We start from the raw sequence: 57,671 nt of genomic DNA, 5'->3' as shown, positions 1-57,671 counted from the left end.
GCACACGCCTGTGTAAACGATGGGGTGTGACGCCGACCACACCGGCGGTGCTCCCACCATCACAGACCAGGACGTGCGCCATGACCGCAACTCCCGTGACCAGGCAGGGCTTCGGATCGATCCGGGCGGGCGGACTGAACTGGGATGCCTTTCCGCTGCGGTTGTTCAGCAAGGGGAACGCGCATTTCTGGGACCCCCGGTCCATCGACTTCGGCAAGGACGCCGAGGACTGGGTGGGGCTGACCAGTGAGCAGCAGCGCAGCGCCACCTTCCTGTGCACGCAGTTCATCGCCGGCGAGGAGGCTGTCACCGAGGACATCCAGCCGTTCATGAAGGCGATGGCGTCGGAGGGCAGGCTCGGCGACGAGATGTACCTGACCCAGTTCTGTTTCGAGGAGGCCAAGCACACCCAGGTCTTCCGGCTCTGGATGGATGCCGTCGGGCTGACCGGTGACCTGCACCCGTACGTCGCGGACAACCCGTACTACCGCGAGCTGTTCTACGAGGAGCTGCCGGGCTCGCTGCGGATCCTCGAGACCGACCCCAGCCCGGCCAACCAGGTCCGCGCGAGCGTCACCTACAACCACGTGATCGAGGGCAGCCTCGCGCTCACCGGCTACTACGCCTGGAAGAAGGTGTGCACCGAGTGGAACATCCTGCCGGGCATGGTCGAACTGATCCGGCTGATCGGCAACGACGAGCGCAGGCACATGGCGTGGGGCACGTTCACCTGCCGCCGGCACGTCGCCGCCGACGAGAGCAACTGGGACGTCGTGCAGCAGCGGATGGCCGAACTCATGCCGCTCGCACTGGGCATGATCAACTGGGTCAACGACCAGTTCGAGGTGCAGCCGTTCGGCCTCGACAACGACGAGTTCCTCGCCTACGCCGCCGACCGCGCCCAGCGCAGGCTCGGTGCGATCGAGTCGGCGCGCGGACGTCCGATCGAGGAGATCGACCTCGACTACACCCCCGAGGTGCTCGAGGAGAAGTTCGGCGAGGAGGATGCCGCATCCTTCGCCGAGATCGCGCAGAAGTGACGCGACACCACCCCGACCGACTACCGGTAGCAGTACGAATCGGAGGAGGCGTCGCCACCCTGGAGACGCACCTGGTGGGCGCGCAGGCCCCGGAAGTCGTCGCCGTGCGGGAAGAAGGCCTGGTCGACGGTCATGCCGCCGTGGGGTTCGGCGTGCAGGACGGCCATCCAGGCGCCGACGCCGTCCGGGTAGAACTGGTCGTCCCACGCTCCGTAGAGGGAGTTGGTGAGGTAGACCCGCCGCCCGTCACGGCTGATCTCGACCATCTGCGGGCCGCCGGACAGCGGCTGGTCCGGCGCCGCCGGATGGGCGTTGCGGCCGACGATCCCGCCGAGCCGGACAGACCCGGCTTCTCTCGGGTTGGCGGGGTCGTGCACGTCGAACTGCTTGAGCTCCCCGGTGCCCCAGCACGAGACGTAGAGGAACTGGTCGTCGACCGAGAGGTCGATGTCGGTGACCAACGGCGGCACCGCACCGAACGGCTTCAGCGCCGGCGGCAGTAGGTCGGGATCGGCCGGCTCGGCCGGGATGGTGATCACCTGGTCCACCGCCCAGGCGCCGCCGTCGCGGTGCCATCGCCACACCGACGCCGACAGGTCCTCGGTCGAGACCACCACGCCGACGAATCCCCATGCGGCGTCCGGGTCGTGCGACGGCCGCAGCTCGAGCGGCATCTGGTACTGCTCGCCGAGGTCCACGCGCTGCTTGTGCTCGCCGGCGGCGAGGTCCCAGAAGTGGATCGCGTGGCCGTACTTGTTCGCCAGCAACAGCTCCGGTACCAGCCCGTCCTCGATCATCGACGGTGTGCCCCATTCGCTGGTGATCAGCGTGTTCTGGTTGAGATGCCACCAGGCGTCGTAGGCGAGATACTGCGGCCCCCGGTCGGTTTCCCATTTCCGGAGTACGTCGAAACTGGCGTGATCGAGCAAGGCGATGCCGCCCGGCCCGTCCGATCCGTCTGCGCCGCCGAGGCAGGTCATGAACACCCCGTCCGGGCCGCAGTGCGAGGTGTGCGGTCGGGAGTAGCCGGCCTTGTCTGCGAGCTCGGTGCCGTCCGTGATCTTGGACAGGCTGGGTTGCCGTGGGTCGGGCTGGGTGTCGAACACGTAGAGGCGCGACGAGCGCAGACCCGGCACGATCAGGTACCGCCGCGCCAATCCCTGCAGGTCGTGGCCCTCGTGTTTGAGAGCGCTGCTGCAGGCGTTCCAGCCGAAGTGGTGCAACTCGTCGCCCGTGTGGGGCACGTCGGTCCAGCCCACCACCTTGCCGTATGTACCCGAAGCAGGATCCACATCGATCACGGTCAGCGCGTCGGGCTTCGCCGCCGCGCGGTCGAACGCGACCACGTAGGCCAGTTGCTCCGGCGGGGCCGCAGCCGCCTCGGCCGCGCTGCGGTAGAACGTCGGGTCCGTCGTTGGCTGACTCATCCTCAGCCTCCTCCGCGGTAGACCTGCGGGCTGTCAGGCGATGAAGTTGCCGAAGGTCGGGTTCGCCTGGCACAGCGGCATGCTGCCGAGGTTGATCGACCCGAACAATGACGCCATCACGTTGCCGTGACCGGTGTACACCGTCTTCGACAGGTACGGGTAGGTGCCCTCGAGATTCGCGATCCCCGTCTGCCCGGTGTCGAAGTTGACCCACGCGACGGTGACCTGCCCGGCGGCCGGGATCGGCGGCGCGGCGGGGAAGGTCTGGAACCTGATCTCCCCGGGATTGATCCCGGGCTCGGGCCCGGACTGGCCGGTCGCGCCGGTCAGCGACATCAGGCTGCCCTGGTTGGGGCACCCGATGGTCAGCGCCGGCGGCCCGAACGGGTGCGGCGGCAGTGCCTGCCCCGGCGCCGCCACCACGAGGGCGGCAGCCGCAGGCACGGCGAGCGTCAGAATCCGAAGGGTGGTGCGTCGAGCGCCCATGGCTGCTCCTCGGTTGAATTCCCCGCGACCCACCTCACGGTATCGCCGAGGCCGGGGCTTAGTCGAGGGGCACGGACCGAATTCGCCCGGGTGTCAGCGGCCGAGCAGGGTCGCCAGCCCGAGCGCCCGATGCACGCTGACCTCGATGACCACGCGGGTCGGATTCTCCCGCGGCTGCCGGTACCGGCGGGCGTAGCGGGCCACCGCCTCCGCCACCTCGTCCGGGTCGTCGCTGACCCGGGCCGGCCCCTCGAGCGTCAGCCACCGCGCCCCGTCGATCTGGGTGAGCGCCGCGTACCCGCCGCGCGCCGCGTTGAGCGCCTTCTGCGAACCGCCGTTGGTGATCACCCGCGCCAACTGGCGGTCCGAGTCCCAGGTGAACCCGACCGCCACCACGTGCGGGGTGCCGTCGCGGCGCAGTGTGGTCAGCGACGCCAGGTGACGGTCGGCGAGGAAGTCGAGCGCGTCCGTCGGCAACTCGGCGGGATTGAAGGGGGTGCGGGCCATGACCCGACGCTAGTCGAGGACACTTGATGTCATGAGTGTCGGATCGGTAGTCGTGCTCGGTGGCCGCAGCGAGATAGGACTCGAGGTCGCCACCAGACTCGCGCCCGGAAAGCCGGTGATCCTCGCCGCCCGGCGCAGCGACGAACTCGCCGACGAGCGGGCCGCGGTGCTCGCCGCCGGCGCCACCTCGGTGCAGACCGTCGAGTTCGACGCGGACCACCTCGCCGACCACGGCCGGGTCCTGTCCACGATCGTCGAACTCGGACCGATCGACGTGGTCGTGCTCGCGTTCGGAATCCTGGGCGACCAGGCCCGCGCGGAGACGGACGCCCAGCACGCGGTCAACGTCGTCCACACCGACTACGTCGCGCAGGTCAGCGTGCTCACCCACCTCGCGCAGCTGCTGCGCGCCCAGGGCACCGGCCGCATCGTGGTGTTCTCCTCCATCGCCGGGGTCCGGGTGCGGCGCGCGAACTACGTGTACGGCTCGGCGAAGGCAGGCCTCGACGGATTCGCGAGCGGCCTCGGCGACGCCCTGCACGGCAGCGGGGTCTCGCTGCTGCTGGTGCGGCCCGGCTTCGTGACCGGCCGGATGACCGAGGGCATGAGCCCGGCACCGATGTCCTCGACACCCGGACAGGTCGCCGCCGCGGTGGTCGCGGCGCTCGGCAAGAGGCGCGAGCGGGTCTGGGTGCCCGGCCTGCTGTGGTCGGCATCCGTCGTGATGCGCATGCTCCCGCAACGGATCTGGCGGCGGATGCCCCGATGAGCGGACCGATCGTCGTGGTCGGCATCGGTGCGGACGGCTGGGACGGGTTGTCGCCGAACGCGCGCCGCGCCGTCATCGGGGCGGACGTGCTGATGGGATCGCCCCGCCAACTCGACCTGGTACCCACCGGCGACGCCCGCCGGGTGTCGTGGCCGTCGCCGCTCGCGCCGGCGCTGCCCGGACTGCTCGCCGAGCACGCCGGGCACCGCATCTGCGTGCTGGCCAGCGGCGACCCGATGTTCCACGGCATCGGGGTGACCCTGATCCGGCTGCTCGGAGCCGCGCGGGTGCGCGTGCTCGCGCAGCCGTCGTCGGCGTCGTTGGCGTGTGCGCGGCTGGGCTGGGCGCTGCACGAGACGCCCGTGGTGTCGCTGGTGACGGCGCCGCCGACGACCCTGATCCCCGAGTTGTCGCACGGTCGCCGGATGCTGGTGCTCAGCCGCGACGAACACACGCCCGCCCTGGTCGCGGAACTGCTGCGCGACTCCGGATTCGGCGACACCGAGATCACCGTGCTCGAGCAGCTCGGCGGCCCCGCCGAGGCGGGCTTCCGCGGTCGGGCGACCGGGTGGACGCGCGCCCCGGGCGACCGGCTGAACCTGCTCGCCCTGTACTGCAGGCGCAGTCCGGGCGCGGTGCGCCACACCAGGATTCCCGGACTGCCCGACGACGCGTTCGCCTCCGACGGGCAGCTGACCAAGCGGGAGGTGCGGGCCTTGACGGTCGCCGCACTGGCACCGGAGCCGGGCGAACTGCTGTGGGACGTCGGCGGCGGCTCGGGCAGCATCGCGATCGAGTGGATGCGCACCGACCCGACCTGTCGCGCCGTGAGTTTCGAACGCGACCCGCAACGTCGCGACCGGATTGCCGAGAACGCGCTGCGGCTCGGGGTCCCGGCGCTCGACGTGCGCGGCGCCGCACCCGGCTCGCTCGCCGACGCTCCGAGGCCCGCCGCGATCTTCCTCGGCGGCGGCGTCACCGCCCCCGGCGTGTTCGACGCCTGCTGGGCCGCGCTCGAGGCCGGCGGGCGGATGGTCGTCAACGCCGTCACCGCCGAGTCGGAGTCGCTGCTGCTGCAATGGCACGGCCGGCACGGCGGCGAGCTGCGCAAGTTCCAGATCTACCGCGGCGCCGCCCTCGGCGGCTTCACCGCATGGCGACCGCACCTGCCGGTCGCGCAGTGGATCGTGACGAAGGAGAACGACAGGTGACCGTCCGTTTCATCGGCGCCGGCCCCGGCGCCGCCGACCTCATCACCGTGCGCGGCGCGCGGATCCTCGGGGAGAGCCCGGTCTGCCTGTACGCGGGCAGCCTGGTGCCCGCCGAGTTGCTGGACCTGTGCCCGGACGGCGCGCAGATCGTCGACACCGCGCGACTGAGCCTCGACGAGATCACCGACCTGCTGGTGTCCGCGGACCGTGCGGGCAGGGACGTCGCGCGGCTGCACTCGGGCGACCCGTCGATCTACAGCGCCGTCGCCGAGCAGGTGCGCCGGCTCGACGAGGCGGGCGTCGGGTACGAGATCGTGCCGGGCGTGCCGGCGTTCGCGGCCGCGGCGGCCACCCTCGGCCGCGAACTCACCGTCCCCGGGGTGTCGCAGTCCATCGTCCTGACCCGGGTGTCGACGCTGTCGACGGCGATGCCCGAGGGCGAGGACCTCGCGACGCTCGGCGCGAGCGGGGCGACGCTGGTGATCCACCTGGCGGCGCACCGCATCGACCAGGTCGCCCTGGAGCTGCGCGGACCGTACGGGGGCGACTGCCCGGCCGCGGTGGTCGCGTTCGCCAGCCGGCCGGACGAGATCGTGCTGCGCGGCACCGTGGATTCGATTGCGGCGCAGGTACACGAGGCCGGGGTGACCAAGACGGCGGTCATCGTCGTCGGCCGCGTGCTCAGCGCCGCGGGATTCCCGGACAGCTACCTGTACTCCTCGACCCGGCGTCGTACCACCCACTGATGACCCGGTTGCTGGTTCTCGGCGGTACTGCTGAGGGTCGCGCGCTGGCCGCCGGACTGTCCACCGAGCCCGACGTCGAGGTCGTGTCGTCGCTCGCGGGTCGCGTGCGCGAGCCCCGGCTGCCCGGGGGCGAGGTCCGGATCGGCGGGTTCGGCGGCGCGGACGGGTTGCGGGACTGGCTGCGGGACAACCGGATCGACGTCGTCGTCGATGCCACGCATCCGTTCGCCGCGCGCATCACCGGCAACGCCGTCGCGGCGACTCGGGCGCTGGGAGTGCCGCTGGCGGTGCTGCGCCGGGCCGCGTGGACGCCGATCCCGGGGGACCGGTGGACCGAGGTCGACTCCCTCGACGACGCTGCCGCCGCGCTGCCTGAACTGGGCTCACGGGTGTTCCTCACCATCGGGCGCCAGGGGGTCGACCGGTTCGCCGGGGTGGATGCGTGGTTCCTCGTCCGGGCCATCGACCCGCCGGACGGTGCGATGCCGGCCAGGGCGACGCTGCTGCTCGACCGCGGTCCGTTCGACGTCGGCGCCGAAATGTCGCTGATGCGAGAGCATTCCGTCGAGGTACTGGTGACGAAGAACAGCGGTGGCCCGCTGACCGAGGCGAAGCTGACCGCCGCCCGCGAACTCGGCCTGCCGGTGCTGATGGTGCAGCGGCCGCCGGTACCGGTCGGGGTCACCGTCACCGCCGACGTCGCGGCCGCGGCCGACTGGGTGCGGGGCCAAACGCGGCAATGACCCGCGGCCGGCGCCGAGGCGGCGAAGCTGTTGCCGCACCCGGTCATTCTCGCTGCGCCCGCCGGAGCAGCAGCTCGCGTTCGCGGGCATTGCGCGTCAGCGCCGCTGCCCGCTCGAACTCGGCGCGGGCGTCGCCGTCGCGTCCGAGTCGCGACAGCAGGTCGCCGCGGACACTGGGCAGCAGGTGGTAGTCGCGCAGTGCCGGTTCGTCGGCGAGGTCGTCGACGATCTCGAGGGCGACCGCCGGACCCCGCGCCATCGACACGGCCACCGCGCGATTCAACGCCACCACGGGTGACGGGGTCGACTCGAGCAGCCGGTCGTAGAGGGCGGTGATGGTCGCCCAGTCGGTGTCCTCGTAGCGGGCCGCGCGGGCATGACAGGCCGCGATCGCCGCCTGCACCGAATAGGGTCCGACCCGCCCGTGGCCGCGAAGTCCCGCGCGCTGCAGCGATTCCATGCCGAGCCGGACGAGCATCCGGTTCCACCGGCCGCGGTCCTGGTCGGCGAGCAGCACCGGCGTGCCGTCGGCATCGACGCGGGCGCCGGTTCGCGACGCCTGCAGGTAGAGCAACGCGAGCAGGCCGTGCACCTCGGGTTCGTCGGGCATGAGCGCCGAAAGCACCCGCGCGAGGCGCAGCGCGTCCTCGCACAGGCCGGGGCGAAGCAGGTCGTCGCCTGCGGTCGCCGAGTAACCCTCGTTGAAGATCAGGTAGACCACCTCGAGCACCGACGACAGCCGAGCGGCCCGGTCGGGGCCGACGGGCACCTCGAACGGCACCTGCCGGGCCGCCAGGGTCCGTTTGGCCCGCACGATCCGCTGCGCGACCGTCGATTCGGGCGCGAGCACGGCACGGGCGATCTCCGCGGTGGTGAGGCCGCCGAGCAGGCGCAGGGTCAGCGCGATCCGGGCCGGGGTCGACAGGACCGGGTGGCAGGCGACGAAGATCAACCTGAGCAGGTCGTCGTCGATGTCGTCGGTGTCGGCCGGCAGTTCGGGTGCTGGCGTGGGCTCGAGGCCGCGGCCGATCTCGACGAGTTTGCGGGCGTACGTCTGATCCCGCCGGACCACGTCGACGGCGCGGTTCCGGACGGTGGCGATCAGCCACGCGCCCGGCCGGTCGGGAATCCCGGTGTGCGGCCACTGCTCGAGCGCGGCGACGAGGGCGTCCTGCGCCAGTTCCTCGGCGCGGCCGACGTCGCGGACGATCCGGGCGGCGGCGGCAATGACCCGTGGCGATTCGATCCGGAACACCGTCTCGATCGTCTCGTCCACCGTGTACGACTCCACAGGTCCGATGACAGCAGTCCGCGGATGCCCGGTCAAGGTCGCGCGGTCGTCGGCCGCGCGATCTGTCGTCGCAATCCGTTGAGCGCGGCGTGCTGCGCACGGACCACGGACAGCGGGCTGGTCAGCAGGATTCGCGCGGTCTCGTCGGCCGACAGCCCGCGGACGAGGCGCAGCAGCAGCACGTGCTGCTGCTGCGTGGGCAGCGCGTCGATCATTGCGTGGCCCGTCCTCGTCTGCTCGATGGTCACCGACACACGGTGTCGAACGCTGTGTGCCGATCGGAAGGGACTGCTGTCCCTACCTTCCGGGACTTCACTCGTCGGCGATCTGGCGCAGTTCGAGTGTGACGGTCCAGTAGTCCTCGTGGACCTGCAGGAATCGGCGCGACCACTCGAGGGCCTCGGCCTTGTCCTTGCACTGCATGATGGCGTAGCCGCCGATGACCTCCTTGGTCTCGGTGAACGGCCCGTCGGTGTAGCTGAGCTCGCCGCCGGACCAGGTGATCTTCGTGCCCTCCGAGCTGGGCGTCAGGCCCTGGGTCTCGAGCATCACGCCGGCCTTGGTCACCTCCTCGAGCAGGGTGCCCATGCGTTCCATCAGTTCCGGGCTCGGTCCGTCGGCGGGGGCGGTGCGCTCGTCGACGTGGATGAGGGACAGGTAGCGGGGCATGACGACTCCTCGTTGTCGGGTTGGTGTCGGGCGGGTTCGTTCCCGCCTCTACCCGTACGTCGATCGGTCCCGACCGGATTCGACATCGGCGGCAGATCTTTTCCGAATCTTCCGGTCGGGTTCCGGTTGTGACGGCCGTCACCGCTGGGCTAGCTTCGGAGAAGAGGGGCGGACCGAGCTGGTGAGGAGACTCAGGTGACGGAATCCGAGCACCACCCGCACACCGATCACGACCATGTCCACGGACCCGGGTGCGGCCACGTCGCCGTGCCGCACGGTGACCATGTCGACTACGTGCACGAGGGTCACCTGCATCGGGTGCACGGCGACCACGTCGACGAGTGCGAAAATCCGGGGCACTCCGTGCACGGCGCTCACGAACACCACCACGGTGAAGCGTGTGGGCACGTGGCAGTACCGCACGGTGACCACGTCGACTACATCCACGAGGGGCACCGGCACGCCGAGCACGGCGACCACTACGACGAGCACTGACGACGATCCGGGCGGGGCCCGGATCGTCTGGTGTCTCAGGCCGGGTACCGCCGCGGCGTGAACACCTTGCGCTCGCCGCCGCTCTCGACCACCGTGGTCAGCGAGGATCCGACGATCAGCAGGGTGCGCATGTCGATCTCGGACGGTTCGAGTTCACCGAGCGGCACGATCCGCACGCTCTCCTCGGGTCCCGCGACGTCCCGGCCCACGATCACCGGGGTCTGCGGGGTGCGGTGCTCGAGCAGCAGTTCCTTCATGGCGCCGACCTGCCAGGTCCGGCTCTTCGACGCCGGGTTGTACACGGCGATCGCCATGTCGGCCGCCGCGACCGCGGAGATCCGCTTGGCCACGACGTCCCAGGGCTTGAGCCGATCGGAGAGCGAGATCATCGCGTAGTCGTGCCCGAGCGGTGCGCCGACCCGGCTGGCGACCGCGTTGGCCGCGGTCATGCCCGGCAGCACCCGCACCGGCACCTCCGACCACTGGGGCTCGGCGGCCATCTCGATCACCGCGGCGGCCATCGCGAACACGCCCGGATCCCCGGAGGACACCACGACCACCCGGGCCCCGCGCTTGGCGAGGTCCAGCGCCATCGCGGCACGCTCGGACTCGACCTTGTTGTCGCTGGCGTGCCGGTGCTGTCCCGCGCGCTCGGGCACCCGGTTGACGTAGGTGGTGTAGCCGACGATGTCCGTGGCGCGGGCGAGTTCCTCGCGCACCTCGGCGGTCGTCCAGGCGTCGTCACCGGGGCCGAGGCCCACCACGGTGACATGCCCCGTCACCTCGCTCGCCCCGGCCACCTCGTCGGACGAAACGTGCTGCGCCGCGGCATTGTTCGAGGGGCTGGGCACCAGCGCGATGGAGAAGTACGGCACCTCGGACTCGTCGACGTCGGCGGCCGCGATCACCCGCTGCCTGTCGGTGCTGGCCCGCTCGACGTAGCTGGCCTCGGCCAGCCGACCGGAGTCCGAGAGCGCCTGGCGCACGGCGGGGAAGGTGCGGCCGAGCTTGAGGATCGCGGCGGAGTCGGTCTCGCGCAGTCGGCGGGTCAACTCCGCGACCGGCAGGGTGCCGGGCAGCACGGTGAGGACCTCGTCGCGCTCGACCAACGGCACGCCGAGCGCGGCGGAGGCCGCGCTGATCGAGGTGACCCCGGGGATCACCTCGGCGTCGAAGCGCTCGCACAGCCTCTTGTGCATGTGCATGTAGGAGCTGTAGAACAGCGGGTCACCGGCGGCGAGCAGCGCGACGCTCCGACCCGCCGCGAGGTGCGCGGCGAGACGTTCGGCGGCCGCGACGTAGAACTCGTCGATGGCGCCCTGGTAGCCGCCCGGGTGGTCGACCGTCTCGGTGGTCACCGGGTAGACGAGGTGTTCCTCGAGCTGGCCCTCACGCATGTACGGCGCGGCGACGGCCCGGGAGATGCTGCGGCCGTGCCGGGCGCTGTGGAAGGCGACGACGTCGGCCTCGGCGATGATCCGCGCGGCCTTGACGGTGACGAGTTCCGGATCGCCGGGCCCGAGCCCGATGCCCCAGAGCTTGCCGCCGGCGGAGCGCGGGCTGGTCGCTGCGTTCGCCATCACTCGACCTCGCTGGCGATGGCGTTGAGGGCGGCCGCGGTGATGGCGCTGCCGCCGCGCCTGCCGCGGACCACCAGGAAGTCGATGTCGCCTGCGCGCGCGATCAGGTCCTCCTTGGACTCGGCCGCACCGATGAACCCGACCGGGCAGCCGACGATCGCCGCCGGCTTCGGCGCGCCCTGGTCGATCATGTCCAGCAGGTGGAACAGTGCGGTCGGCGCATTGCCGATCGCGACCACCGCGCCCTCCAGCTTCGGGCCCCACAGCTCGAGTGCGGCGGCGGACCGGGTGTTCTCGAGCTTCTCCGCGATCACCGGCACGCGGGGGTCACCGAGCAGGCAGACGACGTCGTTGTTCGCGGGCAGGCGCCGACGCGTGACGCCCGACGCGACCATCGTCGCGTCGCAGAAGATCGGCGCACCCGAGCGCAGCGCGGAGCGCGCCGCCGACACCACGCCGGGGCTGAACGCCACGTCGTCGACCAGGTCGACCTGACCGCACGCGTGGATCATCCGCACTACCGTCTGCGACACGTCCGCCGGGAACCGGGACAGATCGGCCTCCGCGCGGATCGTGGCAAAGGACTGACGGTAGATCTCGGCTCCGTCGCGGATGTAGTCGGTCATGGCCACCACGATAGTGGGGTCAGCCGTGACCCTGTTCCACCCGGTAACCCTCGCCCGTGGCCACCACATCGGTCACCTCGCCGCGCGGGCGCCCGCACCGCCGCTCGCAACCGGACCAGTGTTGACGCCCCTGCGCGGGCAGTTCCCCGGAGTCGACGGCTGCACTCGCGTCGGTGCGCACGTCGGCCAGCGACTTGGCGCATCCGGGGCGCCCGGTGCAGGCGCTGACCTCCAGCCACGGCGAGTTCGCGTCGAAGATCAGTCCCATCGGGGCGAGCACCCGGACCACCTGTTCGGCCGTCCATTCGTCCAGGTCGCACAGCAGCACGGACTTCCACGGCGTCACCACGATCGGCTTCTCCACCGCGGCGAGGAACTGTGCCGTCCGAGTCGGCAGGGTGCCGAACCGGACGCCGGCGGCGAGGGTGACGGCGCCGTCACCGTGGTCGAGCCAGCCGACCGGGCCCGCGTCGGGCGCCGACAGCGTGACGGGGTCCTGTTCCGGGCGGAGCCCGAGCCGGTCCAGGACACGCTCGGGGCCGCCGTCGATCTCGTGCAGTCGCCACTGGCGGTCGCGGATCTCGAGCAGGGCGCGCGCGGCCGCCAGCAGCGCCCCGACACCGTCGGCCGCGTCGATCCGGACGCCGCTGTCGCGCCCTGCCAGCACCAGCGCCACCCGGTCCGCGGAGACGGCGTGCAGGCCGAGGTCCGCGGACAGGCCGGAGACGTCGCCGCGACCGTCGTCGAGGCTGAACAGCACTCGCCCCGGCAGGTCGGCGAGGGCCGGGTCCGCGCACAGGCCGCGGTCGAGCCCGCGCACCCAGTCCCGGACGTCGACCAGTCCGCCGATGCGGCCCGACAGGGGAGTGGCGACGATGTTGCGGACCCGCTCGTGCGTCGGCGAGGGCAGCAGGCCGGCCGTGGCGAGCCGGCCGGCGAGCGCCTGCGGGTCGGTCACCGCGCGGAACTGGACGTTGCCGCGGGAGGTCAGCTCGAGCTCGCCGTTGCCGAGGTCGTCGGCGGCCTCCGCCAGGGACTGCAGTTGACCGGGCGCGAGGAACCCGCCGGGCAGGCGCACACGGGACAACGCGCCGTCGGCGGCCTGGTGCACGGCGAGGGCGCCGGGGCACGCGTCGGGGCGGGAACGGTCGGGTGTGTTCGGTTCTGCGGACATCGTCTCCAGGCTACGTCGCGGCACCGGTAGCATCAGCGGCGCTTGCGGCAGCTCGAGAGGAAACCGGTGGAAGTCCGGTGCGGTCGCGCCACTGTCACCCGACCGCCCGCCGCTGCGGGCACGGGGAGCCAGACCCTCCGCCGCTGCCGTCCCGAACCGTATGGGGCGCGAAACCCCGAGGAGGCCTCACCGTGATCCTGTTGCTCTCGACGTCCGACACCGACCTGCTCAGCGCCCGTGCCAGTGGCGCGCAGTACCGCTGGGCGAACCCGTCCCGGCTGCTGATCGACGACCTGCCCGGCCTGCTCGAGGAGGTCGAGCTGGTGGTCGTCCGCATCCTCGGCGGGCGCCGCGCCTGGGAGGATGGGCTCGACGCCGTCCTCGCCGCCGGCCTGCCGACGGTGGTGCTCGGCGGCGAGCTCGCCCCGGACGCCGAGCTGATGGAACTCTCGACGGTCCCCGGCGGCGTGTCCGCGGAGGCGCATTCGTACCTGGCCGAGGGCGGCCCGCAGAACCTGCTCGAGCTGCACCACTTCCTCACCGACACCGTGTTGCTCACCGGGTACGGGTTCGAGCCGCCGGTGCGCACCCCCACCTGGGGGCACCTCGGGCGCGACAGCGCCCAGGTCGACGGTCCCACCATCGCGGTGCTCTACTACCGCGCCCAGCACCTGGCCGGTAACACCGAGTACGTCGAGGCGCTGTGCAGCGCGATCGAGGCCGCGGGCGCCAACGCCCTGCCCATCTTCTGCGCGTCGCTGCGCACCGCTGAGCCCGAGCTGCTGGCGACCCTCGGCACGGTCGACGCGATGGTCGTGACCGTCCTCGCGGCGGGCGGCACCAAGCCCGCGGGCGCGTCGGCGGGGGAGGACGACGAGGCCTGGGACGTCACCGAACTCGCCGCGCTCGACGTGCCGATCCTGCAGGGCCTGTGCCTGACCAGCAGCCGCGAGGCGTGGGAGTCCAACGACGACGGCCTCTCGCCGATGGACGTCGCGACGCAGGTCGCGGTGCCCGAGTTCGACGGCCGGCTGATCACGGTTCCGTTCTCGTTCAAGGAGATCGACGCCGACGGCCTCACCGCGTACGTGCCCGACCCCGAGCGGGCGGCCCGGGTCGCGGGCATCGCGGTACGGCACGCCCGGCTGCGGCACATCCCGCTCGCGGAGAAGCGGATCGCGCTGATGCTCTCCGCCTACCCCACCAAGCACGCCCGCATCGGCAACGCCGTCGGCCTGGACACCCCGGCCAGCGCGATCGCGCTGCTCACGCAGATGCGCGCCGCCGGATACGACCTCGGTCCGGTCGACGGTGACGACGCCCTGCCCGGGCTTGCGGCCGGGGACGGCGACGCGCTGATCCACGCGCTCATCGCGGCCGGCGGCCAGGACCCGGACTGGCTGACCGCGGAACAGTTGGAGGGCAACCCGATCCGCATCTCGGCCGCCCGCTACCGGCAGTGGTTCGCCGGGCTGCCCGACGACCTGCGTGAGGGTGTCGAGCAGCACTGGGGCGCGGCGCCGGGCGAGCTGTACGTGGACCGCTCGTCCGATTCCGACGGCGAGATCGTCATCGCCGCGATGCAGGTCGGCAACGTGGTGCTGATGGTGCAGCCGCCCCGCGGCTTCGGCGAGAACCCCGTTGCGATCTATCACGACCCCGATCTGCCGCCCAGCCATCACTACCTGGCCGCCTACCGTTGGCTGGCCGCCCGTCAGGACGAGGGCGGCTTCGGAGCGGACGCGATCGTGCACCTCGGCAAGCACGGGAACCTGGAGTGGCTGCCGGGCAAGACGCTCGGCATGTCCGCGTCCTGCGGCACCGACGCGGCGCTCGGCGAGCTCCCGCTGATCTACCCGTTCCTGGTGAACGACCCGGGCGAGGGCACCCAGGCCAAGCGCCGCGCCCACGCCACCCTGGTCGACCACCTGATACCGCCGATGGCGCGCGCCGAGAGCTACGGCGACATTTCGCGACTCGAACAGCTGCTCGACGAACACTCGAACATCTCGGCGCTCGACCCGTCGAAGCTGCCCGCGATCCGCCAGCAGATCTGGACGCTGATGCGGGCGGCGAAGATGGACCACGACCTGGGCCTGGCCGAGCGTCCCGAGGAGGACGTGTTCGACGACATGCTGCTGCACGTCGACGGCTGGCTGTGCGAGATCAAGGACGTGCAGATCCGCGACGGGCTGCACGTGCTCGGACAGGCACCCGAGGGCGACGCCGAGGTCGAGCTCGTGCTGGCGATCCTGCGTGCCCGGCAGATGTGGGGCGGCGAGCGCACCGTGCCCGGCCTGCGGGAGGCGTTGGGGCTCAGCGAGGCCGGCGACGAGGAACGCGCCCGGGTCGACGCCGTCGAGGAGATCGCGCACGGACTCGTCGCCGCGCTGCAGGCCGCGGACTGGGATCCGGCCGCCGCAGCACGTATCGGCGGCGCGCACGGCGAGCAGGTGGTCGCGGTGCTGGAGTTCGCTGCGGCCGAGGTGGTTCCGCGGCTGCGGCAGACCGCGGGCGAGATCGACCAGGTGCTGCGCGCCCTCGACGGCCGGTTCATCGCGGCCGGGCCGAGCGGCTCGCCGTTGCGCGGTCTGGTCAACGTGCTGCCGACGGGCCGGAACTTCTACTCGGTGGATCCGAAGGCGGTGCCCTCGCGGCTGGCCTGGGAGACCGGACAGGCGATGGCCGAGTCGTTGCTGGCCCGCTACCTGGCTGATCATGGCGAGTACCCGCGATCGGTCGGGCTGTCGGTCTGGGGAACGTCGGCGATGCGCACCTCCGGCGACGACATCGCGGAGGTCTTCGCCCTGCTGGGCGTCCGGCCGGTGTGGGACGAGGCGTCGCGCCGAGTGACGACCCTCGAGGTGATCTCACTCGAGGAACTCGGCCGGCCCCGGGTGGACGTGACCGTCCGGATCAGCGGATTCTTCCGGGACGCATTCCCGCACGTGCTGGCGCTGCTCGACGACGCGGTCCGGATGGTCGCGGCCCTCGACGAGCCCGCCGACGCCAACTACGTCCGGGCGCACGCGCAGGCCGACCTCGCCGAGCACGGCGACGAGCGTCGGTCCACCACCCGGATCTTCGGCTCGAAGCCCGGCACCTACGGCGCCGGCCTGCTGCAGCTGATCGACTCGAAGAGCTGGCGCAACGACGCCGACCTCGCCGAGGTCTACACCACCTGGGGTGGCTACGCGTACGGTCGCGGTCTCGACGGCGCGCCCGCCTCCGACGACATGCGCACCGCGTACCGTCGAATCGCGGTGGCCGCCAAGAACACCGACACCCGTGAACACGACATCGCCGACTCCGACGACTACTTCCAGTACCACGGCGGCATGGTCGCCACGGTCCGCGCGCTGACCGGCAAGTCGCCGGAGGCGTACATCGGCGACAGCACCCGTCCCGAGGCCGTCCGCACCCGCACCCTGTCCGAGGAGACCGCCCGGGTGTTCCGCGCGCGGGTGGTGAACCCGCGCTGGCTCGAGGCGATGCGCCGGCACGGCTACAAGGGCGCCTTCGAGATGGCCGCGACCGTGGACTACCTGTTCGGCTACGACGCGACCACCAATGTCGTCGCGGACTGGATGTACGAGAAGCTCGCCGAGACGTACGTGTTGGACGAGCAGAACCGCAAGTTCATGACGGAATCCAATCCCTGGGCCCTGCACGGGATCGCGGAACGCCTGCTCGAGGCCGCCGAACGCGACATGTGGGAGCAGCCGGAGCAGCACACCCTGGACGGGCTGCGACAGGTCTATCTCGAGACCGAGGGCGAACTGGAGGGCGAGTGACCGGCCCGACGCCGGCATAACAGACCATTCGGACTATTACGGTCGCGGGCATGGCAAGCACACGCGAACGTAGGGCCCTCCGTGCCGGGACCCTAGTCGCGGCCGTCGCCGCGCTGAGGGTCGGCGCGGCGGCCCCGTGGTCACCGCGGTGAACGACTGGGGAGACACCGTGCCGGGTATCGCCTACGCCGTCGCGGCCAGCCGCAAGGACACGGTCTCGACCCCACCCGAGGCGACCTTCCTGACCGCGGGTCCCGGTGCGTCCGTGAACAACGTCTGGATTCAGGACCTGTGTGCCGGCGACCTTTTCGATCACGGCACGCTGCCGACGTCGCCGACCGTCGGGCACATCGTCAAGACCGCGTTGGATCCGTCGTACCGAGGTGATCCCTGCACGGGCCGCTGACTCGTATCCTGTCCGTCATGGCCACCTCGTTGCGCGACATAGGCGCCGCAAAGTACGTCCTGCTGACCACCTTCCGGAAGGACGGCACCGGAGTCCCCACCCCACTGTGGGCCGCACTCGACGGGGACCGTCTGCTGATGTGGACGGTCACCGACTCGTGGAAGGTGAAGCGGATCCGGCGTTCCCCACGGGTGACGGTCGCGGCCTGCGACGTCCGCGGGAACCAGAAGGGCGACGCCGTCGACGCGACCGCCGTCCTGCTCGACGCGGGTGCCACCGATCACGCCCGCGACGCGATCGCCCGCAAGTACGGACTGTTGGGCTGGCTCACGATGAAGGGCAGCCTGCTGCGCCGAGGCAAGAGCGGCACGATCGGCCTGGCGATCACCGCCGCCTGATCGCAAACACGAGACGAGGCCCGTACCGACGAGATATCGGTACGGGCCTCGTGTGTTCGGTTCGGCTGTACAGCTCAGCTGGAGCCGAGCGACGGCAGGCCGCTCAGGTCCGAGCTGCCGGCGAGGTCTCCGAGTCCCGGAATCGGGATGATCGGGGCCAGCGAGGTGAACTGGATCAGCACCTTGGCCTCGTCGTCCCGTGCGGCGAGGCGGTCCGTGCCGCCCTCGGGGATCAGGAACGATCCGCCGCCGCCGCCGCCGGCCAGGGCACCGCCGCCGCCACCGAAGTAGCCCGCGCCGCCGCCGGCACCGGTGTCCACACCCGTGCCACCGGTCCCGCGCACACCGGCACCGCCGGCGGGCGAACCGGAACCGCCGGCGCCGCCTGCGGTCGCGGTGCCCGCCTTGCCGCCCGCGGCACCCGCGGCGTCCTTGCCCGCGTCACCGCCGGGGCCGAGGCTGCCGCCGCCACCGCCGGGAGCGATCAGCAGGCTCGCCTGCATGCCCTTGTCCCGGTCCGTCTTGATCGACTCGGTGCCGACTCCGGAGAAGCCGCCGCCGCTGGTCACGCCCGTGCCGCCGGCCTGACCCACGTTGACGTAGAGCTTCGATCCGGGCTTGACGGGCACGTCGGCGGTGACGAGACCGCCGAGTCCGCCGTAGCCGACGCCGGACTTTCCGCTCTCACCGGTCGCGGTCACCTTGATCGAGGTCACACCGGCCGGGATGTCGAAGGCGTACTCACCCTTGATGTTGAACTTGCAGTTGACGAGGAGTCCCGCCTGGGTGCAGCCCGCGATCTGATTGGCCGATGCGACTCCCGCCCCGCCGGTCATCGCAGCCGCAACGGCTGCCGTCATGCCCACCGTCGCGGCAAATCCGACCGTGCGTCGCACCCGTGTCGAGCCTGCCGACTTCCTACGCCCTTGCATCAACCAACCTCGCAGAGTCTCATTGGATCCGGGGCGGTCACCACCGGCCGCTGGAAGCATGCCATGTTCACCGTGCCCATATGGGTACATTGAGCTACCTGTATCGCCGCGGTCTCACATCCTCAGGATGCGGGACCTCCGAGACTGCCACTACCGCCCGAGCTTCCCGCGCTGCCGCTGCCGCCCGAGCTGCCCGCACTCCCGGTGCCCTCCGCGCTGCCCGAGCTCCCCGACTGCGCCACTCCCGACTCCATGTCGACCTGCACGCTCGCGAAGGCCCCGCGGGCGGCCAGCGCACTGGTACCGCCGGCCGGCACCAGGAAGGAACCGCCGCCACCACCGAGGTTGCCGCCGCCACCACCGAAGTATCCGCCGCCGCCACCGCTGCCCAGCGGACCGCCGAACCCGCCGGCTCCGAGGACACCGCCCGCGCCGCCGACGCCGGCGGCACCACCCGCGACGGACGAACCCGCCTGGCCGCCACCGGGTCCGGGCGCGGGGGTTGCCGCGTCTCCACCCGCGCCGGCGATGCTGCCTGCGCCGCCGCCCGGCGCGACGACCAACCGCGAGAGCAGTGCCTGCTGGCGGTCGCTCTTGATCGACTTCGTTGCGACGGAGGAGAACCCGCCGCCCGCAGCGAGTCCGCCGCCCCGGCCGCTGTCGACCAGGAGGTAGAGCTTCTGTCCTGGCGTCACGGGAAGCTCGGTCACCACCGACCCGCCGCGGCCACCCTGCAGACCGCCGCCGGTTCCGCCGACCGCGGTCACCGTGACCGACCGCACCCCGCCGGGCACGACGAGGACGTACTCCTGCTCGGTGCCGATGCTGTCGTACCTGCACGTCGAATGGTCGTTCGTGGTGGAACATCCGAGAACGAGACCGTCCGCTGCGGCGGTGCCCGCGCCCGTCCCGAGAGCCGCGACTGCCGCCATCCCGACCGCCGCCGCGATTCCCATCGACCGACGAACCCGCACCGCACCGCGCCGCGCTAACCGACTGACCATCAATTCACCCTCACATCGCTCCGGATCCGAGGCGAGCGCCGCCGGATCCGGGGAAGCATGGCACGGCGATCGTGATCGGACACCGGGAATGAGCAAGCAAAGTCTGCGAGTTTGGTTAGCTAGTCTTCGTTGAATCCTCGGAGCCGATTCAGTTCGCGCCGTTCACGTTTCGTGGGTCGGCCCGAACCGCGGTCTCGTTGTGGGAGAGCGAGCAGTACCTCGCGCGGTGGTGGCGGGGGAGTCCGGTCGATCAGGCACAGCGCGGCCTCGGGTGCCCCGACCCGTTTCCTGATCAGCCGGGCGACGACGACGATCCGCTCCGTCCCGGCGACGCGGACGCGGACCTCGTCGTCGACCCGCAGGAGTTGCGCGGGCTTTGCCGGCGTCCCGTTGACGCGCACGTGACCGGCCCGGCACGCGGACGCCGCCGCGGATCGGGTCTTGAAGAGGCGGACCGACCACACCCAACTGTCCAGGCGGACGCCCGAGGATTCTGCCGTCGACACGTACCCGAGCCTACTGGCCGACCGTTTCAGCGATGCTCGGCGCGGCCCAGGGTGACCGGTCTGAGGAATTCGGAGACCAACTCCCGCTCCCACCAGGCCCCGGTGGCGCGCCGGGCGCGCCAGTCCGTGAAGTGGTACTCGTACATGCGGGCGCGCACGAAGGTCGGCGGTTCGTCGTCGAACGGGTTGTGCCGCAGCAGCTTCAGTGTGGCGCGGTCGTTGTCGAGCAGTTTGCTGACGAACGCGAGGAACCAGGTGTCCGCGTAGCTCGGCGAGATCGCCGCGAACCACATCAGCCAGTCCAACCGCAGGTGGTACGGGGCGAACTGCCGCGGACGACGCCGCGGGTCACCCGGCTTGCCCTTGAATTCGTACTCCAGCCACCGTGATTGCGGACCGGGAACGGTGTCCGTCGTGCCCTCGATCACGACCTCCATCCGCACCCGGGTGATGCTGCCGAACGCGCCGTACGTGTTGACCAGGTGCCACCGGTTGAACGACGCGTTCATCAACTGCCGGCGCCCGAGCAGGTTGCGCACCGGCCAGTAGCTGAGCACCACGACCGCCACGGTGAGCGCCGCGACCGAGACGGCGAATGCGGGCGGCCCGGGCGACGTGTCGGGCGCCGCCACCGGCAGGACTCGTTCGAGGAACGGCTCCGGCAGCACCGACGTGGCCAGCACGATGGCAACCCAGTTGAGCCAGGAGAAGTTGCCGCTCGCGACCAGCCAGAGTTGGGTCACGATCATCAGGCCCGCCGCCGCCCCGGCGATCGGCTGTGGCGCGAACAACAGGAACGGCACGACCAACTGGGTCACGTGGTTGCCCGCCGCCTCGACCCGGTGCAGAGGCCCGGGCAGGTGGTGGAAGTACCAGCTCAACGGTCCGGGCATGGGCTGCGTCTCGTGGTGGTAGTAGAGGCAGGTCAGGTTCCGCCAGCAGCGGTCACCGCGCATCTTGATCAGCCCGGCGCCGAACTCGAGCCGGAACAGCAGCCACCGCAGCGCGATCATCACCGCCAGCGGCGCCTCGGTGGCCGAGTTGCCCAGGAAGACGGCGAGGAACCCGGCCTCGAGCAGCAGCGACTCCCAGCCGAAGGCGTACCAGCTCTGCCCGACGTTGACGATCGACAGGTACAGCAGCCACATCGCGAACCACACGAGCATGCACAGTCCGAGGGGAAGCCGCGCCGTCAGTCCCGCTGCCGTGAGGACGGCCAACCCGGCGCCGGTCCACGCGACCGCGGCGAAGAATCGGTCGGAGTAGTGCAGGTGGAAGAGGCTGGGCGACCGCCGGAACCGCGTGCCTCGGAGGTACCGGGGGATGGGGAGCAGGCCGTTCGTCCCGAGCAGCGCGCGAAACTGGTTCGCCGCACAGAGGAATGCGACCGCGTACAGCACCGCCAGGCCCTCCGTGAAGAGCCAGCGGCCGAGCCAGCTACCTCCCGTGGCAAACCAGTCCATCGCCCGTCACCTCGATGACGCGTGCCTCGCTTCGAGCGCCCGAATCGGACGTTACTCCGCCGCGGACGTGCCCGTCGCCCGTGACGTCGGCTCCGGGCGAGTCCGTCACGATGTGCTCGCCACAACTGCTCGCTCAGTCGACGGCAGCACCGAACCACGTCGGCAGCGCGGCGAGCAGATCCCGCTGATCGTCACCGACCCACGCCACGTGGCCGTCCGGCCGCAACAGAGCTGCCGGCACGTCGAGTTCCTCGCCGACGTCGACGACGTGGTCGACCCGATCGGCCCACCCCGTCACCGACAGCCGGCCGGTCTGGTCGAGCAGCAGACCGCGGCCACCGCGCATCAGCTCGTAGAGGCGCCCCCGCCCGAGCCGCACGTCCCGCAGCCGCCGGCCGAGCAGATCGTGCCCGTCGCCGAAGTCGTACCGGATCCCGATCGCGGTGATCTTCTCGATCAGGTACCGATTCACGTCCTCGAAGTCCATCAGCTCCGTCAGCAGTCGGCGCACCGCCTGGGGACCCGGCTCGGTGGACAGCAGCTCCATCTGCGCGCGGGTGTTGTCCAGCACGGCGGCGGCCACCGGGCGCCGTTCGGTCTCGTAGCTGTCCAGCAAGCCGTCCGGCGCCCAGTCGCCCACCGCGGCAGCCAGTTTCCAGCCCAGGTTGAATGCATCCTGGATGCCGAGGTTCAGCCCCTGGCCGCCGGTCGGCGGATGGATGTGCGCCGCGTCGCCGGCGAGCAGCACCCGGCCCGTCCGGTAGCGCTCGGCCAGCCGTGTGGCGTCACCGAAGCGGGACAGCCAGCTCGGCGAGTGCACGCCGAAGTCGGTTCCCGCGAACGCCCGCAGCTGCCGCGTGAACTCCTCGAGGGTCGGCGGGAGCGTGCGGTCCTCCGCCACCCCGTCGGCGGGCACGATGACGCGATACACCCCGTCCCCGAGGAGGCCCGCACCGAAGCGCTTCTGGGTCTTGCGGACCTCGGACACCACGGCCGCCACCTCCTCCGGCGCCGCGGTGAGCTCCATCTCGCCCAGCAGCGTCTCGACCCTGGTGGGCTCGCCGGGGAAACCGATGCCGAGCAGCTTGCGTACCGTGCTGCGACCGCCGTCGCAGCCGACGAGCCAGCGCGAGCGCAGCCGCGACCCGTCGGCCAGCTCGGCGGTCACGCCGTCGCCGTCCTGGCTCAGCCCGACCAGTTCGCAGCCGCGCCGGATCTCCGCACCGAGCTCGGTGGCGTGCTCGGTCAGCAGGCGATCGGTGACGGTCTGCGGGATGCCGAGGACGTACCCGTGCGCGGTGTCCAGCCGGTCCGGCCACGGCATGTCGATGCCGGCGAAAAACCCGCCCACCTCGTACCGCTTGCCGTGGGCGAGGAAGCGTTCCAGCAGCCCGCGCTGGTCCATCACCTCGATGCTGCGCACGTGCAGGCCCAGCGAGCGGACGACCTTGGTCGGCTCCGGCTCCCTGTCCAGCACGAGCACGTGGACGCCGTGCAGCCGCAGTTCGCTCGCCAGCATCATGCCGGTCGGTCCGCCACCGGCAATGATCACGTCGATCATGAAACCCCCATCTTCCCTGGTCCTGACGTCGGATGGCGATTCTGCAGCACGACCGGGGCCTTGCCGCAAGGCCCCGGGTGCGCTATATGTTGAAAGTGGTAGGGAGTCGATGACCCTGCCGTTACCTTGCGCCGCCCGTCGCGATCGCCGGCGGAAGCCGCAGCACCAGCCGGACCCCGCCGAGCGGACTGTCCTCGAACCACGCCGCGCCCCCGTGCAACTCGGCCTGCTGCCGGATCAACGCCAACCCCAGGCCCGAACCGTCCGGCGCCGCCCCGGTGCCGCGCCGGAACCGCTCGAACACGACATCGCGCTCGCCAACGGGTATGCCGGCGCCGTCGTCCGTCACGGTGACGACAACCGCGTCCGCGTCTGCGCGTGCCGCGACCTCGATCACCCGGGCCCCGCCGTGCCGGATCGCGTTGGAGATGGCGTTGTCCACCGCCAGCCGGAGGCCGGCGGGGAGCCCCGTGATCGTGAGGATCGGCGGAACGTCCAGTCGAATGTCCACCCCGCGGTGGGTTCGGATCGCGTCCTGCGCCGCCCGGTCCACGAGCTCGGCCAGGTCGACCTGCTCGAAGTCCGCTTCGGACGACAGCTCGCCCGCGGCCAGCCGTTCGAGCGCACGCAGGGTGGCCTCCGCCCGTCGTTCGGTGCGGAGCGCGTCGTCGAGGATCTCCTGCCGCGTGGCCGCCGGCAGATCCAGCGTCGTCGCCACCTCGAGGTTCGTACGCATCGCCGTCAGCGGTGTCCGCAGTTCGTGGGCGGAGGCGGCCGCGAAGTCGCGGGCGGTCGCCAGGGCCGACGCGGTGCGGGCGCGCTCGGCCGCGTTGGCGTCGAGCAGTGATCGCAGGGCCGCGGCGAGCTCCTCGGCCTCCTTCGCGCCCGACACCCGGGGCGGCGGCGCGGCGGGGTCGACGCCCAAGCGCCGTGTCTGTTCGGCCAGCCGGCGTAGCGGTCGTATCGCGAACCCGGCGAACAGCCAACCCAGCGCGGCCGCGACCACCACGGCGCCGGCGCCGATGATCAGCATCCACCCGTGCAGGCCGTCGATTGTCGCCCGGACCGGGGCGGTCGGTGCGCCGATCGCGATCGTGGCACCGAGCCCGCTGAGCACCTCGGCCGTCCGCACCCGGTACTGCACGCCGTCGACCGACGCGTCGTGCCAGCCGACCGGGAACGCGGGCAGTTCCGTATCGGTCGAGGAGAGCATCAGTCCGCCGGCGCGCAGCGTGCCCGCATATCCCGGGGGCAGCGGGGGCAGCGGTCCCTGCAGGACCCGCAGACTGGTCAGGTTCGCCGCCGCCACCTGCGTGACCGAGTCGAGTTTGCTGTCGAGCTGGGCGGTGACCTGCCGGTCGATGCCGACCCACGCGACGCCTCCGAGCAGCAGCACGACCAGTGCGGTGCCGAGCGCCGCGGCGGCGGTCACCCGCAGCCGCAGCGACACCGGTCGCCCTCGCCCGGTCATCGATCCCGCAGCACGAACCCGATGCCGCGCACGGTGTGCAACACCCGGGGCGCGCCGTCGAACTCCAGCTTGCGACGCAGGTAGCTGACGAAGACGTCCACCACGTTGGTCTCGGTGTCGAAGTCGTACCCCCAGACCGACCGCAGCAGACTCTCGCGACTGAGCACGATCCCGCGGTTCTCGGCCAGCGTGGCGAGGAGATCGAACTCGCGTTTGGTCAGGTGCACCTCGGTGCCGTCGACCTGGACCCGGCGGCCGAGCAGGTCGACGGCGACCGGCCCGACCTTCACCGTTCCCTCGTCGGAGGTGGCGGCCGGTTCCGGACGGCGCCGCAGCAGCGCGCGAATCCGCGCGACCAGTTCGCCGAACTCGAACGGTTTGACCATGTAGTCGTCGGCCCCGGCCTCGAGCCCCGCGATCCGGTCGTCGACCGCACTGCGCGCGCTGAGCACGCACACCGGTACGTCGTTGTTCACCGCCCGTAGCGCCCTCACCACGCCGACCCCGTCGAGGATCGGCAGGTTGAGATCCAATACGACCAGGTCCGGGTCGTGCTCGTCCACGGCGTGCAGGGCGGCCGCCCCGTCCGCGGCCGTCACCACCACGAAGTCCGAAAGCTCCAGACCGCGCCGGAGCGCGGTCTGGACATCGGCATCGTCCTCTACGATCAGTACCTTCTGAACCGCCACCACTCCTTCATCTTGCAGCGTCAGGTCGGCTGACGCCGCCCAATGCGCACTCAGGCCGCGACGGGTCGGGCGGTGAGCAGCGATTCGAGGGAGTCTGCCCACTCGAGGTACTCGTCGGACCATTGCAGGGCCGGATCGGTCGCGAAGACGAGGACGTCGACCTCGTCCTGGGGCGTGTCACCGGGCAGCACGGAGGCCATCCAACCGCGCCCGGGCTCGGTGACGAGCACCTCCTCGCAGCCGGCGGTCGCGAAGATTGCCGCCAGTCCGCGCATCCGCACCTCCGTAGTGGTTGCGGTCACACACCGGCGATCCCGGCCGATCATCCGAATACCCGACATGACGCCTCCTGGTCTCTCGGAACTTCTTGCTCTCCAAGAGAATTCGATTCTCCGAAAAGCTCGTACCAAAAGACTAGGGACGAGAATTTGTGGTTCAGTTGCGAGGAAGTAAGGACTCTGTGAGATTTCGTGCGCTCACGCGAGCGCGTCCACGTAGAGCCACTGCCCGTCCTCACGCACGAACCGACTGTTCTCGTGCAGGGAGTCCCGGATCCCGGACTCGCGGAAGTACGCGACGAACTCGACGGTGCCGGCGGCGTCGAACATGCCGCCGCCGGTGGTCGCGAGCACGTCGAGCCGGAGCCACCGCTGGCTCGGATCGAGTTCCAGCCGGTCCGGCCGGGTGCCGGGATGCCAGGTGCGCAGCAGGTAGTCGACGTCCCCGACCGCGAAGGCCGAGTACCGCGAGCGCATCAGCCGTTCCGCGGTCGGCGCCGTGGCCTCCCCGGAGTGGAAGCGACCGCAACACGACCCGTAGGTCTCACCGCTGCCGCAGGGGCACCGCACCGACGGATCGAGTCCCGGGGCCGTCATCGGGCCGCGCTCACCGAGGACATGTGGAAGTCGGGGATCCGCAACGGCGGCATCGCCGTCCGGGTGAACCAGTCCTTCCACTCCCGCGGCAAGGTCTGCTCCGTCGCGCCGGCCTCGGTGACCCGGCGCAGCAGGTCCAGCGGGCTCTCGTTGAACCGGAAGTTGTTCACTGCGCCGGCGACCCGACCGTCCTCGACCAGGTAGACCCCGTCCCGGGTCAGCCCGGTGAGCAGCAGCGTCGCCGGATCCACCTCGCGGATGTACCAGAGCGTGGTCAGCAGCAGACCTCGTTCGGTGCGCGCGACCATGTCCTCGATCGACGCCCCGCCGCCGCCGGTGAGCAGCAGGTTGTCGCCGGGCACCGCGACCGGCGCGTCGAATTCCCGGGCCGCGTGCCGCGGATAGGCCAACGCGTTGACGGTCCCGTCGCGCACCCAGTCCACCCGGTCCGCGGCCATTCCGTTGTCGAACACCGAGAGCGTCTCGCTGGACGCGGCGGTCGCCACGAACGGCGCGTACTCGAGGCCCGGCGCCGCCGGATCCGAATACAGGGTGAGCGGAATGTCAGTCAGGCGTTCCCCGACGCGGGTGCCGCCGGCCCGCGACAACGCGGTGTGGCCCTCCTGCGCGCCGCGACCCTCCATCGTCCACATCAGGTAGATCATCAGGTCGGCCACCGCCGACGGCGGCAGCAGCGTCTCGTACCGCCCGGCCGGCAGGTCGACCGTGCGGCCGGCCCAGTCCAGTCGGGCGCTCAACTGCGCCAGCAGGGTCGGAACGGACACCTCGCCGAAGTCGCGGGTGCCCGCGCCGACCCAGGCGCTGGCGTCCCCGCGCTTGCCGTTGATCTCCACCGACCCGGTCGGCTGGGTGAACCGCCGACGGACCCCCGCGGAGGTTCCGAGCCAGGTGCTGTGGAGCTGGTGATGTGCGAAGCCGTACAGCTGGTCGGCACCGTCGAATCCGGCGGCGAGATCACCTGCCAGCGTGCCGAACACGCCGATATCGGTCTCGGCGGGCGGCTGGTCCCAGCCGGCCCCGGTATCGCCGGTCCCGGCGATCAGGTCCGTGGCGTCCTCGGCCGGTCGCGCGGACCTCGCGGCCTCCTCGCTGGCTCGGACGACCGCCGCGATCTCCTCCGGGTCGACGCTGCTCGAGCTCACGGTGCCGACCCGCGCACCCGCGCCGTCCCGCACGATCGAGATCACCGTCCACGACCGTGACGTGGATACACCGTTGGTGGTCATGGAGTTTCCCGCCCACCGCAGCGAGGCCTCGCCCGCATCGGTGACGATCACCATCGACTCGTCGACCGTACGCAGCGTCAGTGCGCGCTCGACCAGTTCCTGCGCCGCGATCACAGCCCGCCCTCCATTCGTGTGTTGAGCACGTTCACCCCGCGGAAGAGCGCGGACGGGCAGCCGTGGCTGACCGCCGCCACCTGACCGGGTTGTGCCTTACCGCAATTGAACGCGCCGCCGAGCCGCCAGGTCGACGGACCGCCGACCGCCTCCATCGAGCCCCAGAAGTCGGTGGTGGTCGCCTGGTAGGCGACGTCGCGCAGCTGGCCGTCGAGCCTGCCGTCGCGGATCCGGTAGAACCGCTGGCCGGTGAACTGGAAGTTGTAGCGCTGCATGTCGATCGACCAGCTCTTGTCGCCGACCACGTAGATGCCGTCCTGCACCCGCGAGATCAGCTCGTCCGTCGAGACGTCGGACTCCGGGTCCGGTTGCAGCGACACGTTCGCCATCCGTTGGATGGGCACGTGGTGCGGGGAGTCCGCGTACGAGCACCCGTTCGACCGGTCGAGGCCGAGCCGCGGCGCGAAGACCCGGTCGAGCTGATAGCCCACCAGGGTGCCGTCGCGGACCAGGTCCCAGCGCTGCGCGGCGACGCCGTCGTCGTCGTATCCCGTGCTGGCGAGCCCGTGCTCCTCGGTGCGGTCGGCAGTGACGTGCATGGCCGGGGTGCCGTAGCGCAGCGTGCCCAGCTTGTCGGGTGTCGCGAACGAGGTGCCCGCGTAGGCCGCCTCGTAGCCGATGGCGCGGTCGTACTCGGTGGCGTGCCCGATGGACTCGTGAATCGTGAGCCACAGGTTGGTCGGGTCGATCACCAGGTCGGTCGGACCCGCGGTGACCGACGGCGCCTTCGACTTCTCCGCCAGCCACTCGGGGATTCGGGCCAGCTCGCCGTTCCAGTCCCAGCCGCCGTTCGCCGTGACACTCCCCGTCGCGGCGCTCGCCCCGGCGAGATACTCCCAGCCGCGCCCGACCGGCGGGGCCAGGGTGCGCATCGTCTCGAACCCGCCGGCCGCGGCATCGACCGAGACCGCTTCGAGCTCCGGATGCAACCGCACCCGCTGCTGGGTGATCCGCGAGCCCGCCAGGTCCGCGTAGTAGGTCTGCTCCTTGACCTGCAGCACACTCGCGGTGACGTGGTCGACGCCGTCCGCTGCGGACAGCCGGCCGGAGTAGTCGGTGAGCAACTCCACCTTCTGCGCCGTGGGCACCGCGAACGGGTCCAGGTCGTAGTCCGAGACCCACGTCGCGTCGCGGTAGACCGGTTCGTCCGCCAGCTCGACCCGCTCGCGGTTGAGCGCCCGCAGTGCCCGCGCCACCTCGACCGCCTGCCGGGCGGTCCGGGCGGCCGACTCGGAGCTCAGCTCCGCGTTCGAGGCGAAGCCCCAGGTGCCGTCGACCACCACCCGCACGGCCAGGCCGAGCTCGTCGCCGTCCACCGCGGACTGCACGATGCCGTCACGCAGCCGCAGCGACTGCGTGCGCAGCCTGTGCACGCGCAGGTCCGCGTGCTGGGCCCCCGCGGCGCGTGCGGTGGACAGTGCCGCGTCGGCAAGTGCCGGCAGGGGCAGGGCCAGGAATTCCGGATCGACGTCGCGTGTACCCACCCGGTCAACCTAGCCGAGTACCGGATCGCCACGTCGCATCGCGACCCCGGGCTCACCTTCTAGGCTGGCGGTCATGCAGAGGTTCAGCCTGTGGCTGCGCGGCAAGCCTTTCGTCGCGGACTCGATGCTGGCCGCTCTCTTCTTCGTGCTCGAGTGCGTGTCCGCCCCGGGCAGCCAGTCGCCCTGGCTGTTCGTGCTTCTCGGTCTGCTGCTGAGCCTGCCGATCGCGTTCCGCAGGCGGCTCACCGTCCTCGCCGCGGTCACGGCGCTCGGCGCCTCCCTGCTCGCCACCACGGTCGGGGCGTGGGTGGGCGACGACCGTGTCACCCATCCCGGTCAGCTCGGCCTGATCGTGATGCTCTACACGCTGGTCGCGTACGTCGGGAGGCGCCCCGCGGCGATCTACCTCGTCGGTCTGGTCGTCGATTCCGCGTTGTCGATCTGGCTGCTGCACCAGGAGGTGCTCACGACGACAGCGTTCATCGCGCTCGTCTACGCGCTGGCCTGGATCACCGCGGAGTTCCTCGGTGCGCGCCGCCTCTACGACGAGGAGGTCGCCGCGCGCCTGACGGTCGCCGAGTACGACCGCGACCGACGCGCCGAGGAGGCGGTGGCGAGCGAACGCACCCGCATCGCACGCGAACTGCACGACGTCGTCGCACACGCGGTGAGCGTGATGATCGTGCAGGCGGACGGCGGCTCGTACTCGTTGCCCGGAAACCCCGAGACCGCGCAGAAGGCCCTGCGTAACATCTCGTCCACCGGTCGCCAGGCCCTCGCCGAGCTCCGGCGCACGGTGGCCCTGTTGCGCACTGAGCAGACCCCGGCGGAGATGCCGCAGCACGGTACCGCCGGTCTCGCGAAGGTCGTCGACATGATGCGCGACGCGGGCCTCGCGGTGGAACTCGAGATGACCGGCGAGCTCGACGACATCCGGCCCGCCGTCAGCCTCGGCATTCACCGGGTGGTGCAGGAATCGCTCACCAACGTGCTGCGGCACGCCGGACCGACACCACGCGCATGGGTCTCGGTGCGCCGCCGCGACGACGACGTGCTGGTGGAGGTCACCGACAACGGCGCCGGCTCGAGCACGTTCACCCAGGGCTCGGGGAACGGACTGGTCGGCATGCGCGAGCGGGTCGCGGTGCTGCAGGGCAACCTCGAGACAGGTCGGCGGCCGGACGGCAGTTGGCGGGTCCGCGCGCAGCTGCCGCTCGTCCTGGAGGACTGAGACCGGCGGGTCGGAGGCCTGCTTGTCAGAGCCCCAGCGCGGTGACCGCGTTGCCGTGCAGGCCCGCGTGCTGCCGTGAGTAGATCGCGATCATCCGCTGGTCGGTGTGCCCGCTCTGGGTCATGATCTGTTCCGCGCTGGCGTCGTTGCGGACCGCCTGGGTGACGAATCCGGCGCGGAGACTGTGCCCGCCGAGCAGGGCCACGAACTCCTCTGCGTACCCGGCACCGACCGCGCGGCGCTGGATCATCGACGCGATGGCCTGTCCGGACACCGCTTTCGCGCCCAAGGCGCCGGTGCGGTGCACGGGCCGGAACAACGGCCGGACCACCGCCTCGGGGCGCCCGCGTACGCCACGGCAGCAGTGCTCGAGCGGGTCGGTGTCCGGCTCCGCGAGCAGCGCGCCGACGGCGGGTTTGCCGTCACGGTCCCACGCGTCCAACACCTCTCGCCACCGCCAGTAGGCGCACACCGGGCAGGTGATCTCGGCCTGCCCGTAGGGGAGCGTGACCGTGCGCCCGGCCGCGGCCTGGTCGGTCTTCGACCTGCGGATCGTCACGTACAGTCCGTCCGCGCGGTGCGGGACGACGTCGCCGACGGCGAGCGCCGACAGCTCGGACCGACGCATCGCGCCGGTCAGGCCGATCAGCAGCAGCGCGGTGTCCCGGCGTTCGGCAGCGCGATCCGCCCAGGTGCCGCGCGACGACCGGACGCGCATGGACTCGACGATGGCGCGCACGTCGGCGGTCAACAGCGGTTCGCGCCGGACCGGCGGCGTGGCCCGGGTGCGGGCGATGCCGCGCAGGATCTCGCGCACGGCGGGGGACTGTCCGGGCTTGGGATGTCCGGCGAGCGAATGGATCTTGTTGATCGAGGCGACCCACCGCGTCATCGTCGCCGGAGCGTAGGAGGGCCGGCCGTCCAGGCGGACCTCCGAGGACTTCTCGGTCAGGAACCAGCCGACCAGGTCGGGGGAGGCGGGTAGCGGAGCCCGTCCCACGCGGTCGCACCAGCGGGTGAAGCACGTCCAGTCACTCAGTTGCGCGGCCCGGGTGTTGGGGGAGACGGACTCGACGCGCAGCCGGTGCATGGCCGCCGCCGCGTCGGCCGGGACCGCGAGGGCCCCGTGCGCGGCGTCGTCGGCGATGAGGGATTCGAGTTCGGCCGCCACACAACAGAAGATACGTCAGCGAACCGCGGCCGACGGTGTCTCCCGCGGGCGGCCCGCGCGGTGTCGCGCCGCCCGCCGCTCGGCTTGTCACGGGATGCTCGGCGCAGGAGTGGACTGCCCGTCAGACTTCCCTTGCCCCGGTGGGGGCTTGACGAAGATATCGGTCCTGCCCTCGAGGGCTCACAATTCGTCGAGTGAGATCATGCCGTCCTGCACAGCCCGCGCGACGAGCGCGGCCTTCGTCGTTGCCGGCCGGCCGACCTGGCGGTACTTCGCGCGGATGCGCGCGAGGTGAGTGTTGACAGTGCCCACGGACAGGAACAGGTCCACGGCAACGGCGTTCTTGGAATCGCGGCGCAGCCACCCCAGCAGCACCTCGATCTCCCTCGGTGACAGAGCCGGCTTCCGAGGGACGTGCGGCGCCGAGCACGCCTCCAGCCCGGGCGGTCGGTGAAGGGGTTGGTCGAGTGCGGCAATCACGTCGGATCTCCCATCGATTACGGCGAAACAGGGCTCGATCCGCAATGGCGAATCCTGTACGTACGCAACGTCAGTGTTTACCCGGGGGTTGGTAGCCATCACTTTGCTTCGTGGAAAGATGAGGGGCACGCCACGCGCGCTGGTGACTTGTCAGGTCCGTCACGTTTTCGGCAATTCGCCCGCGAGGTCGATTCGAGGCAGTCCCGAATACACGAACGGCCGCCCGCTCGTACCGGGCCTTTGTCCTTGTCGTGCTTCTCCTCCGGCGCGCGATGCGCGGCTGACATCGAGTAAGGGAATTGTTCGCACCGGTGTGCCCGTCACCAGGGCACTGTGCCGGCGTCGTCGAAGAATCCGCCGGTCGGTCCGTCGTCGGGCAGGGTCGCGAGGCTGATCGCGATCGCCGCTCCCTGTTGTGGTGTGCGGACGCCTTGGAAGCCGTTGAGGTCGGTGGCGGTGAAACCGGGGCAGCCGGAGTTGATCAGGATGGTGGTGTCGCTCAGTTCCTTGACGTACTGGATCGTGACGGCGTTGAGGAAGGTCTTCGACGCCAGGTACGCAGTGGGAACACGCCCCATGTCGATGCCGGGCGTGGTTTGCAGGGCGACCGAGCCCACGCTGCTGGACATGTTGACGATTCGCGGTGATGCCGAGCCGCGCAGCATGGGGAGCATCGCGTTGGTGACCCGGATGACGCCGATCACGTTGGTTTCCACGACAGCTCGCACGGTCGCGGGATCAACCGTGGTGGGTGTCTGTGGCACGCCGCCGGTGATCGCGGCGTTGTTGACCAGGACGTCGAGCCCGCCGGCATAGTCGGCGATCAGCTCGGCCGCGGCGGCGACACTCGCGTCGTCGTCCACGTCGAGCGGCACGCCGAACGCATCGGTCCCGGCCGCGCGCAACTTCTCCACCGCGGTCTCGCGGCGTCGTTGATCCCGTGCGCCCACACCGACTCGCCAGCCAAGGGCGCCCAGGCCCGCCGCGATCTCGTATCCAATTCCCTTGTTCGCGCCGGTCACCAGCGCGATCGTCTGTTCACTCATGCCGTCGATCATGCTGCGGACTGGTGTGGGGCTTCCAAGACCGATTGGGTGGGCGGCGATACCGCACGGGTATTGGTCGTGGTCGGCGCCGGATACGATCCCACGGTGGAGACGCGGGAGTTGCGATATTTTGTCGCCGTCGCCGAGGAGTTGCACTTCGGGCGGGCGGCAGAACGGCTCGCGATGGCGCAACCACCGCTGTCGCGGGCGATCCAGCAGCTGGAACGGCGGCTCGGAGTCGTTCTGCTGCACCGCAGTTCTCGCGCAATCACGTTGACCGAGGCCGGGTCGGTGCTTCTGCGGGAGGCTCGGGTCGCCCTCGAAGCGGTCGAAGCCGCCGAGCGCCGCACCCGCCGCGCCGCTGCCGACCGGCCCGCTGTGGTGCTGACCATCAAGGCAGGAGCGTCGAGCGAACTGTTGTCGAAGCTGCTGGACGCCTACGCCGCCGACCCATGCGCTGTCGCAGTCGAGGTGGTGCTGTGCGGGCCCGGCGAACCGGAAAGCATGCTACGCAACGGGAGTGCCGACGTTGCTCTGCTCCACCGGCCCTACGACACGACGGCCGGATTCGACACCGAGGACCTGCACACCGAACAGCAGGTCGTGGTCCTGCCTGCGGGGCACCCTCTCGCCAACCGACCCCACATGTCGATGGCCGAGGTCAAGGCTCTGACGGACCTGCCCCTGCCGCGCTGGCCTCGACGGGATGGAAGCTATCCGGACGGCCCCGGCCCGCAGGTTCGCGACCATACCCAGTTGACCCAGCTGATCAGGCTCGGAAGGGCCTGCGCGGTGATGCCCGAGTCGCTCCGGGCCCAGCTGCGCGACGGTCACGCCATCGTGCCGGTGCCGGACGCACCGGCCGTCACGACCGTCATCGCCTGGCCACCACACAGCAGATCCAAAGCCGTCGCCGACCTCGTCCGTACGGCGACACGCCTGTGACCGCCCCCGCAACCGGGGCAGCCGCTTGAACCCCAGCAGTTCGGTGAACGCGAAACCGACGACCGCCGCGCCGGGCGTCTCAACGTAATTGGCTTCGATCCCAGCGTCGGTGCAGTGCCGCAACCAGCCCTCGATCGTCGTCGCCACCTCCGAGCTGGAGCACGATTTGAGCTGGGGTAGATGCGCACGCGGTTGGGCTGCGGGGGCTAGCATTTGACGATGATCCTCGAGCACGCACCATTGCAGGTGAAGCCCGGTCGAGGAGCAGAGTTCGAAACGGCTTTCAGCCACGCCGAGCGGATCATCTCCGGTATGCCCGGGTTCCGGCGCCTCACCCTGTCGCGATGTCTCGAACGGCCCGATTCGTACCTCCTGCTCGTCGAGTGGAACACCCTCGAAGACCACACCGAAGGGTTCCGTCGGTCAGCGGAGTATCTCGAGTGGCGGCGGCTGCTGCACCACTTCTACGACCCGTTCCCGACGGTTGAACACTATGAGCAGGTCGCGGAGGCCTAGCGCGTCTGCTCCTTCGTGAGGGTTCTCAGCCCGATGCGCACCGCCGAAGGACCACGCCCGTGGGGGTAGGCGACTGCACGATTGTCGCAGGGGCGGCCGGCCCGCATCACTGCCGACCAGCACGGACGCCGCAATGTCCAACCCCGCTGGAGTCTGCGCGCGCTGACCAAGGACCTGCAGACCCCCGATCATCTCCTCGATGCCACGATCGAAGCCCCGGTCGGCCACCCTCACCGCCGTTGCCGTTGCCGTTGCCGCTGCCTTGCTGTCGCGTTGACAGCAGTGGCCGCGGTGATCGCGCGGGCGGGTCAATCGAGTGTGCGGGCGCGCCGCTGCGCTTCCTGGACCAGGTTGTCGGCAAGCCCCCCGAGGAATCGCACGAGAAACCGCCGCCACAGCCATCCCGTTCCCGGGACCCGCTCGATGAACTCACCCGACCACCGCACGGTGGTGGTGCCGTCGCTCCGAGGAAGGAACTCCACCCGGGATTCGTAGTCGCGCACGGGCCATCGGCTCAGTATCCGATAGCCGTGCACGTGGGGTCGATCGTCGACGGTGACTTCCTCCGGCGTCTGGAACCGTTCGGTGCCGACCAGACGGACTCGGCCCACGACGTCCTCGCCTGCGTCGGGTGCGCCGTCGCGCCAGGCCGCGTAGGTGATCGGGGACCCGGCCCAGTCCGTCCACGATTCCGCGTCACGCAACAGATCGAACATCACCGCGGCCTCGGCTCGCCCGCTTCTCTCCAGTACATAGCTGAACTGTCGCCCCACAGTGATCGACTTCCTTCCCACCTCGGTGGCATCCGCTCGATGCGCGTTCGCCGATAATAGAAGCGTCTTCTATTATCGGGGGAGATATCGACGAGGGAGATGTGGTGTGCGGCGAGACGTTTCAGAGGGCGCGCACCCCAGCCCAGCGCGCGCAGCGAATGGAGTCTGTTCTCGCGGCGACCAGGCGCCTGCTCGCCGATGCCGATGTGACGACTCTGTCGTTGGGGGCGATCTCCCGCGAGGCGGGCTTGGCGAGTTCGAACGTGTTGCGTTACTTCGGATCGCGCGAAGGACTGCTCCTCGATCTGATGGACGCGGAGTACGGCCTGTGGCTACCGGTTCTCGACGCGACGTTCGATGGGGTGGTCGCCGGCGTCGACATCGATGGGGTCGCCGCCACGGTGGCCGCCACCCTCGCGGAGCGGCCGCTGCTCTCCCGGCTGATCGCGGCGTCCTCGGAGTTGCTGCGCTACCCGATGCCGAACGAGGCACTCGAGCGGTGCCGTGGGCAGGGGCGGCGAAATCAGACCGAGCTGGCGCGAATCCTGAGCGGTGCGCTCGAAGTCACCTTGCCCGAACGGGACCAGTCCTATCTGGTCGCCGGGCTGCACGCCGTCGTCGCCGCCGCGTCCGGCTGGTCGGCCCAGGCCGCGTTCCCGGTCGACTTCGAGACCGCCGCCCGCAGCCTGCTCGCCATCCAATTCCAGGGACTGGTAGTCAGGGCCGGGCATTCGGACACCGAATAGCATCGGTGGGCTGTCGCCTGATTCGGCGTCATCGGACGTCTCGGCTGTGGATCTTCAGGCGTTGAACGTCACCGGTGGGGTCGTTGACGGCGAAGCTGATGAGCCGGTGGGGCCGCCACGGGTTGACCGAGGCCAGGTCGTCGACGACGACGGCGACGCGCCCGTTGTCGGCGACGTTGCGGAATTTGCGGCTGGCCGCCGTGTTGCGTCCGGCGATGTCGATGGTGTCGGTGCGAGCGTTGTACCGGAATCCGACAGGGCTGACCTGCAGAGTGCCGTCGGGTTGAGCGGTGGCGAGCCGTCCGAGCGGCTGGCCGGCGAGGTAGTGCAGTTCGGCGTCGGTGAAAGCCATTGCGATCCTCTCCTCGTGAATACGGATCGGCGGGTGCACCGGTCCGAGCGTGTCATTGCCGGGGCGTGAGGCGGATGATCGGGAGTTGCCGGTCTGTCTTGCGCTGGTACTCGGCGAACCGTGGTGCGGCGGTCGTGATCTGCATCCAGGCTCGGTCGCGTTGTTCGTCGTGGAGTTGTTCGGCGGTGACGTCGTGGGTTTCCCCGGCCAGTTCGATGCGAATCTTGTCGGGGTTGGCGGCGATGTTGTGGTACCAGGCGGGATTCCTCGGTGCGCCGGCGGCGGAGGCGACGATCAGCCAGCTGCCGTCCTCGCCGGGGAACCAGCCGACGGGGGTGCGGCGTTCGGTGCCGGTTCTGCGGCCGACGGTGGTCAGCACGAGAGCGTTCATGCCGCCGAAGGCGGTGCCTGCCTTGCGGATTCGCCTGCCGGCGAAGCGGTTCAGCCATCGCAACACTGGTCCGGCCTTGGGCTGGCGCGCGCCGGTGGTGCCGTCGGGGGTGTCGAATGTCATCGCGGCCTCTCTGTCGTGGGTGTGGGTAACGCCGTCAACGGCGTCGAGATCCACGACGCCAACGGCTGTCTACTGCACCCGTTCCGTCAGCTGACCAGCCCTTCCGCGGGCCGCTCGTTCGACATTTCGCTTGAGTACGGCCATCATTCGCGCCTGCATGATCCAGACAACCGGGGGGAAGATCCAGTAGGAGACCAACCGTCCAAGCCATCGGGGGCGGAGGACTTGATAGCCGCCGATCACCAGACGTGTGCGCCCGCCGGGCAGTTCATTCAGCAGGAAGCCCCAGAGCCCTTCCGTGTAGGACGACGGCCGTGGCCGCCGGGGATCGAGGCTGCGGCCTCGTAGATCGCTCAACCCACGCAGTCCGAGGAATCGATTCGGTTCGACCGCCACAACCTCCCACGCGTCCACAGGACCGTGGCGGCGTGTCCAGTACTTCACACAGTCGCCGAGGTCGATGTCCTGCCACTCGGCGTGGACCCTTCGAGCACTCGGACGACCGGCGTTGTCGAGGCGGTCCCAGGAGTACCACCCCCCACGATCCCCGCCCAACTGCACGAGCCACGGCCAGACCTGAACTGGCGGCGCGTCGATCGTGACGGCCATCGTCGCGCCCCTCTCGCCGTCGGGGATCAGGTCGGCACCGGGATACGGCCCGGCCACCTCCTCGTCGGTCGAGCCCCAACGCATGAGCCGAGGGCACACCCAGGCTCGATAGACGACGGCTGCCGTCCCGGCCACACATGCGAACTTGCGCCCGAATGTCACACGACAAGCATCGGTGGCCCGGCATCGCCTCGCAAGGGACCCGGGCGTTGTGGCGCCCAGTCAGGGGTCTCGTTTTTTCACACCCCTATTCAGAGACGGTTCCGCGCGCGATTCCGACTCGGATACTCCTCCGCCGGTAACTCACGATAAGTGGGGATTATGACGATCAAGATTCATCATTTCATTACCCCGCACGTAACGTAACCTGACACGTAACGTTACTAAAAGACAGAACTAGCGCCGAGCAGGGGAGTGCACGTGAACACCGAGGACGCGAAGGACGCCGGCGCCGCCGAGGAGCCGAGGGCGCGACCGGGCCGACCCCGTCAGTACGCCAGCGACGCGGACCGTGTCCGGGCCTTCCGGTCGCGCCGAAAGGCCCGTGAGCAGCAGGGAGAACTCGACGCGCTCACGACCGCCACACCGAGCGAGGCCGTCGGGGTCCTCGAACGGACACTCGAGGACCTCCGAACCGTCACCACCGCCTCGATCGAGCAGTTCAACGTGTTCGCCCGGCAGATCACCGCGGCCGTCGACAAGCTCAGCGACCCGGACACGCTCGACGTGGCACTGCATCGCGCGACCGTCGAACTCGCACAGACGAAGGCGAAGTACGAGGCGGATCTCGCGGAACTACGCGCACGCCACGAGGCCGCGGTCGAGGACCGGGCCAACGCCGAGGCCGCGGTCGACGCGGTCGACGCCGAACTCGATGCCGCGGTCTCGGATCACCGGCTCGAACTCGAACGACTGGCCGCGGACCACCAGGAAGAGCTCCGCAGTCTCGACGAGACGCACGCCGAGGAGCTGACGGCCGCAACCGAGCGGACTGCGGCCGTCGAGACGGACCGCGACACCCGACTGGCCGCCGCGGCAGCGGAACTCGACGGCCTGCGCGGCCGGCTCCGCGAGGCGCAGACCCTCGCCGAAGCGGCCGAACGACGCGCCGCGGCCGCCGAGCAGTCCGCGGCCACCTCCGAGCAGCGCGCCGAACAGGCCGGCGCGGCGGCCGAACAACGCCTGACACAGGTGGTCGCCGCGGCCGAGCAGCGCATCGCCGACCTGCGCGCCGCAGCCGAACACGCCGCCGGCACCGCCGCGGGGACGATCACCCGGCTCGAGAAGTCCGTCGACCACGAGCGGGCGGCGGCGACCGCGGCCCGCGAACGCGCGGACACCCTGCGGGACGACCTCGAGCGCTCGCGACTGGACGCGCACGAGGCGCGCGGTGCCGAGGCGGCACTACGCGAAAAGGTCGACGAGCTCCAGCTCCGAACGAGGGACTCGGCGGGTAAGGACGCAATCTGACGCGAACGACGTCGGCATGGCCGCACCCGGCGGCGAACACCGGATTCCGGTCACCCCGGGGCTCGGCACCTGCACGGTTCCCTGAGTCGATGCAGCGAGGTCGGCATCGACTGCGTTCGCACCCGCCACCGGCGGTCCCGGGCGGACTAGGGTGTTCGCGTGCCGATCACCGTGCTGCTCGTCGACGACCAGGAACTCATGCGGATGGGTTTGAAGATGGTGCTCGACGCACACGCGGACCTCGCGGTGGTCGGTGAGGCCGCGGACGGCGCCGCGGCGATCACCGAGGCCCACAGGCTCGAACCGGACGTCGTGCTGATGGACGTCCGGATGCCCGTCGTCGACGGGGTCGCGGCCACCGAGAAGATCATCGAATCCGGCTGCCCCAGCCGGGTTCTGGTGATGACAACGTTCGACCTCGACGAGCACGCGCTCGGCGCGTTGCGGGCGGGAGCGAGCGGCTTCCTGCTCAAGGACACCCCGCCCGAGGACCTCGTCTCGGCGATCCGCAGCGTGGCCGCCGGGGACGCGGTCGTGTCGCCGAAGGTGACGCGCAGACTGCTCTCCCGCTTCCTCTCCGAGGACCCCGTGCCCGCCCGGGCGCCGGAGGTCCTCGACGTTCTCACAGACCGCGAGCGAGAGGTGCTCGAGCACCTCGCCACCGGGCTGTCGAACGCGGAGATCGCCACCGGACTGCACCTCTCGGAGGCGACGGTCAAGACGCACGTCGGCCGGATTCTCACCAAGCTCGGGCTGCGGGACCGCGTGCAGGCGGTGGTGCTCGCCTACGAGACCGGCCTGGTCACACCCGGTTCGTAGGCCGGCCACCGGCGGTGCCCGAACCGTCCGGGAGAAAATCGGGCGCCCCGCGCGTTGAACGGGGCAACAGAGCCTCTCGAAAGGATCGGCAATGATCCCGGTGTTGTTCCTGCTCTACGTCGTCGTCGAGGTCGCCGCAGTGATCGTGGTCGGCAACGCGATCGGCGTGGGCTGGACCATTCTGCTGTTCGTGCTCGGCTGGGCGGTCGGCGCGTGGCTGGTCCGTTCGCAGTTCCGCCGGGTGTTCGAACAGTTCCGCCAGGCTGGAAGCGGAAACCGGTCGGCCGGTGGCGCGGTCGCCGACGGCGCGCTCGTCGCGGCGGGGACCGCACTGCTGATCGTCCCCGGCCTGGTCACCTCCGCACTCGGCCTGCTGCTGCTGATCCCGCCGACCAGGCGCGTCCTGCGGCCGCTGGTGCTGCTGTTCGGCGGCCGCAAGATCGGTCTCGCCACCGCGGCGGGGACCGCCGGTGCCGGGGTGTACGCGCGGACCCGGCGTCACACCGTCGTCGACGGCGTTGTGGTCGAGGACACGATCGTCACCGAGACCGTGGGCGACCCGTTCGGCGCACCCGGCCAGGACTACCGGCCGGGCGAACTCCTCGCGATTGAGGGCGAGGTCATACTTCCCGATCCCGGTGCGGAGCAACCGCGCCACGGGCGGGCAGACTGACCTCTCGTGACTACGCAATTGTTGGTCGGTGGCCGGATCTACAGCCCGACCGCACCCGACGCGACCTCGATGGCAGTGACCGACGGCACCGTGGTGTGGGTCGGCGAGGACCGCCCCGGACGCGCCCTGCACCCCGACGCCGAGATCGTCGAGCTCGACGGCGCGTTCGTCGCGCCCGCCTTCGTAGACACCCACGTGCACACGACCGCGCTCGGGCTCGCGCTGACCGGCCTCGACCTGAGTACCGCCCGTTCGCTGCGTGAATGCCTCGACCTGGTCCGGGAGTACGCCGCCACCCACGACGACGCCGTCGTCTGGGGTCAGGGCTGGGACGAGACCGCCTGGACCGACTCTGACCGAGGCCCGAGCACCGCCGAACTGGACACAGTCGCGCCCGGCCGCGCGGTGTACCTCTCCCGCATCGACGTCCACTCCGCGGCCTGCTCGACCCCGCTGCGGGAGGCCGCCGGCACGCCCGGCCAGGACCCGGTCACCGCCGACGACCACCACCGCGTCCGCTCCACCGCGCGGCATCTGCTCACCCCCGACCAGCGTCGACGCGCCCGCGCCGCGGCGCTGGACCACGCCGCCGCGCACGGCGTCGCGGCCGTCCACGAATGCGCGGGGCCCGACATCGCGGGCCGCGACGACCTCGCCGAACTGCTCGCGCACCCGCACGGCGTGGAGGTCCGCGCCTACTGGGGCGAGGCGGTCACCAGCCCCGAGGAAGCGACCGCGCTGCTCGCGCAGACTGGGGCGCACGCCCTCGGCGGCGACCTGTTCGTCGACGGGGCCATCGGCTCCCGGACCGCGTGGCTCAGCGAGCCCTACGCCGACCGGCCCACCACCGGCAGCAGCTACCTCGACGTGGATGCCGTCGCCGCGCACCTGCGCGCCTGCACCCTTGCCGGCGTCCAGGCGGGCTTCCACGTGATCGGCGACGCCGCAGTCGGCGCGGTGGTCGCGGCCTTCGAACGGGTCGTCGCCGAGCTCGGCGGGCCGAAGGTGGCCGCGTGCGGTCACCGCCTCGAGCACGTCGAGATGATCACTCCCGACCAGGCCGCCGCGCTCGGACGCTGGGGCGTCGTCGCGGCCGTGCAGCCCGCGTTCGACGCGCTGTGGGGCGGGCCGGACGGCCTCTACGCCCGCGCGCTCGGCGCAGAACGCGCGCGGACCATGAACCCGTTCGCCGCGATGGCCTCGGCCGGGGTGTCGCTCGCCCTCGGTTCGGACGCCCCCGTCACCCCGGTCGACCCGTGGTCGATGCTGCGCGCCGCCGTCGACCATCACACCGAGGGCCAGAGCCTCTCGCCACGAGCCGCGTTCTCCGCCGCCACCCGCGGCGCCTGGCGGGCGGGTGGTGTCCGAGACGGACTCGCGGGCACCCTGGTCCCCGGAGCGCCCGCGTCGTACGCGATGTGGGACGCAGGCGAACTCGTGGTCAGCGCGCCCAAGGACACGGTGCAGCGGTGGTCGACGGACCCGCGGTCGCGGGTGCCGGCGCTGCCACGCCTGGAAGCGGGCGCACCGACGCCCGTGTGCCTGGCGACCGTGCACCGCGGGGCCACCATCTATGCACGCTGATCCGGCGACGGCGGAGCAGACCGCCCGGTCCCGCGCCTGGCCGCCGATCCTGCGCGACGCCGTCGCGGCGATCTGCTCCGGCCTGCTGCTGTTCGTGAGCTTTCCGCCGCGACCGCTGTGGTTCCTCGCCCCCGTCGGAGTCGCGCTGCTGGTGCTGGTGCTCACCCGGTGGGGTGCCGACGGCCCGGCCCGGCGCTACCGCGCCGGTTTCGGCTACGGGTTCCTCGCCGGCCTCGGTTTCCTCGTTCCCCTGCTGCCGTGGGTGGGGGAGTACGTCGGGCCGGTGCCGTGGCTCGCGCTCGCGACCGCCGAGGCCGTGTTCGTCGGACTCTTCGGTGTGCTCGTCGTCGCCCTCGCCCGACTGCCGCTCGCGGCACTGTGGCTGGCGTGCGCGTGGTCGTTGACCGAATGGCTGCGATCGAGCGTCCCCTTCGGCGGATTCCCCTGGGGCCGACTGGCATTCGGACAGTCCGAGGGCTGGCTGCTGTCGATCGCCAGCATCGGCGGAGCGCCGCTGCTCAGCTTCGCCGTCGCGCTGACCGGCACCGGACTGGCCGCGCTCGGCGTCGCGCTCGTGCGTGATCGCAGCCCGCGCCGCTGGCTCCCCGCGGCCGCCGTCACGCTGGCCGCGCCGGTGTTCGCCGCCGCACTCTGGCCCACCGTTCCCGCAGCCGACGCCACCGATCCCGGTGCAGGCGACCGCACGATCACCGTCGCCGCGATCCAGGGCGGCGTCCCGCGGCTCGGACTCGAATTCAACGCGCAGCGCCGCGCCGTGCTCGACAACCACGTCCGCCAGACCATGCGACTGGCCGACGACGTCGACGCCGGCCGGCAGCCGCGCCCCGACGTCGTGATCTGGCCGGAGAACGCCTCCGACATCGACCCGCTCCGCAATTCCGACGCCGCCACCGAGATCGGCGCCGCGTCCCGGGCCGTCGGGGCACCGATCCTGGTCGGGGCGGTCCTGGTCAACGGCGACGGGACGACCACCAACTCCGTCATCGTCTGGGACGACGTCGACGGCCCCCAGGAACGGCACGACAAGAAGATCATCCAGCCGTTCGGCGAGTACCTGCCGTACCGCGGGTTCTTCCGGCACTTCTCCTCCTACGCGGACAAGGCGGGCAACTTCGTGCCCGGTAACGGCAACGGCGTCGTGCACGCCGCCGGAATCCCGATCGCGGTCGCGACCTGCTACGAGGTCGCCTTCGACCGCGCGCTCACAGAGGCAGTCCGCGCGGGCGCGCAGATGATCGCGGTCCCCACCAACAACGCGACCTTCGGCGACACCGAGATGACGTACCAGCAGCTCGCCATGTCGCGGGTGCGCGCCGTCGAGCACGAACGCACGGTCGTCGTCGCCGCAACCTCCGGGGTCAGCGCGATCGTCGGCCCCGACGGGTCGGTCCTGCAGTCGTCGTCGCTGTTCACGCCCACCACGCTGGTGGCGCAGGTGCCGCTGCGCACCTCCACTACGCTGGCTACTCGACTCGGCCCGATTCCGGAGTACGCGCTCTGCATCGCCGCCGGGCTGGCCCTCGCCGTCGCCGTGCTGCGGCGACGCAGGTCGGCCGCGTCGCTCGACTGACGGCGTGGGATGTGAAGCGGATGGAAACCAGCCCCGGCTGGCGGAGAGGATCTAGATGAGCCCAGGCACGCCGACCGAGAACACGTCGAACCAGGACGCACCGAGCGCGCACACCTTGGTGATCATTCCGACCTACAACGAGCGGGAGAACATCGAGCTGATCATCGGCCGGCTGCACGGCGCCGTGCCCGGCGCCCACGTGCTCGTCGTCGACGACGGCAGCCCGGACGGCACCGGCGAGATCGCCGACAAGCTGGCGGACACCGATCCCGCAGGCCGGATCCACGTCATGCACCGGACCGAGAAGAACGGTCTCGGCGCCGCCTACCTGGCCGGGTTCCGCTGGGGTCTCGACCGCGACTACCGGGTGCTGGTGGAGATGGACGCCGACGGCAGTCACGCACCCGAGCAACTGCACCGGCTCCTCGACAGGATCGACGAGGGCGCGGACCTGGTGGCCGGCTCGCGGTACGTCCCCGGCGGCGCCGTCGTGAACTGGCCCAAGCGTCGCGAGATCCTCTCCCGCGGCGGCAACGTCTACTCGCGGCTCGCGCTCGGAGTCTCGATCAAGGACATCACCGGCGGCTTCCGCGCCTACCGCCGCGAGGTGCTCGAGGCGCTCGACCTGGATTCGATCGAGTCGCACGGCTACTGCTTCCAGGTGGACCTGGCCTGGCGGTCGATCCAGCACGGCTTCACGATGGTCGAGGTGCCGATCACGTTCACCGAACGCGAGTTCGGCGAGTCCAAGATGGACGGCAACATCGTGCGGGAGGCCCTGCTCAAGGTCACCGTGTGGGGGATGCGCAACCGCTGGAACAAGGTCCGGGGACTGTTCGGCAAGTAGCGGCACCGCTTTACCGCGGTCACCTCGCGGGGTGACGATGTCCTGGTGACGTCGAAGGACGGATCGACCAGACCGCCGGACCTCCTGCCCGAGTCGGTCGGCTACGCGTTCAAGCGACTGTTTCTCGGCAAACCCCTGACCACCGAGAAACTCGAGACGGAACGGCTCTCCAACCCGATCGCCCTGGGCGTGCTGTCCCCGGACGCCATCTCCTCGTCCGCGTACGGCACCGAGGAGATCCTGATCGAGCTGCTGCCCTATGCCGGGCTCGCCGCCTTCACGCTGCTGCTGCCGATCACCGGCGTGATCCTGGTGATCCTGGTGCTGGTGGCCGCGTCCTACCGGCAGGTCGTGATGGCGTACACGCGGGCCGGCGGTTCGTATGTCGTCGCCCGGGAGAACTTCGGTCCGCGGGTGGCCCAGATCGCGGCCGCCGCACTGCTCATCGACTACGTCGTCACGGTGGCGGTGCAGACGGCCGCGGGCACCGTCGCTGTCGCGTCCGCCGTCCCCGCGCTCGGCCCCTACCACCTCGAGATCACGGTCGGGGTCGTCGTCGTCATGTGCTACGTGAACCTCCGCGGCCTGCGCGAGGCCGGGCGACGATTCGCCGTCCCCACCTACTTCTTCGCGACCATGATTGCGCTCGTCATCGTGGTCGGTGTGGTCCGGGAGCTGGTGTGGGGCCTGCCGCAGTACGACCCGGAGAACATCGTCGGCGCGGTGCCGGTACACCAGGGCAACGGTCTCGTGATGGGCGCGACGGTGCTGGTGGTGCTGCGAGCGTTCGCGAACGGCGGTTCCTCACTGACCGGTGTCGAGGCGATCTCGAACACCGTCAGCTACTTCCGAAAGCCGGAGGGACCGAACGCCCGCCGCGTGCTCACCGTCATGGCCTGCATCCTCGGTTTCCTGGTGGCCGGCGTCTCGTATCTGGCGTACGTCACCCACGCGACGCCCTACCGGGAGGGCTATCCGTCGGTGTTGTCGGAGGTGACACGCACGGTCTTCGGCGACGGCGTGACGGGCCACCTGCTGTACGTGCTGGTCCAGATCTCCACCGCCGCCATCCTGTTCACCGGAGCGAACACCAGCTTCAACGGGTTCCCCGCGCTGGCGAACTTCGTTGCCGAGGACCGGTTCCTGCCGCGGCAGCTGACCAAACGCGGACACCGACTGGTGTTCTCGAACGGCATCATCGTGCTGGCCGTGCTGTCGGTTGCGCTGCTCGTCGGGACCGGGGGGACCGTCAACGCGCTGGTCCCGTTCTACGCGATCGGGGTGTTCACCGGCTTCTCGATGGCCGGCTACGGCATGACCAAACACCATCTGACCCACAAGGACCCCGGCTGGCGGCACAAGCTCGCGATCAACCTGTCCGCGGGTGTGCTGTCCACCGTCGTGGTCGGCATCTTCGCCGTCGCCAAGTTCACCGAGGGCGCGTGGCTGGTGGTCGTGGTGTTCCCGGTGCTGGTGTTCGTCCTGATCCGGCTCAACCGCGAGTACCGGGCCGAGGCCGCGATCCTCGAAACCTTCCGCACCGACCGGCCCGACCAGGTCAACTACGCGCGGCACCGGGTGTTCGTGATGGTGAACTCCGTCGACCTCGCGGTGCTCGAGGCCCTGCGCTACGGCCGCGGTCTGGGCGCGGACAGCCTCACGGCCGTGCACTTCATGATCGACGCCGCTCATGCCGAGCGCCTGCGCACCCGATGGGACCACCTGCAGCTGACGACCTCGCTCAAGATCGTCGACTGCCCCGACCGGCGGATCCCGCGCGCCACCCAGCAGGTGGTGCTCGAGGCGCTGACGCAACACGCGGACACCCACGTCACGGTGCTGCTGCCGCGCCGCAGCTACGCGCCGCTGCTCGGCCGGCTCCTGCACGACCGCACCGCGGACAAGATCGCTCGGGCCGTGAGCCGGATCCCGCACGCCGCGGCCACCATCGTCCCGTTCGACGTCCAGTCCCAGCTCCAGCAGGCCTACCCGGACGAGTTCGAGGAGCGAATCGCTCGGCGATTCGACGGACTGCAGGCCCGGATCGCGGGCGACGAGCTGTCGCAGATCGACACGTACGAGCGGCCGGTGAACCCGCCCTCGACCAGCGAGATCGGCACCTTGAGAGCGGGGCGGCGGGCGACCGTCCAGGGTCGCGTCCACGAGATCCGCGACGACACCACCGGCAACGGAACCGCCGTCGAGGTCGAGCTCGGCGACAGCACCGGGACCCTCGACGTGCGGTTCACCGCGACCCACGGCGGGGAGGACATCTTGACCGGCCAGTTGCTGCGGGTCACCGGGGACCCGCAGCGGTCCGGGGACCTACCGGTGCGCATGGTCGATCCCGTCTACACGATCGTCGAGTCACCCGGCGGCGCCGTGACGGACGACGCGAGCCCGTGACGCGACGATGCCCCGGAGGTGACCCTCCGGGGCATCGTGCGCTGTATTCAGCAGTTGAACTCAGGCTGCAAACGCCGGATCCGCTACGCTCCGCGACGCTTGGTCTTCAGCAGGTCGAGGCGCTCCTTGAGCAGCTCCTCGAGCTCCTCCACCGAGCGACGCTCGAGCAGCATGTCCCAGTGCGTGCGCGGCGGCTTGACCTTCTTGACCTCGGGCGCCGCACCCTCGAGCAGGGTGCCCTCGAGGCCGTTCTTGCACAGCCACGTACCGGGGATCTCGGCCTCGTCCGCGAACGGGACGTCGAACTCCTCGCCGTTGTCGCAGCGGTAGCGAGCCATCCGTCGGGGGGCCAGGTCGTGGTCGCGGTCCGTCTCGTAGCTCACCGCTCCGAGCCGGCTCCCTCGAAGTACGCGATCTGCCATGGTGGTGTCCTCTCCTCGGCTGCCCTACACAAAAGCTTGTTCACACGCGAGTGCGCCGGGTTCGGCGGACCGAGCGTTCCCACTCAGCTACAACGACACGTGCATCCAATTGGTTCCCGCGTCCGGCTGGTTACAGTGCCCGGCGCAAGCCCAACTCTTCCATCTTACTCGGTCGGGTGGACCGCACCGAACACCGCTCGCGGGTCGGCTGCCCGCGAAACAGCACGTCACCTCGGCGCAGGTGCGGCGGCGAGGGTGGTCGAAGTCCACCCCCAGGGTCCCTGTCCGGCCGACCCGCGATCGGGAATTCTCGTGGAATGCAAACACAGACGCCACTGCCCAGGGGAGCACCTCGTGTCCGGCCGTCGCACAGTAGGGTGACCGATGTGGCTGGCACCTCTCGCAGACCGGAATCGTGCGTGTGGTGTGGCCGCCAGGTCCCCGACATCGGAATCGGCCGCCGCCGCCGCTACTGCAGGCAGTCCTGTCGGCAGCGCGCGTACGAACAGCGAGCAGCGGTCCGGGGCACGTCGATCGCACCCGATTCGATGGTGTTGACCGCCGTCGAGGCGACCGCGGTGATGGATCGAATGTTCGAGGTTCGATGTGCAGCCGAGGACGTCGCGACCGCCGCGACCGAGGGCGCCTCCCCGGACGAGATCGCGACGTTGTGCGCGACCCTGGTTCGTCTCGCGCACGAGGCCGAACGCTTCCGCTGACACCGAGTCTTCCGAAACTTGCGGCCAATTCGCCGATCTCGCTAACGAAGCGACTCGTCGTATCGATAAAAGTGAAGACGGCACCGGCGCGTCCCGATACCCTGAAATGGCAGTCCGCAACACGCCGATGGTGAACCGTAACTGTCTCTATGCGTGAGGATTAAGATGAAGGATTACTCCTCGACTGATCCGAAACAAGGCGCCGCGCCGTCACAAGCACCGGAAACCGGTCCAGACGATCCGTCCGACGCCTTCCCACTCTCCGCGGTCCAGCGGAGCATGTGGTTCAGCCAACAGCTGAGTCCGACGGTGCCGACGTTCATCGCCCAGTACATCGAACTGCACGGCGATGTCGACCTCGAGCTGCTCCGCGCCACCGCGCTCCAAGCAGCCAAGGAGTTCCAGTCGCCGTTCCTGCGCCTCGTCGACGTCGGCGGCGAGCCGATGCAACGATTCGACCCGTCGATCGACAACTCCATCGCGTTCTTCGACTTCCGCAAGGAGGACGACCCGTCCGCAGCCGCGCACGCGTGGATCGACAACGACTACGTGACACCGATCCGGCTGACGCGCGATCGCCTCGTCGACATGACGATCCTTCAGGTCGCCGATCGAGAGTATCTGTGGTACACGAGAATTCATCACGTCGCGCTCGACGGCTACAGCGGCATGACCATGGTCAACCGGATCGCGGCGTTGTACACCGCGGCATCGAAAGGCGGTGAGCCCGAACCGAATCGATCACTCGATCTACGCTCACTGTACGAGCTGGACCAGAAGTACCGCGCGTCCAGCCGGTTCGAGGCCGACCGCGAGTACTGGGCCGAGCATGTCCGCGGCATCGAGGAGGGGTCCACGCTCGCCCGTCGCGAAGGCCCCGCGGCGGCCCGCAGCAGACTCGAGAGCGCCGAACTGACCGACGAGGGTCTCGCCCGCCTGGACGCCTCGGACGAGGTCGGCGGCACCTCGGCGGCGGTGCTGATCGCCGGCTTCGCCTGCTACCTGTCCCGGATGACGGGCAGCGAGTCGGTCCTGATCAACCTGCCCGTGTCCGCGCGCACCACCGCGCCGCTGCAGCGGTCGGGCGGCATGCTCGTCAACGTCGCGCCGCTGCGGATCACGGTCCTGCCTCAGGACTCGGTCGCCGACCTCGTCCAGCGCGTGCAACTCGAGCTGATGGGCGCGCTGCGTCACCAGCGGTGCAGCCTCGAGGACATTCGCCGCGACGCGGGCCTGACGGGCACCCGGCAGGGCCTGTCCGGACCGATGGTCAACGTCATGCTCTTCCGCCAGGAGATCACGCTCGGGTCGATCGTCGGCGAGTACCACATCGTGACGTCCGGACCGGTGCAGGACCTGCTCGTCAACATCTATCAGAGCGGGTCGCCGGCGCGGACGCTGGTCGACTTCCGCGGGAATCCGAACCGCTACGGGGACGAGGAACTGCGGACTCACCACCGTCGGTTCGTGGAGCTGATCGAGGAACTGCTCGCCGCCGACCCGGCCGCACCGTTGGCGGGGCTGCACCCCGAGTCCGCGCGGCTCGGCGAACGGATGGCCCGCGAGAAGGCGGACGCGCAGTTCTGGGAGCGCGAACTCGCCCGCCTGCCCGAGGCACCGCCGCTGCCGACCCACCCTCGGCGCGCCGTCGACACGGAGTCGGGGCGCGGGGAGTTCGACACTCGGTTCGGCGCCGAATTGCACACCGTGGTCACGGATGTGGCCGCCAGGCTCGGGGTCGACGCCTTCACGGTGCTGCACACCGCGCTGGCGGTGTTGCTCGGCCGGCTCACCGACAGCGACGACATCGTGATCGACACGCCGGTGTGGGTGCACTCGGACAAGCCGCCGGACGACGGCCGGCCGGCGCGCAGCCGCCACGTCGTGCCCCTGCGCGCCCAGTTGGATCCCGCCGCGTCGTTCACGGATCTGGTTCTCGACGCCCGGGCGACCGAACAACGCGCCTTCGAACACGCAGATCTCTCACAGGAACTCGTCGCCACGGCCGTCCGCACCGATACGGCGCGAGCCCGGGTGCTGCTCGCGCTCGGCGGAGACCGCGTACACCTGGACCGCGGCGGCCGCACCGTCACGGCCGCGCAACTCGACACCGACCAGCCCGAACTGGGTATCGAGTTCACCGCACAGTTCAGCGCGGACGGACACCCGGCCGGACTGGACACACAGGTCACGTTCGCGCGCAAGCACTTCGACGATGCGGACGTCGCCACCGTCATCGACCGGCTCGCCCGACTGCTGCACGCGGCCGCGACGGATCCCGACCGGACGGTTGCCGACGCGCCGATCCTGTCCGACACCGAGGCCGCGGCACTCACGCCGGTGCGGGGCCCCGCCGACGTCCCCGCGCGCACCCTCGCGCAGATTCTCGACACGGCGGCCACCGCCGACCCGGACCACGAGGCCCTGGTCTGCGGGGACCGTCGACTGTCCTATCGCGAACTCGACGACAGCTCGGCCGGGCTGGCGGGGCGGCTTCGCAACCGCGGTATCGGGCCGGGTTCGATTGTGGCCCTTGCGATTTCCCGCTCGATCGAGTCGGTCACCGCGGTCTGGGCCGTGGCCCGGGCCGGGGCGGCATTCCTGCCGGTCGATCCGAACTACCCGGCGGACCGGATCGAGCACATGCTCACCGATTCCGGTGCCGCACTGGGGCTGACGGTGCGTGCAGACGTCGACGAACTTCCACGCCCGATCGACTGGCTGGTCCTCGACGACCCGTCGCAGGTCGACATCGCGTCGGGCGTCACCGATGCCGTCGTCGAGGCGCCCGCGCGGCCGGCCCGCCTCGACGACGCCGCGTACCTCATCTACACGTCCGGATCCACCGGTCTGCCCAAGGGTGTCGTCGTCACCCATCGGGGTCTGGCGAACTTCGCGGCCGAGGAGCGCGAGCGTTTCGCGATCTCCGCCGACTCGCGCACCCTGCACTTCTCGTCGCCGAGCTTCGACGCGTCCGTGCTGGAGCTGCTCATGGCGGTGGGATCCGGCGCCACGATGGTGGTCGCACCACCGACGATCTACGGCGGCACCGAACTCGCCGAGCTGCTCAGCCGCGAGCGGGTCACGCACGCGTTCGTCACGCCCGCCGCCCTGGCCTCGGTGGACCCGACCGGACTCGACCACATCGAATGCGTGGCCACCGGCGGTGACGTGTGCGCGCCCGCCCTCGTCGAGCAGTGGGCTGCACCGACATCCCCGAGTTCCGGCCGAGCCGGCCGCCGGATGTTCAACGCGTACGGCCCGACCGAGACCACGGTCGTCGCGGGCATCAGCGACGCGCTGCGCCCGGGAGAGCCCGTCACCATCGGCGGACCGTCCCGCGGCACCGGCGAGATGATCCTGGACCGGCACCTGCGACCGGTCCCGGCAGGCATGGTGGGGGAGTTGTACGTGACCGGGGCCGGCCTCGCCCGCGGCTACCGGAACCGGGCCGGGCTCACCGCCGCGCGATTCGTCGCGTGCCCGCACCTGCCCGGGGAGCGGATGTACCGGACCGGCGACCTCGCCCGGTGGAACGGTCGGCGGGAGCTCGAGTACTTCGGCCGCAGCGACTTCCAGATCAAGATCCGCGGCTTCCGCATCGAGCTGGGCGAGATCGACAGCGTGCTGCGCGGGCACCCCGCGGTCGACTTCGCGACGACCGTCGGGCACACCCGCGCCTCGGGCGACATCGCGCTGGTCGGCTACGTGCTGCCCGCGCCGGGCGCACCGTTCGACGAGGCGGAACTGCTCGCGCACGCCGCGCAGGCGTTGCCGGCGCACATGGTGCCCGCGACGATCGTGGCGCTCGACGAGATTCCGCTGACCCCGGCGGGCAAGCTCGACCGCAAGGCCCTGCCCGAGCCACACTTCGCCGGCAGCGTCACCGAGTACCGCGCACCCGGCACCGACGCGGAGCGGCAGATCGCCGCGGTGTTCGAGGATCTGCTCGCGGTCGACCGGGTCGGTGTCGACGACACCTTCTTCGACCTGGGCGGCGACTCGCTGATCGCGACGAGGGTGGTGGCACGGACCAACGCGGCGCTGGGCACCTCGCTCGGCGTGCTCGACCTCTTCGAGGCGCCCACCGTGGCGACCCTCGCCGCTCGCGCCGGGCATGCGAGCGGCGACCGGACCCGGCCGGAGCTCGCCCCTCGCCCGCACACCGGACCCGTGCCGGTGTCGATGGCCCAGCAGCGGATGTGGGTGGTCAACCAGCTGGACCCGAGCTCGGCCGCGTACAACATCCCGATCGCGGTGCGACTGAGCGGCGCACTGGACACCGAGGCCATCGCGGCGGCGCTCGCGGACGTGATCGACCGGCACCAGACGCTGCGCACGGTCTTCCCGAACACCGACGAGGGTCCGGTACAGGTGGTCCTTCCCGCGGCCGACACCACCGCCGACCTGACCCCGGTCGACGTGGACGCCTCCCAGGTCTACGCCGCCGTCCACGCACTGGCCACCGAGGGGTTCGACGTCACCAGCGCGCCGCCGGTGCGTGCCCGGCTCCTGCGCATCGACCCGACCACCCACCTCCTGGTTCTCGTCGTCCATCACATCGCTGCGGACGGTCTGTCGATGGCGCCCCTGGCGCGAGACGTGTTGACCGCCTACGAGGCGCGCCTGTCCCGCCGCGCCCCGCAGTGGGCCCCGCTGACGGTCCAGTACACGGACTACGCGCAGTGGCAACGCGAACTGCTCGGTACCGCGGACGATCCCGACAGCCTGCTGTCGCGTCAACTGGCGTTCTGGTCCGCTGTGCTCGACGGCGCACCCGAGGCGTTGCCGCTCCCCGCGGACCGACCGCGCCCGCCGCGGCCGACGATGCGTGGCGGCATCGTCGACTGCACGATCGATGCCGCATTGCACCGCCAACTGCTCGAGGTGGCCCGGGCACAGGGCGCCAGCCTGTTCATGGTCCTGCACGCGGCACTCGCCGTGCTGCTCGCGCGGTCCAGCGGCGAGCAGGACGTCTCGATCGGTTCGCCGGTGTCAGGTCGTGGTGAGGCCGAACTCGACGACCTGGTCGGCATGTTCGTCAACACGGTGGTGCTGCGCGCCCAGGTCGACCCGGCCGGAACCTTCGCCGAACTGCTCGACCGGGTGCGGGCGGACGACCTCGCCGCGATGGGTCGGGTGGAGTTGCCCTTCGACCGGCTCGTGGAGGAGCTGCACCCGTCCCGCGCGGCGGCGGAATCGCCCCTGTTCCAGGTCATGCTGGTGCTGCAGGGGGCCGTCGACGGACGCCTGGCCCTGCCGGACCTGACCGCGGAGGTCGAGGACGTCGACACCGGCACCGCGAAGTTCGACCTCCAGGTGATCGCGACCGAACGCACCGACGACAGCGGTGAGCCGGGACCCGTCGAAACCCAGTTCTCCTACGCCACCGATCTTTTCGACAGGTCCACGATGACATCCCTGGCGGATCGATTCGTCCGGGTGCTCGAGGCGGTCGTGAACGATCCCGGCGCCCTGGTCGGCGACCTCCCGCTGGTGGGCACCGACGAGCGCCGGCGGGTGGTCGAGGAGTGGAACTCCACCGCCGCCGCGGTGCCCGAGAACACCCTGGCGGACCTGTTCGACACGCAGGTGGCGCGCACGCCCGATGCGGTCGCCGTGGTGTTCGGCGACCGCGAGCTGAGTTACACGGAGTTCTCGGAGCAGGCCAATCGCCTTGCACGAGCGCTGATCGCCACCGGTGTGGGACCGGAGAGCCATGTCGCGGTGGCGATGCGGCGCTCGGTGGATCTGCTGGTCGGGATCTACGCGATCGTCAAGGCCGGGGCCGCCTACGTGCCCCTCGATCCGGACCACCCGGCCGCGCGCATCCGGTACGTGCTCGACAGCGCCGCACCGGCGTGCGTGCTCACCACCGCCGCCGAGCGCGGCGCAGTCCCCGAGGATGCGGTGACGATCGAGATCGACACCCTCGATCTGTCCGGCTACGACGCCGGGCCGCTCACCGAGTCGGACCGCCGTCCCGCCCGCCCCGACAACAGCGCATACGTCATCTACACCTCGGGATCGACCGGCCGGCCGAAGGGCGTCGCGGTGAGCCACCGCTCGATCGTCAACCGCCTGCGGTGGATGCAGGACACCTACCCGCTGGACGGGACCGACGTGGTCCTGCAGAAGACGCCGGTGACCTTCGACGTGTCGGTGTGGGAACTGTTCTGGGCGTTGCAGACCGGCGCCCGCGTGGTGATCGCGGCACCGGACGGCCACCGGGACCCCGGATACCTGTCCCGGCTGATCGCCGACCGGCACGTGACCACCATGCATTTCGTGCCGTCGATGCTCGCGGCGTTCCTCGCCTCGGCGCGCGCCGACCAGTGCGCCGGACTGCTGCGCGTGTTCTGCAGCGGCGAGGCGCTGCCCCCGGCAACTGCCGACGCGTTCCACCGTTTCAGCGGCGCCGCACTGCACAACCTGTACGGGCCGACCGAGGCCGCGGTCGACGTCACTGCCTGGGAGACCGCCGCCACGGACGTGACCAGCGTGCCGATCGGCGCGCCGGTCTGGAACACCCGCACCTACGTGCTCGACTCGCGGCTGCACCCGGTGCCCGTCGGTGTGCGCGGCGAGCTGTACCTGGCGGGCGTCCAGGTGGCCCGCGGCTACGTCGGCCGTGCCGATCTGACCGCCGACCGGTTCGTCCCCGACCCCTTCGGCGAGCCGGGCTCTCGGATGTACCGCACCGGCGACGTGGTCCGCTGGCTCGAGCGACCCAGCCGCTCGCCCCGGCAGCCGAGTATCGGCGTCCTGGAGTACCTGGGACGCAGCGACTTCCAGGTGAAGCTGCGAGGTCAGCGGATCGAACTCGGCGAGGTGGAGGCCGCGCTGTTGGCCGACCCGACCGTCGCGCAGGCGGTCGTCGTGGTGCACCACGACGAGATCACGGGCGAGTCCCTGATCGGGTACGTCATCGCCGAGCCGGACACCGACGTGGAACCGGATGCGGTGCGCGCCACCGCGTCCACCGAACTGGCCGCCTACATGGTGCCCGCCCAGATCCTCGTGCTCGACGAGTTCCCGCTCGGCGCCACCGGAAAGCTGGACCGCGGCGCGCTGCCGGAGCCGGAGTTCCTCGCGTCCTCGGCGGAGTTCGTGCCGCCTCGCAATCCGGTGGAGGAGATCCTCGCGTCCGTTGTCGCCGACCTGTTGGGACTGCCCCGGGTGGGCGTGCACGACAACTTCTTCGACCTCGGCGGGAACTCGCTGATCGCCGCACGGCTGGTGGCGAGGGCCAACGGCGCGCTGTCGACCTCGATCGGGGTACGGGAGATCTTCGACGCCCCCACCGTCGCCACCCTCGCGCTGCGCATCGAATCGGGGACCGCGTACGCGCAGGACCGCGCGCCGCTCGTACCCGCAGCTCGCCCGGACCCGATCCCGGTCTCGCTGGCTCAGAAGCGCATGTGGTTCGTCAACCAGTTCGACGTCACCTCACCCGCCTACAACATCGCCATGGCCATCCGGCTGACCGGCGAACTCGACATCGCTGCCCTGCGCGGCGCCATCCGCGACGTGCTCGTCCGACACGAGTCGCTGCGAACCAAGTTCCCGATGGTCGGCGCCGAACCGACGCAGGTGATCGTCTCGGCGGAGGCGGCGCTGCCGGACCTCGACGTCGAACCGATCACCAAGACAGCGCTGCGGGCGCGGATCACCGAGGTCACCGACGCCGGGTTCGACGTGACGCTCGCGCCGCCGCTGCGGGCCGCGCTGCTGCGCGTCGAGCCCGGGGACCGCGCGGGCACCGAGCACGTGCTGGTGATCGTCGTGCATCACATCTGCGCGGACGGCTTCTCGATGGCGCCGCTGGCCAGGGACGTGATGGTCGCCTACAGCGCCCACAGCAGCGACCAGGGTCCCCAGTGGACCCCGCTGCCGGTGCAGTACGCCGACTACACGCTGTGGCAGCGTTCGGTCCTCGGCAGACTCGGCGATCCGGACAGCCTGCTCGCCGCGCAACTGGACTACTGGGCCACCACCCTCGACGGCCTGCCGGACCTGTTGACGCTGCCCACCGATCGACCGCGACCGGTGGAACAATCCCTGCGCGGCGCGACGGTCTCGTTCTCGGTGGACGCCGCCCTGCACCGCCGGCTGGTCGCGACTGCCCGCGAACGCAATTCGACCGTGTTCATGGCGATGCATGCCGCGCTGGCGGTGCTGCTGGCCAGGTCGAGCGCCAGCACGGACATCGCCATCGGCACCCCGATCGCGGGGCGCGGCGAGGCGGCGCTCGACGACCTGGTCGGCATGTTCGTCAACACGCTCGTCCTGCGCAGCCAGGTCGAGCCGAAGATGTCGTTCACCGACCTGCTGGTCGCCGTGCGCGAGAGCGACCTCGAGGCCTTCCATCACGCCGACCTGCCCTTCGAGCGACTCGTGGAGGTGCTCGCGCCCGAGCGGAGCACCGCGCACTCGCCGCTGTTCCAGGTGATGTTCGAGTTCCGCAACAACGAGCGGCCCCGCCTCGAACTGCCCGGGCTGACGGTGACCGGAATCGACCTGGGCACCGAGATCTCCAATTTCGACCTGCAACTGACCTGCACCGAGGAGTTCGACGAATCCGGTGCGCCGGCCGGGATCTCCGCCGGGTTCACCTACGCCACGGACCTCTTCGACAGCGACTCGATCGCCGAGCTCGGCGATCGACTGGTCCGGATCCTGACCGCGGCGACCGCCGATCCGGACGCCGCGGTCGGCGACGCGCCGATTCTCGCTGCCGAGCGGGCCGCGGCGCTCACCCCGGTCCGCGAAGGCGACCCGGTTCGGCCACGGACCCTGCCCGCGCTGCTCAGGGCTGCGGTCGCCACCAACGCCGACGGCCTCGCACTGATAGCCGGGGATCGCACGATGTCCTACCGCGAACTCGACGAACGGTCGAACCGGCTGGCCCGGTTGCTGATCGGGCGCGGGGTCGGCCCGGAATCGGTGGTCGCGATCTCGATGCCTCGAACTATCGAATCGCTGCTCGCCGTGTGGGCGGTCACGAAGGCCGGCGCCGCGTACGTCCCCGTCGACCCGGGCTACCCGCGGGACCGCGTCACGCACATGCTCGAGGACTCCGGCGCCGTCCTCGGGCTCACCGTGGAGGCGCATCACGACGCGCTGCCGACCACACCGCGCCACCTCGTCCTCGACGAGGACGGCGCCGACGGCGCCCTGGCCAAGTGGTCGGACGCCCCGATCACCGACGCCGACCGGATCGCACCGCTGACTCTGGACCATCCGGCCTATCTGATCTACACCTCCGGCTCGACGGGAACACCGAAGGGCGTCGTGGTCACGCACCGCGGCATCGCGAACCTCGCGGCGGAGATGCGGGCCCGGTTCGCGGTGACGCCGCAGTCGCGGACGCTGCACTTCTCGTCCCCGAGTTTCGACGCGTCCGTGCTCGAACTGCTGATCGCGATCGGTGCGGGCGCGACCATGGTCGTGGCCGGCTCCGACGTGTTCGGCGGCGAGGACCTCACCGCCCTGCTCGCGTCCGGCCGCGTGACGCACGCGTTCGTCACCCCGGCCGCGTTGGCGTCGGTGGACGCCGACGCCCTCGACGAGCTCGAGTGCGTGATCACCGGCGGCGACCGGTGCCCACCGGAACTCGTCGCGCAGTGGTCGCGGGCGGGCCGCTCGATGATCAACGCGTACGGGCCCACGGAGGCCACCGTCGTCGCGAGCCTCACCGGGCCGATGGACCCGGACCGCCCGGTCACCATCGGCGGGCCTCCGCGCGGGACCGGGCTGATGGTCCTGGACACCCGGCTGCGCCCGGTCCCGGTCGGGGTGACCGGTGAGCTGTACGTGACCGGACCCGGCCTGGCCAGGGGCTATCGGCACCGGCCGGGCACCACCGCGGAACGATTCGTCGCCGACCCGTACACCGGCGGCCGGATGTACCGCACCGGCGACCTGGTCCGCTGGAACGGCCACGGCGAACTCGAGTACCTCGGGCGCAGCGACTTCCAGGTCAAGAT

Annotated in this window: 49 protein-coding genes, 2 pseudogenes and 1 riboswitch (1 of these 52 only partly in view); of the genes and pseudogenes, 22 read left to right on the top strand and 29 right to left on the bottom strand. The window is 70.6% G+C overall.

Annotation, left to right across the window (positions count from 1 at the left end; translation table 11 throughout):
* Nucleotides 1–80: 80 nt before the first annotated feature.
* Nucleotides 81–1,040, top strand: a complete 960-nt coding sequence (locus ACFXGJ_RS00975; RefSeq protein ID WP_378615528.1) for a R2-like ligand-binding oxidase — start codon at nucleotides 81–83, stop codon at nucleotides 1,038–1,040.
* Between the two features lie 20 nt (nucleotides 1,041–1,060).
* Here ACFXGJ_RS00975 and ACFXGJ_RS00970 read toward each other — a convergent pair whose 3' ends face one another.
* The 3 genes from ACFXGJ_RS00970 to ACFXGJ_RS00960 form a co-directional block, all read right to left on the bottom strand.
* A complete protein-coding gene (locus ACFXGJ_RS00970; RefSeq protein ID WP_378615526.1) occupies nucleotides 1,061–2,467 on the bottom strand; it encodes a selenium-binding protein SBP56-related protein in 1,407 nt (468 codons plus the stop codon).
* Between the two features lie 33 nt (nucleotides 2,468–2,500).
* Entirely contained in the window at nucleotides 2,501–2,953 is a 453-nt protein-coding gene (locus ACFXGJ_RS00965) for a hypothetical protein (RefSeq protein WP_378615524.1), read from the bottom strand.
* Between the two features lie 93 nt (nucleotides 2,954–3,046).
* Entirely contained in the window at nucleotides 3,047–3,460 is a 414-nt protein-coding gene (locus ACFXGJ_RS00960; RefSeq protein ID WP_378615522.1) for a PPOX class F420-dependent oxidoreductase, read from the bottom strand.
* Nucleotides 3,461–3,491: 31 nt separating this feature from the next.
* On the opposite strand from ACFXGJ_RS00960, the gene ACFXGJ_RS00955 reads away from it, so the two are divergent.
* From ACFXGJ_RS00955 to ACFXGJ_RS00940, 4 genes are read left to right on the top strand one after another with little or no spacing between them, the layout of a single operon-like run.
* Nucleotides 3,492–4,229, top strand: coding sequence for an SDR family NAD(P)-dependent oxidoreductase (locus tag ACFXGJ_RS00955; protein ID WP_378615520.1), 738 nt, complete (start codon nucleotides 3,492–3,494; stop codon nucleotides 4,227–4,229).
* Nucleotides 4,226–5,440, top strand: a complete 1,215-nt coding sequence (gene cbiE / locus ACFXGJ_RS00950; RefSeq protein WP_378615518.1) for a precorrin-6y C5,15-methyltransferase (decarboxylating) subunit CbiE — start codon at nucleotides 4,226–4,228, stop codon at nucleotides 5,438–5,440. Before ACFXGJ_RS00955 ends, cbiE begins: the two co-directional genes overlap by 4 nt.
* Nucleotides 5,437–6,186: a precorrin-4 C(11)-methyltransferase gene (gene cobM / locus ACFXGJ_RS00945; protein ID WP_378615516.1), complete on the top strand. Its 750-nt coding sequence runs from the start codon at nucleotides 5,437–5,439 to the stop codon at nucleotides 6,184–6,186. Before cbiE ends, cobM begins: the two co-directional genes overlap by 4 nt.
* Nucleotides 6,186–6,929, top strand: a complete 744-nt coding sequence (locus ACFXGJ_RS00940; RefSeq protein ID WP_378615514.1) for a cobalt-precorrin-6A reductase — start codon at nucleotides 6,186–6,188, stop codon at nucleotides 6,927–6,929. The genes cobM and ACFXGJ_RS00940 overlap by 1 nt, the downstream gene beginning before the upstream one ends.
* A gap of 43 nt (nucleotides 6,930–6,972) precedes the next feature.
* Here ACFXGJ_RS00940 and ACFXGJ_RS00935 read toward each other — a convergent pair whose 3' ends face one another.
* From ACFXGJ_RS00935 to ACFXGJ_RS00925, 3 genes are all read right to left on the bottom strand, one after another.
* Nucleotides 6,973–8,220, bottom strand: a complete 1,248-nt coding sequence (locus tag ACFXGJ_RS00935; RefSeq protein WP_378615512.1) for an RNA polymerase sigma factor — start codon at nucleotides 8,218–8,220, stop codon at nucleotides 6,973–6,975.
* A 32-nt stretch (nucleotides 8,221–8,252) separates the two neighbouring features.
* Entirely contained in the window at nucleotides 8,253–8,468 is a 216-nt protein-coding gene (locus tag ACFXGJ_RS00930; RefSeq protein WP_378615510.1) for a sigma factor-like helix-turn-helix DNA-binding protein, read from the bottom strand.
* 64 nt (nucleotides 8,469–8,532) lie between these two features.
* A complete protein-coding gene (locus tag ACFXGJ_RS00925; RefSeq protein WP_378615508.1) occupies nucleotides 8,533–8,889 on the bottom strand; it encodes a YciI family protein in 357 nt (118 codons plus the stop codon).
* 195 nt (nucleotides 8,890–9,084) lie between these two features.
* Between ACFXGJ_RS00925 and ACFXGJ_RS00920 the strand changes: the two genes are divergently transcribed.
* Nucleotides 9,085–9,384, top strand: coding sequence for a hypothetical protein (locus ACFXGJ_RS00920; RefSeq protein WP_378615506.1), 300 nt, complete (start codon nucleotides 9,085–9,087; stop codon nucleotides 9,382–9,384).
* Between the two features lie 35 nt (nucleotides 9,385–9,419).
* On the opposite strand, the gene cobJ is transcribed toward ACFXGJ_RS00920, so the two are convergent.
* From cobJ to cobG, 3 genes are read right to left on the bottom strand one after another with little or no spacing between them, the layout of a single operon-like run.
* Nucleotides 9,420–10,964, bottom strand: coding sequence for a precorrin-3B C(17)-methyltransferase (gene cobJ / locus ACFXGJ_RS00915; protein WP_378615504.1), 1,545 nt, complete (start codon nucleotides 10,962–10,964; stop codon nucleotides 9,420–9,422).
* Complete coding sequence (locus ACFXGJ_RS00910; protein ID WP_378615502.1) at nucleotides 10,964–11,590, bottom strand: precorrin-8X methylmutase; 627 nt, start codon at nucleotides 11,588–11,590, stop codon at nucleotides 10,964–10,966. Before ACFXGJ_RS00910 ends, cobJ begins: the two co-directional genes overlap by 1 nt.
* 19 nt (nucleotides 11,591–11,609) lie before the next feature.
* Nucleotides 11,610–12,764, bottom strand: a complete 1,155-nt coding sequence (gene cobG, locus ACFXGJ_RS00905) for a precorrin-3B synthase (protein WP_378615500.1) — start codon at nucleotides 12,762–12,764, stop codon at nucleotides 11,610–11,612.
* A 58-nt stretch (nucleotides 12,765–12,822) separates the two neighbouring features.
* Nucleotides 12,823–12,898: riboswitch (cobalamin riboswitch) on the top strand.
* Between the two features lie 57 nt (nucleotides 12,899–12,955).
* Here cobG and cobN point away from each other — a divergent pair.
* From cobN to ACFXGJ_RS00890, 3 genes are all read left to right on the top strand, one after another.
* Nucleotides 12,956–16,558: a cobaltochelatase subunit CobN gene (cobN, locus tag ACFXGJ_RS00900; protein ID WP_378615498.1), complete on the top strand. Its 3,603-nt coding sequence runs from the start codon at nucleotides 12,956–12,958 to the stop codon at nucleotides 16,556–16,558.
* A gap of 148 nt (nucleotides 16,559–16,706) precedes the next feature.
* Nucleotides 16,707–16,964, top strand: coding sequence for a hypothetical protein (locus ACFXGJ_RS00895; protein WP_378615496.1), 258 nt, complete (start codon nucleotides 16,707–16,709; stop codon nucleotides 16,962–16,964).
* Between the two features lie 17 nt (nucleotides 16,965–16,981).
* On the top strand, nucleotides 16,982–17,362 hold the full coding sequence (locus ACFXGJ_RS00890) for a PPOX class F420-dependent oxidoreductase (RefSeq protein WP_378615494.1): 381 nt from the start codon (nucleotides 16,982–16,984) through the stop codon (nucleotides 17,360–17,362).
* Nucleotides 17,363–17,436: 74 nt separating this feature from the next.
* Here ACFXGJ_RS00890 and ACFXGJ_RS00885 read toward each other — a convergent pair whose 3' ends face one another.
* From ACFXGJ_RS00885 to ACFXGJ_RS00835, 11 genes are all read right to left on the bottom strand, one after another.
* The gene (locus ACFXGJ_RS00885; RefSeq protein ID WP_378615492.1) at nucleotides 17,437–18,222 is read right to left on the bottom strand and encodes a hypothetical protein; all 786 of its coding nucleotides are present in this window, start codon (nucleotides 18,220–18,222) and stop codon (nucleotides 17,437–17,439) included.
* Nucleotides 18,223–18,416: 194 nt separating this feature from the next.
* Complete coding sequence (locus ACFXGJ_RS00880) at nucleotides 18,417–19,298, bottom strand: hypothetical protein (protein ID WP_378615490.1); 882 nt, start codon at nucleotides 19,296–19,298, stop codon at nucleotides 18,417–18,419.
* A 119-nt stretch (nucleotides 19,299–19,417) separates the two neighbouring features.
* Nucleotides 19,418–19,804, bottom strand: coding sequence for an RNA-binding S4 domain-containing protein (locus tag ACFXGJ_RS00875; protein WP_378615488.1), 387 nt, complete (start codon nucleotides 19,802–19,804; stop codon nucleotides 19,418–19,420).
* Between the two features lie 26 nt (nucleotides 19,805–19,830).
* Nucleotides 19,831–21,267, bottom strand: a complete 1,437-nt coding sequence (locus ACFXGJ_RS00870; RefSeq protein WP_378615486.1) for a lipase maturation factor family protein — start codon at nucleotides 21,265–21,267, stop codon at nucleotides 19,831–19,833.
* A gap of 133 nt (nucleotides 21,268–21,400) precedes the next feature.
* The gene (gene rox, locus ACFXGJ_RS00865; protein ID WP_378615484.1) at nucleotides 21,401–22,828 is read right to left on the bottom strand and encodes a rifampin monooxygenase; all 1,428 of its coding nucleotides are present in this window, start codon (nucleotides 22,826–22,828) and stop codon (nucleotides 21,401–21,403) included.
* Between the two features lie 121 nt (nucleotides 22,829–22,949).
* On the bottom strand, nucleotides 22,950–24,299 hold the full coding sequence (locus ACFXGJ_RS00860) for a sensor histidine kinase (RefSeq protein ID WP_378615482.1): 1,350 nt from the start codon (nucleotides 24,297–24,299) through the stop codon (nucleotides 22,950–22,952).
* Nucleotides 24,296–24,991: a response regulator transcription factor gene (locus ACFXGJ_RS00855; protein ID WP_378615480.1), complete on the bottom strand. Its 696-nt coding sequence runs from the start codon at nucleotides 24,989–24,991 to the stop codon at nucleotides 24,296–24,298. The genes ACFXGJ_RS00860 and ACFXGJ_RS00855 overlap by 4 nt, the downstream gene beginning before the upstream one ends.
* Before the next feature lie 47 nt (nucleotides 24,992–25,038).
* A complete protein-coding gene (locus ACFXGJ_RS00850; protein WP_378615478.1) occupies nucleotides 25,039–25,290 on the bottom strand; it encodes a hypothetical protein in 252 nt (83 codons plus the stop codon).
* A 174-nt stretch (nucleotides 25,291–25,464) separates the two neighbouring features.
* Nucleotides 25,465–25,863: a YchJ family protein gene (locus tag ACFXGJ_RS00845; RefSeq protein ID WP_378615476.1), complete on the bottom strand. Its 399-nt coding sequence runs from the start codon at nucleotides 25,861–25,863 to the stop codon at nucleotides 25,465–25,467.
* Nucleotides 25,860–27,224, bottom strand: a complete 1,365-nt coding sequence (locus ACFXGJ_RS00840) for a metallopeptidase TldD-related protein (RefSeq protein WP_378615474.1) — start codon at nucleotides 27,222–27,224, stop codon at nucleotides 25,860–25,862. The genes ACFXGJ_RS00845 and ACFXGJ_RS00840 overlap by 4 nt, the downstream gene beginning before the upstream one ends.
* Complete coding sequence (locus ACFXGJ_RS00835; protein WP_378615472.1) at nucleotides 27,221–28,768, bottom strand: TldD/PmbA family protein; 1,548 nt, start codon at nucleotides 28,766–28,768, stop codon at nucleotides 27,221–27,223. The genes ACFXGJ_RS00840 and ACFXGJ_RS00835 overlap by 4 nt, the downstream gene beginning before the upstream one ends.
* A gap of 73 nt (nucleotides 28,769–28,841) precedes the next feature.
* Between ACFXGJ_RS00835 and ACFXGJ_RS00830 the strand changes: the two genes are divergently transcribed.
* Nucleotides 28,842–29,999 carry a sensor histidine kinase gene (locus tag ACFXGJ_RS00830; protein ID WP_378615470.1) on the top strand — a complete coding sequence of 386 codons (1,158 nt, stop codon included), beginning with the start codon at nucleotides 28,842–28,844 and terminating at the stop codon, nucleotides 29,997–29,999.
* Between the two features lie 25 nt (nucleotides 30,000–30,024).
* On the opposite strand, the gene ACFXGJ_RS00825 is transcribed toward ACFXGJ_RS00830, so the two are convergent.
* The 3 genes and pseudogenes from ACFXGJ_RS00825 to ACFXGJ_RS00815 all read right to left on the bottom strand — a co-directional run bounded on the left by ACFXGJ_RS00825 (nucleotide 30,025) and on the right by ACFXGJ_RS00815 (nucleotide 32,948).
* Complete coding sequence (locus ACFXGJ_RS00825; protein ID WP_378615468.1) at nucleotides 30,025–31,170, bottom strand: integrase; 1,146 nt, start codon at nucleotides 31,168–31,170, stop codon at nucleotides 30,025–30,027.
* A 180-nt stretch (nucleotides 31,171–31,350) separates the two neighbouring features.
* Nucleotides 31,351–31,575: pseudogene (locus ACFXGJ_RS00820) on the bottom strand (LuxR C-terminal-related transcriptional regulator); the annotation flags it as partial.
* 395 nt (nucleotides 31,576–31,970) lie between these two features.
* Nucleotides 31,971–32,948 (bottom strand): SDR family NAD(P)-dependent oxidoreductase, encoded by a 978-nt coding sequence (locus ACFXGJ_RS00815; protein ID WP_378615466.1) that lies wholly within the window; start codon nucleotides 32,946–32,948, stop codon nucleotides 31,971–31,973.
* Here ACFXGJ_RS00815 and ACFXGJ_RS00810 point away from each other — a divergent pair.
* Nucleotides 32,847–33,641 (top strand): LysR family transcriptional regulator, encoded by a 795-nt coding sequence (locus ACFXGJ_RS00810; RefSeq protein WP_378615464.1) that lies wholly within the window; start codon nucleotides 32,847–32,849, stop codon nucleotides 33,639–33,641. The two genes, ACFXGJ_RS00815 and ACFXGJ_RS00810, sit on opposite strands and share 102 nt — an antisense overlap.
* Before the next feature lie 6 nt (nucleotides 33,642–33,647).
* Here ACFXGJ_RS00810 and ACFXGJ_RS00805 read toward each other — a convergent pair.
* A pseudogene (locus ACFXGJ_RS00805) lies at nucleotides 33,648–33,815 on the bottom strand (Tn3 family transposase); the annotation flags it as partial.
* Nucleotides 33,816–33,860: 45 nt separating this feature from the next.
* On the opposite strand from ACFXGJ_RS00805, the gene ACFXGJ_RS00800 reads away from it, so the two are divergent.
* On the top strand, nucleotides 33,861–34,157 hold the full coding sequence (locus tag ACFXGJ_RS00800) for an antibiotic biosynthesis monooxygenase family protein (protein ID WP_378615462.1): 297 nt from the start codon (nucleotides 33,861–33,863) through the stop codon (nucleotides 34,155–34,157).
* Nucleotides 34,158–34,465: 308 nt separating this feature from the next.
* Here the strand turns inward: ACFXGJ_RS00800 and ACFXGJ_RS00795 are convergent, their stop codons facing one another.
* Nucleotides 34,466–34,930 (bottom strand): SRPBCC family protein, encoded by a 465-nt coding sequence (locus tag ACFXGJ_RS00795; RefSeq protein ID WP_378615460.1) that lies wholly within the window; start codon nucleotides 34,928–34,930, stop codon nucleotides 34,466–34,468.
* 158 nt (nucleotides 34,931–35,088) lie between these two features.
* Between ACFXGJ_RS00795 and ACFXGJ_RS00790 the strand changes: the two genes are divergently transcribed.
* Nucleotides 35,089–35,676, top strand: a complete 588-nt coding sequence (locus ACFXGJ_RS00790; RefSeq protein WP_378615458.1) for a TetR/AcrR family transcriptional regulator — start codon at nucleotides 35,089–35,091, stop codon at nucleotides 35,674–35,676.
* Nucleotides 35,677–35,704: 28 nt separating this feature from the next.
* Here the strand turns inward: ACFXGJ_RS00790 and ACFXGJ_RS00785 are convergent, their stop codons facing one another.
* The 3 genes from ACFXGJ_RS00785 to ACFXGJ_RS00775 all read right to left on the bottom strand — a co-directional run bounded on the left by ACFXGJ_RS00785 (nucleotide 35,705) and on the right by ACFXGJ_RS00775 (nucleotide 37,235).
* Nucleotides 35,705–36,028, bottom strand: a complete 324-nt coding sequence (locus ACFXGJ_RS00785) for a PPOX class F420-dependent oxidoreductase (RefSeq protein WP_378615455.1) — start codon at nucleotides 36,026–36,028, stop codon at nucleotides 35,705–35,707.
* A gap of 52 nt (nucleotides 36,029–36,080) precedes the next feature.
* Nucleotides 36,081–36,542, bottom strand: coding sequence for a nitroreductase/quinone reductase family protein (locus ACFXGJ_RS00780; RefSeq protein ID WP_378615453.1), 462 nt, complete (start codon nucleotides 36,540–36,542; stop codon nucleotides 36,081–36,083).
* Nucleotides 36,543–36,611: 69 nt separating this feature from the next.
* Complete coding sequence (locus ACFXGJ_RS00775) at nucleotides 36,612–37,235, bottom strand: hypothetical protein (RefSeq protein ID WP_378615451.1); 624 nt, start codon at nucleotides 37,233–37,235, stop codon at nucleotides 36,612–36,614.
* Nucleotides 37,236–37,571: 336 nt separating this feature from the next.
* Between ACFXGJ_RS00775 and ACFXGJ_RS00770 the strand changes: the two genes are divergently transcribed.
* The 7 genes from ACFXGJ_RS00770 (at nucleotide 37,572) to ACFXGJ_RS00740 (ending at nucleotide 46,541) form a co-directional block, all read left to right on the top strand.
* A complete protein-coding gene (locus ACFXGJ_RS00770) occupies nucleotides 37,572–38,621 on the top strand; it encodes a hypothetical protein (RefSeq protein WP_378615449.1) in 1,050 nt (349 codons plus the stop codon).
* Nucleotides 38,622–38,780: 159 nt separating this feature from the next.
* Nucleotides 38,781–39,440 (top strand): response regulator, encoded by a 660-nt coding sequence (locus ACFXGJ_RS00765; protein WP_378615447.1) that lies wholly within the window; start codon nucleotides 38,781–38,783, stop codon nucleotides 39,438–39,440.
* 91 nt (nucleotides 39,441–39,531) lie between these two features.
* Nucleotides 39,532–40,113: an FxsA family protein gene (locus tag ACFXGJ_RS00760; protein WP_378615445.1), complete on the top strand. Its 582-nt coding sequence runs from the start codon at nucleotides 39,532–39,534 to the stop codon at nucleotides 40,111–40,113.
* A 6-nt stretch (nucleotides 40,114–40,119) separates the two neighbouring features.
* Complete coding sequence (locus ACFXGJ_RS00755) at nucleotides 40,120–41,697, top strand: amidohydrolase (RefSeq protein ID WP_378615443.1); 1,578 nt, start codon at nucleotides 40,120–40,122, stop codon at nucleotides 41,695–41,697.
* Entirely contained in the window at nucleotides 41,687–43,288 is a 1,602-nt protein-coding gene (lnt, locus tag ACFXGJ_RS00750) for an apolipoprotein N-acyltransferase (protein ID WP_378615441.1), read from the top strand. The genes ACFXGJ_RS00755 and lnt overlap by 11 nt, the downstream gene beginning before the upstream one ends.
* A gap of 55 nt (nucleotides 43,289–43,343) precedes the next feature.
* Nucleotides 43,344–44,135, top strand: coding sequence for a polyprenol monophosphomannose synthase (locus ACFXGJ_RS00745; protein WP_378615439.1), 792 nt, complete (start codon nucleotides 43,344–43,346; stop codon nucleotides 44,133–44,135).
* A 45-nt stretch (nucleotides 44,136–44,180) separates the two neighbouring features.
* Nucleotides 44,181–46,541, top strand: a complete 2,361-nt coding sequence (locus ACFXGJ_RS00740) for an amino acid permease (RefSeq protein ID WP_378615437.1) — start codon at nucleotides 44,181–44,183, stop codon at nucleotides 46,539–46,541.
* Between the two features lie 83 nt (nucleotides 46,542–46,624).
* Here ACFXGJ_RS00740 and ACFXGJ_RS00735 read toward each other — a convergent pair whose 3' ends face one another.
* The gene (locus ACFXGJ_RS00735; RefSeq protein ID WP_142100533.1) at nucleotides 46,625–46,963 is read right to left on the bottom strand and encodes an RNA polymerase-binding protein RbpA; all 339 of its coding nucleotides are present in this window, start codon (nucleotides 46,961–46,963) and stop codon (nucleotides 46,625–46,627) included.
* Nucleotides 46,964–47,349: 386 nt separating this feature from the next.
* Between ACFXGJ_RS00735 and ACFXGJ_RS00730 the strand changes: the two genes are divergently transcribed.
* Together ACFXGJ_RS00730 and ACFXGJ_RS00725 are read left to right on the top strand one after the other, a co-directional pair.
* Nucleotides 47,350–47,682, top strand: a complete 333-nt coding sequence (locus ACFXGJ_RS00730; RefSeq protein WP_378615435.1) for a hypothetical protein — start codon at nucleotides 47,350–47,352, stop codon at nucleotides 47,680–47,682.
* A gap of 165 nt (nucleotides 47,683–47,847) precedes the next feature.
* On the top strand, nucleotides 47,848–57,671 hold the beginning of the coding sequence (locus ACFXGJ_RS00725; protein ID WP_378615433.1) for a non-ribosomal peptide synthase/polyketide synthase. Its footprint extends 17,140 nt past the window's final position; the window shows 9,824 of its 26,964 coding nt (coding positions 1–9,824); the start codon lies at nucleotides 47,848–47,850; its stop codon lies off the right edge, out of view.

Origin of the sequence: Rhodococcus sp. NPDC059234 (assembly GCF_042754225.1) — a bacterium.
Lineage (GTDB): Bacteria > Actinomycetota > Actinomycetes > Mycobacteriales > Mycobacteriaceae > Rhodococcus_G.
The sequence above is the reverse complement of the archived record's forward strand: the minus strand, read 5'-3'. Positions and strand labels throughout refer to the sequence as shown.

Coding starts and splice junctions, on each gene's coding strand:
- ACFXGJ_RS00975 (WP_378615528.1), top strand. CDS start 81: ATGACCGCAACTCCCGTGACCAGGCAGGGCTTCGGATCGATCCGGGCG.
- ACFXGJ_RS00970 (WP_378615526.1), bottom strand. CDS start 2,467: ATGAGTCAGCCAACGACGGACCCGACGTTCTACCGCAGCGCGGCCGAG.
- ACFXGJ_RS00965 (WP_378615524.1), bottom strand. CDS start 2,953: ATGGGCGCTCGACGCACCACCCTTCGGATTCTGACGCTCGCCGTGCCT.
- ACFXGJ_RS00960 (WP_378615522.1), bottom strand. CDS start 3,460: ATGGCCCGCACCCCCTTCAATCCCGCCGAGTTGCCGACGGACGCGCTC.
- ACFXGJ_RS00955 (WP_378615520.1), top strand. CDS start 3,492: ATGAGTGTCGGATCGGTAGTCGTGCTCGGTGGCCGCAGCGAGATAGGA.
- cbiE (WP_378615518.1), top strand. CDS start 4,226: ATGAGCGGACCGATCGTCGTGGTCGGCATCGGTGCGGACGGCTGGGAC.
- ACFXGJ_RS00940 (WP_378615514.1), top strand. CDS start 6,186: ATGACCCGGTTGCTGGTTCTCGGCGGTACTGCTGAGGGTCGCGCGCTG.
- ACFXGJ_RS00925 (WP_378615508.1), bottom strand. CDS start 8,889: ATGCCCCGCTACCTGTCCCTCATCCACGTCGACGAGCGCACCGCCCCC.
- cobJ (WP_378615504.1), bottom strand. CDS start 10,964: ATGGCGAACGCAGCGACCAGCCCGCGCTCCGCCGGCGGCAAGCTCTGG.
- ACFXGJ_RS00910 (WP_378615502.1), bottom strand. CDS start 11,590: ATGACCGACTACATCCGCGACGGAGCCGAGATCTACCGTCAGTCCTTT.
- cobG (WP_378615500.1), bottom strand. CDS start 12,764: ATGTCCGCAGAACCGAACACACCCGACCGTTCCCGCCCCGACGCGTGC.
- ACFXGJ_RS00890 (WP_378615494.1), top strand. CDS start 16,982: ATGGCCACCTCGTTGCGCGACATAGGCGCCGCAAAGTACGTCCTGCTG.
- ACFXGJ_RS00885 (WP_378615492.1), bottom strand. CDS start 18,222: ATGACGGCAGCCGTTGCGGCTGCGATGACCGGCGGGGCGGGAGTCGCA.
- ACFXGJ_RS00880 (WP_378615490.1), bottom strand. CDS start 19,298: ATGGTCAGTCGGTTAGCGCGGCGCGGTGCGGTGCGGGTTCGTCGGTCG.
- ACFXGJ_RS00870 (WP_378615486.1), bottom strand. CDS start 21,267: ATGGACTGGTTTGCCACGGGAGGTAGCTGGCTCGGCCGCTGGCTCTTC.
- rox (WP_378615484.1), bottom strand. CDS start 22,828: ATGATCGACGTGATCATTGCCGGTGGCGGACCGACCGGCATGATGCTG.
- ACFXGJ_RS00860 (WP_378615482.1), bottom strand. CDS start 24,299: ATGACCGGGCGAGGGCGACCGGTGTCGCTGCGGCTGCGGGTGACCGCC.
- ACFXGJ_RS00845 (WP_378615476.1), bottom strand. CDS start 25,863: ATGACGGCCCCGGGACTCGATCCGTCGGTGCGGTGCCCCTGCGGCAGC.
- ACFXGJ_RS00830 (WP_378615470.1), top strand. CDS start 28,842: ATGCAGAGGTTCAGCCTGTGGCTGCGCGGCAAGCCTTTCGTCGCGGAC.
- ACFXGJ_RS00800 (WP_378615462.1), top strand. CDS start 33,861: ATGATCCTCGAGCACGCACCATTGCAGGTGAAGCCCGGTCGAGGAGCA.
- ACFXGJ_RS00790 (WP_378615458.1), top strand. CDS start 35,089: ATGGAGTCTGTTCTCGCGGCGACCAGGCGCCTGCTCGCCGATGCCGAT.
- ACFXGJ_RS00785 (WP_378615455.1), bottom strand. CDS start 36,028: ATGGCTTTCACCGACGCCGAACTGCACTACCTCGCCGGCCAGCCGCTC.
- ACFXGJ_RS00780 (WP_378615453.1), bottom strand. CDS start 36,542: ATGACATTCGACACCCCCGACGGCACCACCGGCGCGCGCCAGCCCAAG.
- ACFXGJ_RS00775 (WP_378615451.1), bottom strand. CDS start 37,235: ATGCGTTGGGGCTCGACCGACGAGGAGGTGGCCGGGCCGTATCCCGGT.
- ACFXGJ_RS00760 (WP_378615445.1), top strand. CDS start 39,532: ATGATCCCGGTGTTGTTCCTGCTCTACGTCGTCGTCGAGGTCGCCGCA.
- lnt (WP_378615441.1), top strand. CDS start 41,687: ATGCACGCTGATCCGGCGACGGCGGAGCAGACCGCCCGGTCCCGCGCC.
- ACFXGJ_RS00745 (WP_378615439.1), top strand. CDS start 43,344: ATGAGCCCAGGCACGCCGACCGAGAACACGTCGAACCAGGACGCACCG.
- ACFXGJ_RS00735 (WP_142100533.1), bottom strand. CDS start 46,963: ATGGCAGATCGCGTACTTCGAGGGAGCCGGCTCGGAGCGGTGAGCTAC.